This window comes from Allomuricauda sp. NFXS6 (assembly GCF_040148835.1).
Classification (GTDB): Bacteria; Bacteroidota; Bacteroidia; order Flavobacteriales; family Flavobacteriaceae; genus Flagellimonas.
Window position 1 is genome coordinate 57,672 of the sequence record NZ_JAGEMG010000012.1, and the last position, 45,492, is coordinate 103,163.

The following is a 45,492-nucleotide window of genomic DNA, read 5'->3' on the forward strand; positions in this document are numbered from 1 at the left end:
TGATTTGGCTGAGCCTTAAATCACTTTTGCTTCGTTGTGCAGTAGTTCTACCAATTCGCCTACGTTCCCGGCATCGACCAACTTAACTGGACCTTTGGCCGCAGGTTTTTCAAATTTTTGGTCATGCGTGGGTTGTTCGGCATCAACGGGTTCTACTACATTCAATGTTTTTTTACGTGCCATCATAATACCTCTCATATTGGGAATACGAAGGTCACTTTCCTCAACCAATCCTTTTTGTCCGCCGATAACCAATGGAAGCGAAGTGCTTATGGTTTCTTTACCGCCATCAATTTCGCGAACTGCGGTTGCCGTATCTCCATCAATTTCCAAACTGATGCAAGTGTTCACAAAGTTCATATCCAATAAAGTAGCCAGTATTCCTGGGACCATGCCACCGTTGTAGTCGATGGATTCCCTTCCGGCGATAACGAGGTCATAGTCCCCATTTTTGACCACTTCGGCCAGTTGCTGGGCCACAAAAAAACCATCTTTCGGCTCTGCATCCACTCGTATGGCCTCGTCGGCACCAATGGCCAGTGCTTTTCTGATGGTGGGCTCGGTCTGGGCCCCGCCAACATTGACCACATGTACTGTTGCGCCTTGTTTTTCCTTGAACCACATGGCTCGGGTAAGTCCAAACTCATCATTTGGATTAATAACAAATTGAACCCCGTTTGTGTCAAACTTGGTATCGCCTTCCGTAAAATTGATTTTGGAAGTAGTATCCGGTACGTTGCTTATGCAAACTAAAATCTTCATATATACTTAAGGTTTATCTGCTCAAATATAGGTATAAAATCCGAAATTTATTATGCATGCATAATAAATTTTGTTCTTTTTTTGGATTTTCCCCAAGCTATTTTCGGGTAGTTTTTGCTATTTTTGCTTGCGTTTTTAAGCAGACTATAAACATTTAGTACGATTTAATGAAAACATTACAGTTTAGGGAGGCAATAGCCGAGGCTATGTCCGAAGAAATGCGAAGGGATGATACCATTTATCTGATGGGCGAGGAGGTAGCCGAGTACAACGGTGCCTACAAAGCTTCCAAAGGTATGTTGGATGAATTCGGCCCTGAGCGGGTGATTGACACCCCCATTTCGGAGCTGGGTTTTGCCGGTATCGGTGTTGGCTCTGCAATGAACGGCAATAGGCCCATTATAGAATTTATGACATTCAATTTCTCTTTAGTGGGAATTGATCAAATAATAAACAACGCGGCCAAAATCCGACAGATGTCCGGTGGGCAGTTCAATTGCCCTATCGTATTTAGAGGCCCAACAGCTTCTGCGGGGCAATTGGGAGCAACACACTCCCAAGCTTTTGAAAGCTGGTATGCCAATACTCCCGGGCTCAAGGTTGTAGTTCCTTCGAATCCTGCCGATGCAAAAGGATTGTTGAAAGCTGCCATTCGCGATGATGACCCCGTTATTTTTATGGAGTCAGAGCAAATGTACGGTGATAAAGGTGAGGTGCCCGAAGGCGAGTACACGATTCCTTTAGGTGTTGCCGACATCAAAAGAGAAGGAACGGATGTGACCATTGTTTCTTTCGGAAAAATAATAAAAGAAGCCTACAAGGCTGCCGATGAATTGGAGAAGGATGGTATAAGCTGTGAAATTATTGATTTGAGGACAGTGCGTCCAATGGACCACAATACGATTCTTGAATCTGTAAAGAAAACCAACAGAATGGTGATTTTGGAAGAAGCATGGCCTTTTGGCAACGTGGCCACCGAAATTATTTACCATGTGCAAGACAAGGCATTCGACTTTTTGGATGCACCTATCGTAAAACTGAACACTGCAGATACTCCCGCACCATATTCTCCTGTACTTTTGGCTGAGTGGTTGCCCAACCACGAAGATGTGATAAAGGCTGTTAAGAAAGTGTTATATAAGTTATAGGATCATATTTTGAGGTATATTAGCCCTGTCAACTATGTTGGCGGGGCTTTTTTTTAGGGAATTTTTTTTGATTAGAAATTACTTTGAACCAAATTTGACACCTAAATTGAATGGGAACAAGCCCTAGTGCTTTCCCCAATTGTCCCTTATATCTGCCTATGAAAAGATTCTTTTCCGTCTTTTTTCTGATTTTTATTACCAGCGTTACTGCACAAACCAAGATTGAAGGTGTAGTTACCGATGATACGGGCATGCCTATTGCCTTTGCCAATATCATATTCGCCAATTCTTCCGAAGGAACCATTACCAACGATAACGGACACTTTTATATGGAATCCGACCAAACGTACGAAGCCATCAAAGTGTCGTTTATTGGTTATGAGACCAAAGAGATTCCCTTGGAGCAAAAAGTGAATTATGGAATGAAGATTACACTCACCGAATCTACCGAGCAGCTTCAGGAGGTAATCGTATATACGGGGAAACGGTCCAAAAAGAACAATCCCGCCATAGACATCCTTCGAAAAATATGGGCCAAAAAACGGGAGAATGGGTTACGCAAGTTCAAGCAGTACCAATATGATAAGTATGAAAAAATTGAGTTTGACCTCAATACTATCGACAGTGCATTGATCAAAAGTAAACTTTTTAAAGGGTTGGAGTTTATGTTCGAGGATTTGGATACTTCAAGAATCACTGGAAAAACCTATTTGCCCATGTTCCTCAACGAAACTTTTTCCAAAGTGTATGGCGACAATATAATGGATAGGGAGAAAGAAGATGTTTTGGGAAATAAAAGTTCAGGCTTTAGCGGTAATCAGGCCATAACCGCCTTTGTTGAGGATCTCTACTCCGATTACGATATTTATGATAATTACCTTAAGTTTTTTGATAAAAGCTTCACCAGTCCCTTGTCCAAAACCGGAATTGATGTCTACAACTACGTATTGTCCGACAGTACATTTATAGATAATAAGTGGTGCTACAATATTATTTATTACCCGAGGCGTAAAAACGAACTCACCTTTAAAGGGGATTTTTGGGTGAACGATACCACCTTTGCTATCAAAAAAATCAATATGCAGGTCACCAAGAGTGCCAATATCAATTGGGTAAAAGAAATTTATATAGAACAGGATTTTGAGGTGGTCAGCGATTCCGTCTTTTTATTGAAGCGGGATTATATGTTGAGTGATTTTAGTTTTTCAAAAAAAGAGGATTCTCGCGGGGTTTATGGAAAACGTACCACGGTTTTTGATAATTACAACTTTAACAACCGCAGACCCGAAGATTTTTACAAGGCAGTTGCCGACCCATACGATCCAAGGGTTTTCTCGCAGGACAGTATTTTTTGGAAAAATGCCCGTTTGGAAAGCTTGAGTGATGATGAATCTGGAATTTTTAAACTACTGGACACCTTAAAAACCGTTCCCAAATTCCGAACTTATTATGATATTGTAAGTGTTTTGGGCTCTGGTTATATCGAAATCGACAAATGGAATATTGACCTAGGTGATATTTATAGTTCGGTCGGTTTTAACGATGCCGAGGGGATTCGTTTGCGAGGTGGCGCACGTACGTATTTTGGCCAAAATGATATGTGGCGGTTGGAGGGTTATATGGCCTACGGTTTTAATGATAAAAAGTTTAAACACGGCTTTTTAGGAAAGTTTTTGCTCGACCGCAAGAACAGACTGATAATTTCTGGAGGAAACAGACGGGATATTGAACAGTTGGGTCTTAGCCTCACAAGCACCAATGATGTGATGGGGAGAAGTGTGGCTTCTTCGGCATTGATTACCGTTGGTTCCAACGACCGTTTGACCAATATTAACCTGTCCACCTTCAATTTGGATATGGAACCGCTGAAAAATTTTAGGGTTAGGGTGGGCGGCTCGTTTCGTACCTTGAGTTCGGCCTTGCCCGATGCATTTAGTTTGGACTACATAGATCCAGAATCGCCCACTGGGGTTTCATCAGAAATAAAACAGTTTGATATCAATTCCACTGTGATTTACACTCCAGGCAAACGCACTATAGGTTACGGAGTGGAACGGTCTGACATTAACGATGATTACAGCACTTTTGTCCTTAAGTACACCAAAGGTGTGGACGGTTTTTTGGAAAGTGATTTTGATTACGAAAAAATTCAATTTTCCTATAAACAACCTTGGCAAGTAGGAGGTTTTGGTCGATTGACCAGTAGTGTTGAGCTTGGTAAAACTTTTGGAGCAGTGCCATTGGGACTATTGAATGTGATTCCGGGCAACCAAACCCTTTTTACCCTCTTCAATGCTTTTCCAAACCTGGATTTTTACGAATTTGTGACCGACACCTATGCAACGGTGCACTTGGAACATAACTTTAATGGCCGTTTGTTCTCCAGAGTTCCTTTTCTACGCAAGCTGAACCTTAGGGAAATTGTGGGTATACGTGGAGCTTGGGGCCAATTGTCCGAAGAGAATATTGCTTTGAGTTCGCCTACGAATATACCATTGATGGCTCCGGAGAATCCGATATACTGGGAGTATTCCTTTGGGGTGGGGAATATTTTTAAAATATTTCGAATTGACTTCAATTTTAGGGGGAACTACTTGGAAAATCCAAACGCCAGAGCTTTTGGGGTAACCGGAACCTTCGGATTTAGCTTTTAATCCCATTAAATGGGTTTAATTTCCCGATGCTCTGCGTCGAAATGGTTTTAAGGTTTGTTCGTTTGAATACCTCCTGGGCTAGCCCCGATGTAGTTGATTCAACAGAATTCCTCGGGACCTTTGGTTATCCTTCTGTAACGGAACTCCTTTTTTATTGTCATTCCCGTGAAAACGGGAATCCAAATAACGGAATTTGGGTTTTTGAACTAAAGGGTGCAAATAAAACAAGTGAAATACATCTACGGCCCCTCCTCTTTGATTGTTCGTTTCAAGAAATTCTTTTATTTAAAACGAAACAGCCAATTTATACGCCCTATTCCAGTTATACTGGTTATTTTTGCAAAATAAATATATCGCTAATATGTCTAAAAAACCACGTACTACCTTTGATGTACTGGTAGAAATTCCCAAAGGTAGTAGAAACAAGTACGAATACGATTTTACCCTTAACAAAATTCGATTTGACAGAACCCTGTTTTCATCAATGATGTACCCAGGGGATTATGGATTTATTCCCGAAACCTTGGCCTTGGATGGGGACCCGTTGGATGTTTTGGTGCTTTGTACCGAACCTACCTATCCCATGGTGGTGGTCGAGGTGAAACCTGTTGGGGTTTTCCATATGACTGATGAAAAAGGTCCTGATGAAAAAATAATCTGTGTTCCGGTTTCAGATCCCATTTGGAGCAAAAGGGATGATATCAGTGAATTGAACCCACACCGATTAAAAGAAATTGAGCACTTCTTCCAGGTGTATAAAGATTTGGAAGAGAAGAAAGTAGATACCGGTGGCTGGGGAGACGTAAACGAGGCCGTACAAATCTATCACGAATGCGTTCAACGCTATGAAAATAGTGACCACAAAAAGAAACGCACATTCACTATATAGATTGCCAATAATAGCTTTGTAAAAATGCGCTTTTAATAATTAAAGGCGCATTTTTTTTATTACTTCGTATTTTACTACATTAGCTAGCGTTAAAAAATTCTAAACAAGCTAATCTATGGATTTAATCGTAAAATTTTTGCCCGTGTTTGGTGTCTTGGGCCTTCTCTATGTGTTCATCAAGAATGTATGGATTTCAAAACAAGAGGTCGGGAACGAAAAAATGGCAAGGATTGCCAAGAATATTGCCGATGGGGCAATGTCATTTTTAAAGGCTGAATATAAAATATTGAGCATCTTCGTGGTCTGTGTGGCCGTTTTGTTATTCTTTAAAGGAAGTAACGAGACCGGTTCCAACGGAATGGTCGCTGTTTCTTTTATTGTTGGGGCCATTTGTTCCGCCTTGGCCGGATTTATTGGAATGAGGGTCGCTACCAAAGCCAATGTAAGGACAACCAATGCGGCAAGAACTTCCTTGGGCAAGGCTCTAGAGGTTGCCTTTGCTGGTGGTGCCGTTATGGGTCTTGGTGTTGTTGGTCTTGGTGTTTTGGGGCTTAGCGGACTTTTCATGATTTACAGCGGACAAGGTTGGGAAATTGCCGAAGTTCTCAATGTACTTTCGGGTTTCTCTCTTGGCGCATCATCCATAGCGCTTTTTGCCCGTGTTGGTGGAGGTATTTATACCAAAGCTGCCGATGTGGGAGCCGATTTGGTAGGTAAAGTGGAAGCAGGGATTCCTGAAGACCACCCATTGAACCCAGCAACCATTGCAGATAATGTAGGCGATAATGTAGGAGATGTGGCAGGTATGGGTGCCGACCTTTTTGAATCTTATGTTGGTTCCATTATCGGTACCATGGTCTTGGGTGCTGTTTTCGCAGGTTTGCCGGAATTCCAGTCAGCGTTTGATGGGCTTGGAGCTGTATATTTACCTTTGGCTTTGGCCGCCGTGGGTATTATAATGTCGATCATTGGTACGTTCTTCGTGAGGGTGAAAGATGGTGGAAATCCCCAAACCGCATTAAATGTGGGAGAGTTTGGATCAGCAGGATTAATGTTGATTGCCTCCTACTTTATTATCAACGGAATGTTGCCCGAATCTTGGGTAGAAGATGGAAAGGAATATACCTCATTGGGTGTCTTTTTGGCAACCATAGCTGGACTTGTTGCAGGACTTTTGGTAGGTAAGATAACCGAATATTATACAGGGACAGGAAAAAAACCCGTTAACTCCATTGTGCGTCAATCCGAAACAGGTTCCGCAACGAATATTATTGCAGGTCTTGGAGTTGGAATGATGTCCACGGCAATACCAATTATTTTGATCGCCGCGGCAATTTTGGTTTCTCACTACTATGCTGGATTGTATGGAATTGCTATTGCAGCCGTGGGAATGTTGGCCAATACAGGTATTCAGCTTGCTGTTGATGCTTATGGTCCTATTTCCGATAATGCCGGAGGTATTGCCGAAATGGCCGAATTGCCCAGTGAAGTACGTGAACGTACGGATAAATTGGATGCGGTGGGGAACACTACCGCTGCTATTGGTAAAGGGTTTGCCATTGCTTCGGCAGCTTTGACTGCATTGGCACTTTTTGCGGCCTTTATGAAAACGGCCGGGGTTAAGTCCATCGATGTGTCAAAGCCTGATATTATGGCAGGACTTTTAATAGGGGGAATGCTTCCTTTTGTATTCTCGGCACTTTCTATGAATGCCGTAGGTAGGGCAGCCATGTCCATGATTGAAGAAGTACGTCGACAGTTTAAGGATATACCGGAATTAAAAGCCGCATTGGCCGTTATGCGCAAGTACGATTCGGACCTTTCCAAAGCCAGTAAAGAGGATATGGAAATTTTTGAAGCCGCTGATGGCAAGGCAGAATACCAAAAATGTGTGGAGATTTCTACACAGGCATCCATTAAAGAGATGGTTTTGCCAGGCTTGTTGGCCATTGCCGTACCCGTAGCCGTTGGTTTTATTGGCGGGGCCGAAATGTTAGGTGGACTTTTGGCCGGTGTAACCACTGCTGGTGTGCTCATGGCCATTTTCCAGTCCAATGCCGGTGGAGCTTGGGATAATGCCAAAAAAACAATCGAAAGTGAAGGTCGCAAGGGTAGTGATGCCCATAAAGCAGCCGTCGTGGGAGATACCGTTGGAGATCCTTTTAAGGATACATCAGGTCCTTCCTTGAATATTTTGCTTAAATTGATGTCTGTAGTGGCTTTGGTCATTGCGCCTAGTTTGGTGAGTCTTGCTCCTGCGGACGAGGTAGGTATGATGAAAGCGGATGGTACCATGATCACCATTACCGAAGAGGGCATGAAAGAAACCAAAGCGGTAGAAAAGGAAATTCGTATAGAGGTAAGCAATACTGCGGATGGTGCATTTAAAGCCGTTGTTACTTCTAGTTCCAATGTAAACGGTGAAGAGGTAGCGGATACCAAAGAGTTTATGGCCGATACTAAAGAAGAGCTTGAAGAAAAAATTGAAGAATATAAGAGTGCTGAGGCAAAGAATTAGCTCTCGCTTTTAAACAAAGCTAGAAAAACCACGCTTTTGGCGTGGTTTTTTTATGTTCTATGTCAGTTTTTAGAGGAGAGAAAACAAAAGGATTTTTCAATCGTCTCTTCTTTCCTCATTTCGAAATGAAAAAAATGTACGAGTCATTTCGAACCTACTCTAAGGCGTGTGATAAATCAACAAAGAGCTTTGAACTAGTATTTAATTTAACTTAAATGTTATTGGAATTGAGTAAGGAACTTTCACTGGTGTTCCCCTTTGTTTTCCCGGTTGCAGTTTGGGTAATTTCGAAATGATTCTTGCAGCTTCCTCTTCCAAACTTTCGTGTGGTCCTTTTAGCCTTACATCCCCAATACTACCATCTTTTTGTACCGTAAAAATAACGCTTACCCTGCCTTGAAGTCCCATTTCTTGGGCAATTTCTGGATAACGGAAGTTTTTGCGAATGTGTTTCAGCATCTGTGATTGAAAACACGCTCGCTTGTCTTTTTCGGTCTTTTCATTTTCACACCCAGGAAAGATGGGTGCGTTTTCAATCAGGATAAAAGGGATTTCTTCTGGAATGTCCTCCTCGGCAACAGCAACATCCTCAACCGCTGCCACTTTGGTATCTTGATCAACATCATTTGGTTCAATGAAGGTTTCTTTGATGTCCTCATCATCATCTGCAATTTCAATTTTTGGAGGCGTTTTTATTTTAGGTTTGGGCGGGTCCGGTAGTTTCAGTTTCAGAATGGTCGCATCTTCCATCAAATCTTCATCCACCTCTAAACCACTAACATCCCACGAATCATTGTTGTGGTAGGTTTTCCATTCCAAGGCCAAGTAGGCCATCAGAAGTACCAAGGTCATCCCTACAAAAAAGTAGAGCAGGCTGTTTCGTCTTACATCAAGTTGTGGATTTTTTTTCGGTTCCATAATTTTCAAAGTTTTGGCCTAAAAAGGCATAGTTAATAGCAGTGGGGTGATCCCAATCCTAAACTACTTTGAAAAAGAACCGAAGTAAACCGGCAATGAGTGAAGGGGTTGTTTGGTTGAGGGAAATGGAAATAAAAGTTTAATCTACCAACGCTTGGTAGATTAGAGACCTTAATTTTCCGTGGTCATCAACATCGCCTGCGGGAATCAATTGGGTGAAATAAACCACGACCAATTCTTCTTTTGGGTCTACCCAATAGGAAGAATGATAGGCACCGCCCCACCCATATTCTCCAACTGAACCTAGTGTGCCCCTATCTCCCAAATCCTCAACTACGGAAAAGCCTAAGCCGAAACCAGTCCCTCCCACCCAGGGAAAGCTTGCTTTGCCCAAATGATTTACCGTCATAAGTTCAACTGTTTTTGGAGAAATAATGCGTTTGCCGTTAAAGGTTCCTTTGTTGAGCATCATCTGCAAGAATTTTGCGTAGTCCATTGAGGTGCTCAACAGTCCGGCACCACCGGAAAAACTTTTTCGAGGTCCTTCCACATAAGCACCTTGCCCAATCATTCCTCCGGGATTTGGTGCAGGTTCCAAACCATTTTCCGAGGGAGAATACACTACCGCCAAGCGTTGTTTTTTTTCCTTTGGAAGGTAAAAGTGTGCGTCTGCCATCCCTAAAGGATCAAAAATGCTTTCTTTTAGAAATATATCCAAGGGTTTTTCCGAAACAACTTCAATCAAAGCACCAAGAATATCGGTGTTGTAACCGTAAACAAATTGTTCCCCAGGTTGCGACTCAAAAGGCAGGTCTGCCATTCGGGTTACTGTGGCCAAGATAGGTTCTTCACGGTCGGCAAAATACCATCCTTGGATTTCAGCTTTTTCCCAGAGGTCGGAAGCTATTCCTTGCCCATATGAAACCCCGGAAGTATGTGTCAACAAATCACGTACGGTAATAGGTCTGTTCGCTTTTACTATGTCATAAGAACCATCATCCTTGCTTACGGCAACCTTGGTATCCATAAAAGCGGGAATGTATTTTCCGACTGGGTCGGTGATCAATAATTTCCCTTGTTCCTGAAGCATCATGATACCGACACTTACAATTGCCTTGGTCTGTGACGCTATCCTGAACATGGAAGTATGGGTCATGGGAATGTTGTTCTCCAAATCATTTTTCCCGAAAGGTTCAAAATAAGCAACCTTGCCTTTTCGAGCTACGAGAATTGTGGCTCCGGGCAATTCCCCGTCATCAACATAAGCCTGAAAAGTGTTTGAAAGTGCTTCCAAACGGTCGGAGGACATCCCGACTGCTTCAGGAGAGGCTTTTGTAAGTTCTTGTGCATTGGAGGTAAAAAGAAGGCAAAGCGCAAAAAGTAAAGTTGCATATTTGGTTGGGTGCAAAGTTTTCATATAACTGAATATTAGTTTGTTTAGCGTGCACAAGCACCTAAAGATACCTAATATTTTGTCTGTACAGAAGAAACGGGAAAGGAGGTCGGGTAAAAGAGCCCTATTCAAATAGCCCGTGAATCTCACCATCAATGCGGTTGATCACTTCCCCTAAATCCTCGGGCTTGTCCACAAAATTGAGATTGTCCACATCAAAAATGAGTAAGTTACCTTTTTCGTAGGTGTTTACCCAAGCCTCGTAGCGTTCGTTCAAACGGCTGAGGTAATCAATGGATATCGAATTTTCGTACTCACGACCACGTTTGTGGATTTGGCTTACCAAGTTGGGGATGGAACTGCGCAAGTAAATTAAAAGGTCTGGGGGTTGCACCAAGCTTTCCATCAACTCAAAAAGGCCTTTGTAATTCTCAAAATCGCGATTGGTCATCAAGCCCATGGCGTGGAGGTTAGGGGCAAAAATATGGGCATCTTCGTAAATAGTCCTGTCTTGAATGACACTCTTACCACTTTCCCTAATCTTTAAAATTTGACGATACCTGCTGTTTAAGAAATAGATTTGAAGGTTAAAGCTCCAACGTTCCATCTGGGTATAAAAATCATCCAGATAGGGATTGTCCACCACATCCTCAAAATGGGCCTCCCATTTATAATGTTTTGCCAGTAAGTTTGTTAAAGTGGTTTTTCCAGCGCCAATATTTCCTGCTACAGCAATATGCATGGGGTGTTAGTGTTTTAAGTTGGTGTTTAATGATCAGGGAATTTCTAATCATCGCAATATACAAAGTATATCCACTTATAGAAAAAAAACTGGTTCAAATGACCCCTTGGTTAATTGTACCGAACAAAGTTTTAAAATATAGGGCAAATACGTACTTTTGCCCTTCAAAACGAGGAAAGATTTGACTGATTGCAACCTCGGTGACCTTTAAAAGGTATACGAAAAATGCTAAAGCAGTTCTTGCCAGCTTCTGCTGGCATCTCTTCAATAAGAGTTTTGAACTTCTTCGCACTTTTGTCAAATCTTCATATTAAAAAAGAGAAATGGCGTATTTGTTTACATCAGAATCCGTTAGTGAAGGACATCCAGATAAGATTGCGGATCAGATCAGTGATGCATTGTTGGATAATTTTTTGGCCTTTGACCCCGAGAGCAAAGTGGCCTGTGAAACTATGGTGACCACAGGTCAAGTGGTTTTGGCAGGGGAGGTAAAGAGCCATACCTATGTGGATTTGCAAAGTATAGCCCGTGAGGTGATCAATAAAATTGGCTACACCAAAGGTGAGTATAAATTTAGTGGAGATTCTTGTGGAGTGATTTCATTGATTCACGAACAATCGCAAGACATCAACCAAGGTGTAGATCGCGGTACCAAAGAAGAGCAAGGTGCGGGCGACCAAGGAATGATGTTTGGTTATGCTACCACGGAAACCAACAACTATATGCCTTTGGCATTGGATATTTCACACAAAATATTGGAGGTATTGGCCGATTTGAGAAGAGAAGGAGCCCGAATTCCATATCTGCGCCCCGATGCAAAAGCGCAGGTAACCATTGAGTATTCAGATGATAATGTCCCACAACGTATTGATACGATTGTAGTTTCTACCCAACACGATGAATTTGACGCTGATGATGCGATGTTGAACAAGATCAAGGACGATATAATCAATATTTTGATTCCAGAAGTAAAGAAGTTGTTGCCTGAGAGCATTCAAAAATTATTTACGGACAACATTAAATATCACATCAATCCCACTGGAAAGTTCGTTATCGGAGGTCCGCACGGCGACGCAGGTCTTACGGGAAGAAAGATAGTAGTGGACACCTACGGGGGCAAGGGTGCCCACGGAGGTGGTGCTTTTAGTGGGAAAGACCCGAGCAAGGTAGACCGAAGTGCAGCCTACGCAGCTCGGCATATGGCCAAGAATTTGGTGGCTGCGGGTGTTGCAGGTGAAATTTTGGTGCAGGTGAGCTATGCCATTGGAGTGGTGGAACCCACATCTATTTTTGTGGACACCTATAATTCTTCCAATGTGGATATGACGGATGGCGAAATCGCTCGCAAAGCATCAGAATTGTTCGATATGCGACCTTTTGCCATTGAAGAACGTTTAAAACTTCGGAATCCCATTTATTCGGAAACGGCTGCTTACGGTCATTTGGGCAAAGAACCCAGAACCGTGACCAAGGTTTTTGAATCTCCTTATAATGGGAGGATTGAAAAAGAAGTGGAACTTTTCACTTGGGAGAAATTGGATATGGTGGATAAGGTGAAAGAGACCTTTGGTTTATAGGTTTAAGCTATTTCATTGAATAAAAAGGGAGGCTGTCTTCAAGGTAGATTTTCGTCAACCTGAACTTGATTCAGGTTCCCATAGCGATTTGTTTATGATTATTATGAGATTCTGAAATGAATTCAGAATGACGTGCTACAAAGCTTTTAGACAGCTTTTTTTGGCATACTATTGCGGACTTTAGTAGCTTTAGCCTATCAAAAAGAATACATATGAGAAGTTCCGTTAGAATTCTGTTTCTGAGTATTTTAATGTTGACGGTGACCGTCAGTTGTAAAAAAACGACGAAGACCGAAGTACAGGAGGTTGACACTTTTGTTGCCGACAATTATACTAAAAAGGAAGTCGACATTGAAATGCGGGACGGGATAAAACTGCATACCACCATTTACTCCCCGAAGGATACTTCCAAAGCGTACCCCATCATTATGCAACGGACCCCTTATAGTTCAAGACCTTATGGAGAAGATAATTTTAGGACTAAAATAGGTCCCAATGAGCACTTGATGAAAGAAGGAAACATCATCGTTTACCAAGATGTTCGTGGAAGATGGCTCAGCGAGGGACATTACGAAAATATGCGAGCCTACATTCCGAATAAAACTTCCGATGACCAAGTTGATGAAAGCTCTGATACATACGATACTATTGAATGGTTGGTGAACAATGTGGAGAACAACAACGGAAATGTTGGCGTTTGGGGAATATCGTATCCCGGATTTTATGCCACCTACGCAACCGTGGATGCGCATCCAGCATTAAAGGCCGCTTCACCACAGGCCAGTATCGGGGATTTCTTTTTTGATGACTTTCACCACAATGGTGCTTATTTGTTGAGTTATTTCAGGGCTACATCACTTTTTGGAACACCGCGTCCCAATGGTGACCAACCCATTGATACAGCTTGGTATACCCTGCCAGAACTTCCAACAGAAGATCAGTACCAGTTCTTTTTGGATGCAGGGCCGCTCAAAAATTTGGATTACTTTTTTGAATATGAAACCGCCGATACCCCGACCATACGTCCCGAAGGTGTTACCGATGATTTCTTTTGGAACGAATTGAAGGAACACCCTAATTATGATGCTATGTGGCAAAGTAGAGGCCTAATCCAGCATTTGAAAGATGTGAAGAGCAGTGTGGCCACAATGGTTGTGGGAGGCTGGTTTGATGCCGAAGACCTTTACGGGCCTTTGGAAACCTACAAAAACATTGAAAAGTACAACGAGAACAATTACAATACGATGGTCTTTGGACCTTGGGACCACGGAGCTTGGGCTAGGGACAAACAGCGCAATACGGTGGGCAACTACTATTTTGGAGATTCCATTTCCTTGTTTTTTCAAAAAGAAATTGAGACGAAGTTCTTCAACCACTTCCTAAAAGGGGAAGGCGATATGGATTCAGGCTTGCCCGAAGCCTATGTGTTTGATACGGGTAGAAAAGAGTGGAAAAAGTATGATGACTGGCCACCGGAGAATGCCACCAAACAAACTATGTATTTGTCCGAAGATCAAGAACTCACTTCAGAACAGAAAGGAACCACGGGAATTCAGTTTATCAGTAATGTGAAGAAACCTGTTCCCTATTCCGAAGATGTGAAGACCGTCTTCACTCCAAGAAAATACATGACGGACGATCAGCGTTTCGCCGCTCGCCGTCCCGATGTTTTGGTGTTCGAAACCGATGTGATGGAGGAAGACCTCACCTTGGCAGGGGATATTTTGGCTAAACTAAAAGTGGCCACCACGGGCACGGCAGCCGATTGGATTGTTAAAGTAATCGATGTGCACCCAGCTGATGCCGAGACCAATGAGGAAATGCAGGATCACCTAAAAATGAGCAATTACCATTTAATGGTTAGGAGCGAGGTGCTCCGCGGTCGATTTAGGAACAGCTTTTCCGACCCAGAACCGTTCACGCCAAATAAAAAGACAGATGTGAACATCAAGCTTCAAGATGTGTTCCATACTATTAAAAAGGGGCACAAATTGCAGATTCAGGTGCAAAGCACATGGTTCCCGCTTATCGATTTGAATCCACAAACGTATGTGGAGAATATTTTTAAGGCGGATGAAGATGATTTCAAAACACAAACGCATACCGTTTTCACCGATTCCAATATTGAGTTTACAGTACTGAAATAAATGATTTGATTGAACGCGATTAATCCATAAACAAAAGAGTTGTCAGGTCGAGCGCAGTCGAGACCTCATTTTTAAGATGTTTGGTTGAATAACTTCTCGACTGCGCTCGAAGAGACAATGTATCCTCTTTGATTAGGGATATTCAACATATGGTTTTGTAAACCTGCGGGACAGGTCTATTGATGAAAAATTCCCAAAAGATTAGGAAATTCTATAATTCCATCAGTATATTTGTCCAACAAAGTTCAAACAAGTATTGATTAGTTATCAAGAAAGGTGGAGGGAATAGACCCTTTGAAGCCTTAGCAACCCTTGGCCCCCAGTGCCGAGAAGGTGCTACATTCTATCCCAGTTGGGTATAGATAACGACAATCGACCATTTTCGATTTCATTTTCTTATAACTTTTTGATTTTCTTACGCCCACGGGCTAAGAGTTTGACTTTTTAATTTTTCGGTTAAAAAAAAATTTAAAAAAGCAAAAGTCATGAGCGATCAAAAATTTTCTACCAATGCCCTGCACGCAGGACACGATGTAACAGCAAACGGTGGAACAAGAGCGGTGCCCATTTATCAGAGTTCAGCCTATGTTTTCAACGATTCCGATCATGCGGCCAATCTTTTTTCTTTGGCAGAGTTTGGAAATATTTACACAAGGATTAATAACCCGACAAACGATATTCTGGAGCAGCGACTTGCCGCTTTGGAAGGCGGAATTGCCTCAGTCGTCACAGCTTCGGGCACCGGAGCTATAAACACCGCATTGTTGGTGTTGCTCAAGGCTGGGGATCATATTGTGGCTTCCAACAGCTTGTATGGTGGCACATATAATCTATTTAGCGTTACCCTACCTCGTTTGGGCATTACCACAACATTTGTGGACCCATCGGATCCATCCAATTTTGGTAAAGCCGTAAAAGAGAATACCAGAGCTTTTTTTGTGGAATCCTTGGGCAATCCAAAGTTGGATGTGCTGGATTTAAAAGCAATTTCCAAAGAAGCTAAAGCAGCGCAGGTACCATTTATTGTGGATAATACCGTTGCTTCGCCAGCACTATTGAACCCAATCGAACATGGGGCCAATATTGTCATTCATTCCCTTACCAAATACATTAATGGCAACGGGACGGCTCTGGGCGGCGTTATAATCGACGCAGGTAATTTTGATTGGGCCAATGGTAAGTTCCCGGAATTCACTGAACCTTCTCCAGGATATCACGGATTGGTCTATCATGATGCACTTGGACCAGCAGCATATATTGCCAAGGTTCGGGTGGAAGGATTACGGGATCACGGGGCATGCTTGAGCCCTTTTAATGCCTTTCAGATTATTCAAGGATTGGAAACCTTGGAAATTCGCATGAAAAAACACAGCGAGAATGCTCTGGCATTGGCACAATGGCTGGAAACCAGGGAGGAAGTTGAGTGGGTAAACTATCCAGGGTTGGATTCCAGTACCTATAAAGCCTTGGCGGATGAGTACTTGCCCAATGGACAAAGTGGTATTGTTACCTTTGGTGTTAGGGGAGGATATGGGGCCGCCAAGAAAATTGCGGACGAGACCAAACTATTTTCGTTGTTGGCCAATATTGGCGATACAAAATCCTTGATTATCCACCCTGCAAGTACAACGCACCAACAGTTGAGTGCAGAAGATCAAGAGTCCGCAGGGGTAACCCAAGATTTGATTCGATTGTCCGTAGGCTTGGAAGATTTGTCCGATCTAAAGACAGATCTAAAAAATGCCTTTGCAAGTATTTAATCGGAGTTAATAATGTGATGGAATAGCTATGTTAAAATATCTGAAAATAGAAAATTTTAAAACGCTGAGTGGCAGTGAGCAGAAAATAGAGTTATCCTACCAGACATTTGGGAAACCCTTGCATACGGCGCCCATTATTTTGGTAAACCACGCGCTCACGGGTAATTCCAACGTAGCGGGAAAAGATGGATGGTGGTCCGATTTGATAGGGGATGGCAAATGTATCGATACCGAGAAGTACACCATTTTGTCCTTTAATATTCCAGGTAATGGTTTTGATGGGTTTATTATCGAAAACTACAAGGATTTTGTAGCTGGAGATATTGCCAGAATGTTTCTCTGGGGATTGGAGCAATTGAAGATTGATAAATTGTTCACCATTATCGGTGGTTCATTGGGAGGTGGTATAGCTTGGGAAATGACAGCCATCAATCCAAATATTACGGAACATTTGATTCCCGTGGCATCCGATTGGAAATCCACGGATTGGCTCATTGCCAATTGTCAGATTCAGGAACAATTTTTGGTCAACTCCAAACAGCCCGTACACGATGCCCGGATGCATGCGATGTTGTGCTACCGTACTCCCGAATCTTTCAAAGAGCGATTCAAAAGAAGTACCAACGAAGAGCTACAGGTTTTTAATGTGGAATCTTGGTTGATGCACCACGGTAAAAAGTTGCAGGAGCGTTTTCAATTGTCCGCCTACAAGTTGATGAACCAATTGTTGAAGTCCATCGACATTACCCGTAATGGAGAAGAGGCTTTCAGAGCATTGCAAGAAAGTGATACCAAAATCCATATTATCGGGGTCAATTCCGATTTGTTCTTTACGGCGGAGGAGAACAAGGAGACTTTTAAAAGATTGGCCCAAGCCAACACCAATGTCACCTATGGTGAGGTGCAATCCGTACACGGTCATGACGCTTTTTTGATGGAGTTCGAACAATTGGAAAAATTGTTGGAGACGGTCTTTCAAAAGAACACCGAGCGCATTAAAATTTTGAAGTTTGGTGGAAAATCCTTGGCCAACGGCGAAGGTGTTCAGCGCGTACTGAAAATTATCACTCAAAGATTTGAAGAGAAGGAACACTTTGCCGTCGTGGTTTCCGCTCGTGGCAAGGCAACGGACCAACTGGAAAGCTTGCTTGACAAAGCAGCCAAGGGAGTCGATTTTCAGTCTGATTTAAAAAGGTTTGCCGACTATCAAAAAAACAATTTTTATGATTTGGACATTGATGAAGAGCTGGCGACCATCGAAAAAATATTGAACGGGGTTTCCTTAACGGGAGATTACAGCCTAAAGACAAAAGATGAGGTTTTATCTTTTGGGGAATTGTTGTCAGCCAAATATGTAACGGCTTCCCTTAATGCTTTGGGATTAAAAGCAAAGCTTTTGGATTCAAGAAAGTTGATTGTAACGGATGACAATTACAGCAATGCCGAAGTAGATCAAAGTGCCTCCAAAGAAAGTGTGCTCCGGTATTTCCACGAACTTGAAAATGACGTTATCCCGATAGTTACTGGTTTTATCGGTTCCAATCGTGATGGTTCCACTACTACATTAGGCAGAAATGGAAGCAATTATTCCGCAGCTTTGTTGGCCAACTTTTTGGATGCTGGGGAGTTGATTAATTACACCCATGTGGACGGAATTTTTACAGCTAACCCGGATTTGGTACAAGATGCCAAGTTGATTGATGTGATATCTTACGGAGAAGCCAATGAGTTGGCCAATTTCGGGGCCAATATTCTCCACGCGAAAACCATAATTCCATTGATTGAGAAAAATATTCCATTACGTATATGCAACACCTTCAACGATGACAACGAAGGAACATTGATAGGGCCAAAAACCAATAATGGTGGAATTAAATCCCTTTCGGTGCTCGACAATATGGCACTCATCAATTTGGAGGGTAGGGGACTGCTCGGAAAAGTAGGTGTTGACATGCGGATTTTTAGAGCTTTGGGCCAAAATGGCATTAGTGTCGGGATTGTTTCCCAAGGATCTTCGGAAAGGGGCATTGGCCTTGTTGTGGATGAATCCAAAGCCGATAAGGCCAAAAAAGTGCTCGACCAAGAGTTTGAGACGGATTACTCGTCGCAGGACATCAACCAGATTTCGGTAGTTAAGGATGTCTCCGTTATCTCCATTGTTGGGATGGATTTGAGCAGCTTCCACAAACCGTTCAATGCATTGGCCAAAAACCAAATCACGCCCTTGCTGTTCAACAACACGGTTACAGGAAAGAACGTGAGTATGGTGGTGAAAAAATCCGATTTGAACAAGGCCATCAATGTGATTCACGGACAAATCTTCGGGATTGCTAAGAAAATAAATCTGGCATTGTTTGGACACGGAAACGTGGGAGGTACGCTGATCAATCAAATTTTGAATTCAAAAAATAGTATTGAGGATCGAAAAAGTATTGACTTAAAAGTGTTTGCGGTGGCAAATTCAAGAAAAGTGCTTTTGGATGCATCAGGAGTTGGTGCCGATTGGCAAGAACGTTTGGAAAAAGAGGGGCAACCCTATCAGATTGATGATATAATTGCCTTTGCCAAACAGCATCATTTAGAGAACCTGATAGCGGTTGACAATACGGCGAGCAAAACATTTGTGGAGCAGTACGAATCCGTGATAGCACACGGCTTCGATTTGGTTTCATCAAACAAAATAGCAAACACGCTGAGTTTTGAGAAATATAAATCGGTACGGAAGTGTTTGGGTAAAAATCAAAAGCAATACCTCTACGAGACCAATGTGGGAGCAGGGCTCCCGTTGATAGATACCATCAAATTGTTGCATTTGTCGGGTGAGAACATTACCCGAATAAAAGGAGTGTTCTCAGGATCGTTGAGTTATATTTTCAATACCTTTTCGGAGAAAGATGTGTCTTTTTCAGAAATTGTGAAGGAAGCTATGGAAAGTGGGTTTACCGAACCCGACCCAAGAGAAGATTTGTCCGGTAACGATGTGGGAAGGAAATTGTTGATTTTGGCAAGGGAGCTGGATCTACAAAACGAGTTTTCGGATATTCAGGTCCAAAATTTGATTCCCGAAGCGTTGCAAACTTTGGATTTTGAAAGATTTATGGAACGCATCGGTGAGATGGATAATATTTACAAGAAAATCAAAGAGAACCAAGAACAAGGACATGTGTTGCGCTATGTGGGTGATTTACATGGTGATTTGCAACAGGACAAAGGAATTTTGGACGTAAAATTGGTTTCCGTACCCAAAGAAAGTGCATTAGGGCAAGTAAAAGGCTCCGATTCCATTATTGAGATTTATACGGAATCCTACGGAGAGCACCCTTTGGTGATTCAAGGAGCTGGTGCGGGAGCAGCCGTAACGGCAAGGGGCGTATTTGGAGATATTTTAAGAATAGCAGAAAAGATATAGCTCCGGCTTCGCTAAGTTACCATGAGTTCTGGTGGCTGAGCGTAGTCGAAGCCACTATGGATTTTAAATGAAAGGTTATGTGTACATATTGGAATGCTCCGATGGCAGTTATTACACTGGAAGTACGATAGATCTGGATAAACGGTTAAAGGAACATCAAGATGGTCGGGGTGCCAATCATACCAAAAAGAGGTTGCCTGTAGAGCTGTTATATGTTGAAGAGTACTTGAGTATTGCAACAGCTTTTGAACGTGAAAAGCAAATCCAAGGTTGGTCAAGGGCGAAAAAAGAGGCATTGGTAGGAGGAAAATTGGATGATCTTCCAGAATTGGATGAGTGCAAGAACCAGACGAATTTTAAATATTATAAGAAGAAAAAATAAAGTGGCTTCGACTACGCTCAGCCACCAAAAATAGAATAAAATGAAAGGCAAACAATTCGAGACACAAGCAATAAGAACGCAAATGGAACGCAGTCAAAACTTGGAGCATTCCAGCCCTATTTATATGACATCGAGCTTTGTTTTTGAAGATGCTGAGGACATGCGCGCCTCCTTTGCAGAAGAAAAGCAGCGCAATATTTATTCGAGGTATTCCAACCCGAATTCGAACGAACTTATTGATAGGGTGTGCCAAATGGAAGGGGCTGAGAGCGGTTTTGCTTACGCCTCCGGTATGTCAGCTGTTTTTTCAACTTTGGCTGCTTTATTGGATACAGGCGATCACGTGATTTCGTCCAAAAGTATTTTTGGGTCCACGCACACCTTGTTCACGCAGTTTTTTCCTAAGTGGAACATCGAAAGTAGTTATTTTGATGCCAATGATTTGTCACAAATAGAAGGTTTGATCAAACCAAACACCAAGATACTTTATGCCGAAACTCCTACCAACCCAGGGGTAGATGTGTTGGATTTGGAAGTGTTGTCCAAAATTGCCAAAAAACACGGCCTCATTTTTATCATCGACAATTGCTTTGCAACGCCGTATTTGCAACAACCGATAAAATTTGGAGCTGATTTGGTCATTCACTCCGGAACCAAGTTAATGGACGGTCAAGGAAGGGTGCTGGCCGGAATCACGGTAGGTAGCGGTGAGTTGATGGATAAAGTATATCGTTTTTCCCGTATCACTGGCCCTGCATTGTCACCGTTCAACGCGTGGGTATTGTCCCGAAGTTTGGAAACCTTAGCTGTTCGGGTTGATAGGCATTGCGAAAACGCTTTGAAATTGGCCACCTATTTGGAAAGTCATGATAAAATTGAATGGGTTAAATACCCATTTTTGAAATCTCACCCAAAATATGAAGTTGCCAAAAAACAGATGAAAGCAGGTGGATGTGTCGTGGCTTTTGAAGTAAAAGGAGGTCTGGAAGAGGGTAGAGAATTCTTCGATAGTATTCAGTTACTGTCCTTATCCGCCAATTTGGGAGATGCCCGAAGCATTATCACGCACCCTGCATCCACTACGCACAGCAAGCTTACGACCGAAGAACGTAATGCTGTTGGCATTTCGGATGGAATGGTTCGGGTTTCTGTTGGTTTGGAGCATATCGATGATATTATTGCCGATATTGAGCAGGCCTTGGGGTAATCTTTCTACTAGCTAGTTTTAGAAGTAGATTGTTAATTTTCCCTATATTCGTATGATGCTCTCCAAGAAGACAAAATACGGACTCAAAGCAATTACCTATCTTGCAAAAGTCGAGGGACGGGAACCTGTCCAAATCGCTGAAATTGCCAGGCACGAGAATATTTCCCAAAAATTTTTGGAAAGTATTTTGCTTACCCTGCGCCGTAACGGTCTGTTGGGATCCAAAAAGGGAAAAGGAGGGGGGTACTATCTTATAAAGGAACCCCAAGATATTCTTATGACTACTGTGATGCGTGTTTTGGAAGGACCCATTGCCATGGTACCCTGCGTAAGTCTCAACTTCTACGAAAAATGTGACGATTGCCCCAATGAAGAGGAATGCTCCGTGCACAAATTGATGCTTCAGGTACGTGACAGTGCCTTGGATGTATACCGGAACAATACATTAGCTGACTTACTATAATTTTTCTGGAAATAGAAGCTTCTCCAATAAAAATTTGTGAAAATCAATACCCATTTCTAGATAATCTACTAAAACTATAGGATAAAAGTAATTTTATTGTTCATTTTGCCTTTTGGATTAAAAAATAATTTTACTTTTGAAATTCCTATTAAAACTATAGACTTTATATTTTATGTCCCTCGATATAGATTTGGAATATTATAATACGCAATTTAGAGGAATACCGCCCGAAGAAATCATTAGTTGGGCTTTGCGATTGTCGAACAGAAGAATAGTCACTACAAGCTTTGGAAAGTATTCGGCTGTACTCTTGAATACATTTAGCATGGAGGATCCCAACATCGATGTGGTTTGGTGTGATACCGGTTATAATTTACCGGAAACCTATGAGCATGCTTCGCACTTGACAAAGCTGCTCAACCTGAATCTTCATACGTATGTGCCAAGGGAAACAAAGGCTTTTACGGAGCATAGATTAGGTTTTCCTTCTGTTGACCAGCCCGAACACGCTGAATTTTCTGATATTGTTAAACTTGAGCCTTTCAGAAGGGCCTTGGCAGATTTCCAGCCGGATATTTGGTTTTCCAACATCAGAATACGTCAAACGGAATTACGAAGCTCAAAGGATATTCTGAGTTATAGCAAAGACGGTATACTTAAAATAAGTCCTTTTTACTATTGGACAGATGATGATTTGGATGACTATTTGGAAGAACACAACCTACCTAAGAATAGCACCTATTTTGACCCCGTAAAAGCTTTGGAGAGCAGAGAATGTGGCATCCATTTACAATAAAGTAGTGAGTTTGTTTAAGGTTGATCCGCACGATCATTTTTAAACCAAATCTCAAATAGATTTTAGAGAAAAGATTATGCAAAGTTTCAGAACAGAGATAGAAAACCCAGTCGTAGAAAAGGACATCATTGAATTGGAGAAAAAAATCCGAGAGTTCAAAGGTGGAAATGTAGATGAAGAAAAATTTCGAAGTCTTCGTTTGGCCCGTGGTGTTTACGGACAGCGTCAGCAAGGTGTGCAAATGATTCGAATCAAGTTGCCTTACGGAAAGGTAAGCTCAAATCAATTGCTCCGGATTTCCGACGTTTCCGACGAATATTCCAGAGGACGATTGCATATCACTACCCGTCAGGACATTCAAATTCACTATGTGGATTTAGAACGCACCCCTGAGCTTTGGGCACAATTGGAAAGGGATGAAGTAACCATCCGGGAAGCTTGTGGAAATACGGTTCGTAATGTAACGGCTAGCGAAACGGCAGGAATCGATGTGGATGAGCCTTTCGACGTTTCTCCTTACGCGCAAGCGGTTTTCGAATATTTTTTAAGAAACCCCATCGGTCAGGAAATGGGACGAAAGTTCAAGGTTTCATTTTCTGCGAGTGATGCCGATACAGGACTTTCCTATATGCACGATCTCGGTTTTATCGCCAAAGTAAAAGATGGGAAAAGAGGGTTTAAAGTGATGTTGGCAGGTGGATTGGGTTCACAACCACGTCACGCCGATAAACTGTACAGCTTTTTGCCTACCGATAAAATTGTTCCATTGATGGAAGGCGTCATCCGTGTGTTTGATAGATACGGAGAGCGAAAAAGTAGAGCAAAAGCCCGTATGAAGTTTTTGTTGAAGGACATTGGGCTGGATGGTTTCAAAAAATTGCTCGAAGAAGAACAATTGGCCGTGCCGCATCAAACCTATTCCATCAATATTGCCGATTATCCTGAAGTAAAAGTAGCTGAGGTTGAAACACCGGAAGTTTCCATAGAGGACCAAGAAGCTTTCGAACAATGGAAGTCTACCAACTTGGTGCCTCAAAAGCAAGCAGGCTACGTGGCCATCGGCATCAAAGTACTTTTGGGTGATTTCTATACGGACAAAGCTCGTAAGTTGGCCAAACTGGTACAGGACTATGCCGCCGGTGAGATTCGTTTGTCCCTCAGGCAAAACATATTGATTCCTTATGTGAAAGAAGAATTGGTTCCTTTCTTTTACCAAGAACTAAAGAAATTAGGCTTTGCCGAAGCTGGTTACAACAAGGCTTTGGATATTACCGCTTGTCCAGGTACGGATACCTGTAATTTAGGTATTGCCAGCAGTACAGGAATCGCCGATGAGCTGGAACGGGTTATTAAAGCCGAATACCCACATTACATCAAAAATCCAGATGTTGTCATAAAAATCAGTGGCTGTATGAACGCATGCGGACAGCACAATATGGCCCACATCGGGTTCCAAGGAATGTCCGTAAGAACCAAGGATAAATTGGTGGCGCCTGCCCTTCAGGTTTTGTTGGGAGGAGGAAATTTTGGTGATGGTAAAGCAAGATTTGCCGATAAAGTTGCCAAAATCCCAAGTAAAAGAGGTCCACAAGCCTTGCGTCTCATTTTGGATGATTTTGAAGCCAACGGAAACGGATCATCCTTTACCGATTATTACGAGGAAAAAGGACAGATTTATTTCTATGATTTCCTTAAACCTTTAACGGATGTAGACAACCTGACCCAAGACGATTTTATCGATTGGGGCAATGAGGAAAAATATAAAAAAGAGATAGGAATCGGGGAATGTGCAGGTGTCATTGTTGACCTAGTGGCCACCTTGTTCTTGGAAAGCCAAGAGAAGATAGAAAATGCAGAAGAGGCCATCAATGAAGGAAAATGGGCGGCAAGTATTTACTACTCCTATCAATCCATTGTGAATTCTGCCAAGGCATTATTAACGGCGGAAAAAGTAAAGGTCAATACCCATGCAAGCATCATCAGGGATTTTGATAGGCTGTATGTGGAAGAAGGAAAAATAGCCTTCGAGGGCGGGTTTGGAGAAGTAGCCCTTCAGTTGAACAAGAACGAACCATCCGAAGCCTTTGCAAAAAGCTACTTGGAAGATGCAAAAACCGTATTAAAGAAGTTGGAGGCGTTCAGAAAAATGGAGTTGGAACATGTATAGCGGAAAGTTAACAGTAGTGGGTGCAGGCCCGGGCGATGTGGATTTGATAACGCTAAAAGGAGTTAAAGCCTTGCAGACGGCGGATGTGGTTTTGTACGATGCATTGGTGTCCACAGAGTTATTGGAGTATGCCCCGAATGCCGAAAAAATCTTTGTGGGAAAGCGCAAAGGATGCTATTCCTATCAACAAGAACAAATCAACGATTTGATTGTGGAACGTGCAACCCATGGATTACAAGTAGTCCGATTAAAAGGAGGTGACCCCTTTGTGTTTGGAAGAGGAGCGGAAGAAATGGAACACGCATCACGTTATGGCATTGAAGTGGCCGTGGTCCCTGGAATCTCATCCTCCGTATCGGTGCCGGCTTCCCAAAATATCCCCGTGACCAAAAGAGGTGCGGCCGAAAGTTTTTGGGTCATTACCGGAACTACCAAGGAACACAAATTGTCAAAAGATGTGGCCTTGGCGGCAAAATCCAACGCCACCGTGATTATCCTCATGGGAATGTCCAAACTTGGGGAAATCATGGAACTCTTCAAAGAAGAAGGAAAAAGAGAGATTCCAGTCGCCATTATTCAGAATGGAACTACGGAAAACGAAAAAATCGGTATTGGCACTGTTGCTTCAATTGAGCACAAGGCAAAGGAGCAGCAGTTGTCCAATCCTGCCATCATAGTTATTGGCGAAGTGGTGAACCACCGTCAAACAGTATTGGATATTCAAAACGAATATCAACATCAGGGAAAAAAATTGCTAGAGAATATATAAATCAAGATTCAGGTCAAATTATGTCACCCTGAGCGCAGTCGAAGGGGACTTCAAGACTATTTAAAAGGAGAATTATGATCAAAACAGATATCATTATAATCGGAGCAGGACCAACAGGATTGTTTACTGTATTTGAAGCAGGGTTGCTCAAGTTAAAATGTCATTTAATCGATGCTCTGGCTCAGCCTGGAGGGCAGTGCTCAGAAATCTATCCGAAGAAACCTATATATGATATTCCAGCCTACCCAGAAATTTTAGCAGGTACATTGGTGGATAACCTAATGGAACAGATCAAACCGTTCGAGCCTGGTTTTACCTTGGGAGAGCGTGCGGAAACCTTGGACAAGCAAGAGGACGGTTCCTATATCGTTACCACAAACAAAGGAACCCAACACCACGCACCGGTTGTTGTAATTGCCGGCGGACTTGGTTCTTTTGAGCCTAGGAAACCAATGATTCCAAACATTGGACTCTTTGAAAGCAAGGGGGTTGAGTATATGGTCAAAGACCCAGAAAAGTTCAGAGATAAAAAAGTGGTTATTTCAGGCGGTGGTGATTCTGCATTGGATTGGGCCATTTTCTTGGCCGATGTAGCTTCCGAAGTTTCCTTGGTACACCGTAGAAATGAATTCCGCGGAGCACTGGACTCTGTGGAAAAAGCGCGGGAACTGGCCAAATTGGGCAAGATTCAATTGTTCACCAAGGCCGAGGTAAAGGAAATCCATGGTAAAGACGATTTGCACGCCGTTGTCATCAAGTACAACGATGAAGACAAGGAAGCATCGTATGTGGAAACCGATTTCTTTATCCCATTGTTCGGATTGTCACCAAAATTGGGCCCATTGGGCAATTGGGGACTGGAAATAGAAAAAAATGCCATCAAGGTGAACAATGCCAAGGATTACCAGACCAATCTCCCAGGGGTGTTCGCCATTGGGGATGTCAATACGTATCCAGGCAAGTTGAAGTTGATTCTGTCCGGATTCCACGAAGCAGCCGTAATGTGTCAATTTGCCTATCAAATCATAAATCCGGATAAGCGATATGTGATGAAATATACCACTGTTGGAGGTGTACAAGGATTTGATGGCTCTAAAAAAGAAGCAAAAAAAGAAGTGGTGCAAAGCATCAATTAGATATTATTTGTTTTAGAAGCGAAAATGCCTTCCGAAAGCGATTTTGGAAGGTTTTTTTGCTTTTCACTAAGGAGTGCCGTTTCTTTGTAGTTCAGTTCATTTATAAATTGATGGTGTTATCAAGAAAGGTGGAGGGATTGGACCCTGTGAAGCCTTAGCAACCCTCGACTTCGAGAAGGTGCTACATTCTACCCTTGTCTTGAACTGGTTTTCAAGGCGTTTTAGGAAGTTTAACCTGTAAGGGGAAGGATAACGTAAAGTATTCAGCACAGTACCTACGCACTTTTCTTGATTGCACTACATCCTTTTTTTTGAAGGGAAATCGTACTATGGAAAAAATTGAAGACATATTGAAGAAGCGAATTTTAGTACTGGATGGGGCCATGGGCACCATGTTGCAGCGCTATAAATTCCAAGAAGCTGATTTTAGGGGAGAGCGATTCAAAGATTGGCTCAGTGATTTGCAGGGAAATAACGATTTATTGTCCTTGACGCAGCCAGAGGCCGTTAAAGAAGTCCATCGGAAATTTTTGGAAGCAGGTGCCGATATTATCGAGACCAATACCTTTTCCGGTACCACCATAGCCATGGCTGACTATGGCATGGAAGAATTGGTGTGCGAACTGAATTATGAATCGGCGAAGCTCGCCAAGGAAGTTGCCCAAGAATTCACGGAAAAAGACCCAAGCAAGCCTAGATTTGTGGCAGGAAGTATAGGGCCAACAAACAAAACGGCCAGTATGTCCCCAGATGTGAACGACCCAGGTTTCCGAGCCATATCTTTTGATGAACTCCGAATAGCCTACAAACAACAAGTAGAGGCATTACTGGATGGTGGGGTCGACCTGCTACTGGTCGAGACCATTTTTGATACCCTCAATGCAAAAGCGGCACTTTTTGCCATCGAAGAAGTGAAAGACGAACGAAATATGGAAGTCCCTGTGATGGTCAGTGGTACCATTACCGACGCTTCGGGAAGAACATTGTCCGGACAAACGGCAGAGGCCTTTTTGATTTCCATTTCCCATATTCCCATTTTATCCGTTGGATTCAATTGTGCTTTGGGAGCCAAACAATTGGTGCCCCATTTGGAGGTGGTTTCAGCAAAATCAGCATATGCCATTTCGGCGCACCCGAATGCAGGATTGCCCAACGCCTTTGGCGAATACGACGAAACGCCTGAGCAGATGGCCGTCCAGATCAAAGAATATGTGGAAAAAGGATTGGTGAACATTGTCGGCGGATGCTGCGGTACCACTCCAGAACATATTAAGGCCATTGCCGATGTGGTAAAGGATTATGAACCTAGAAAACTTTTTGACTCCAGCATAGTTTAAGTTTATGGCAACGAACAACGAAAAACGATACTTAAAACTCTCAGGCCTCGAGCCCTTGGTCATTACCCCGGAAAGTAATTTCATCAATGTGGGGGAGCGTACCAATGTGGCAGGTTCCAAGCGGTTTTTGAGGCTCATTAAAGAAGAAAAGTTCGACGAAGCCTTGGATGTTGCCCGAGATCAGGTGGAGGGTGGTGCCCAGATCATCGATGTGAATATGGATGATGGCTTGATCGATGGCAAGGAGGCGATGGTCAAGTTCTTGAACCTTATCGTTTCTGAGCCCGATATTGCCCGAGTACCCATAATGATCGATAGTTCCAAATGGGAGATCATCGAGGCTGGACTGCAGGTGGTACAAGGTAAATGCGTGGTGAACTCCATCAGTTTAAAGGAAGGAGAAGACGAATTTATCCGCCACGCCAAGTTGATCAAGCGATATGGAGCAGCCGTAATAGTGATGGCCTTTGATGAGGTCGGTCAAGCGGATAACTTGGAGCGTCGGATTGAAATTGCCAAGCGGTCTTACGATGTGTTGGTCAATAAAGTAAACTTCCCACCAGAAGATATCATTTTCGATTTAAACATTTTTCCTGTGGCCACGGGAATGGAAGAGCACAGGCGCAATGCCGTGGATTTTATTGAGGCCACGCGTTGGGTAAAGGAAAATCTTCCGTATTGCAGTGTGAGTGGGGGAGTGAGCAATGTTTCTTTTTCGTTTAGGGGGAATAACCCTGTGCGCGAAGCGATTAACTCAGCTTTTTTGTTCCACGCCATTAAAGCAGGGATGAACATCGGGATTGTAAACCCGACGATGTTGGAGGTGTATGATGACATTCCAAAGGATTTGCTGGAATACGTGGAAGATGTATTGTTGGACAGGCGGGATGATGCCACAGAAAGGCTGTTGGAGTTCGCAGAGACTGTTGTGGGCACCAAAAGAGAATCCAAAGTCGACCTGTCTTGGAGGGAAGAGCCCCTTCAGGATCGTATTACCCGTGCCTTGGTCAAGGGAATAGACCAATACATCATTGAAGATGTGGAAGAAGCCCGTCAACAGGCCGCCAAACCCTTGCACGTAATCGAGGGCAACTTAATGACAGGTATGAATGTGGTCGGGGATTTGTTCGGAAGCGGAAAAATGTTCTTGCCCCAAGTAGTGAAATCTGCTCGGGTGATGAAAAAGGCCGTGGCCTACCTTACCCCGTTTATTGAAGCGGCGAAGGATGAAAAGTCAAAACCGGCGGGAAAGATATTAATGGCAACGGTGAAAGGAGATGTGCACGATATTGGAAAGAACATTGTAAGTGTTGTATTGGCCTGTAACAACTATGCCATTGTGGATATGGGAGTTATGGTGCCGCCCGAAAAAATCATCAATAAGGCAAAGGAAGAACAAGTGGATATAATCGGTTTGAGCGGATTGATCACCCCTTCTTTGGACGAAATGGTGTTTTTGGCCAAGGAGATGGAACGCCAGAACTTTGATGTGCCTCTTTTAATCGGGGGAGCCACAACCAGCAAGGCCCATACTGCGGTAAAAATCGACCCGAAATACAGTCAAGCTGTGGTGCACGTGAACGATGCGTCCAGAGCGGTAACGGTGGTGGGGGATTTACTTCAGGATAAAACTTCTGCGGGTTATAAAAAATCCATCAAACTGGATTACGAGAGTTTCAGGGATAAGTTTTTGAAACGCGGCAAGCAAAAGGAATATTTGACCTTGGAACAGGCCAGAAAGAACAAGCTTCAAATCGAGTGGAATCCATCGGACATTAAAAAACCAAACCAATTGGGCATTGAAGTTTGGAAAGATTTTGATTTGAACAAATTGGAAGAATATATCGATTGGTCCCCGTTCTTCCGAAGCTGGGATTTGCACGGAAAATATCCCGATATTTTGACCGATGAGGTCGTTGGAGAGCAAGCCAAAGAACTTTTTGCCGATGCCCAAGAGCTTTTGAAAAAAGTGTTGGATGAAAAACTTTTGAAGGCCAAAGCTATTTTTGGACTGTTTCCTGCCAATCAAATTGATGAGGATGATATAGAAGTGCGTATGTCACCTCGAGCGCAGTCGAGAGGTAGAGAGAAAAATAAAGCTTCTTCAGATTTCTCGACTGCGCTCGAAATGACGGATGAAGCAGAAACCTTCATTTTTAGAACCCTTCGTCAACAGTTGAAAAAGCGTGAGGGAGTTCCCAATATCGCATTGGCAGATTTTATCGCCCCAAAAGATTCGGGGATTCAGGATTACATAGGCTGCTTTTGCGTAAGTACAGGATTTGGAACACAGGAATTGGCCGCTGATTTCGAAAAAAATCACGATGATTACAATTCCATCATGATCAAAGCTTTGGCCGATAGATTTGCGGAAGCTTTTGCAGAGTATCTGCATAAAGAAGTGCGAACCAAATATTGGGGCTACGCGGTCGATGAAAACTTGGACAACACGGAGCTGATCAAGGAAAAATACCAAGGAATACGTCCAGCGCCAGGGTACCCGGCCTGTCCGGACCACTTGGAGAAACTCACCATTTGGGATATGATGGAGGTAGAAGAGAAAATAGGGGTAAAGCTGACCGATAGTTTGGCCATGTGGCCTGCTGCCAGTGTTAGCGGCTATTATTTTGGACACCCACAGGCCAAATATTTTGGATTGGGAAAAATAAAGCAAGATCAGGTTCAGGATTTTGCTGAACGAAAAAATATGAAACTGGAGGAGGCCCAAAAATGGCTGGCTCCCAATATTGTTGATGAATAACCAATGAAAATTACCGACCACATAAAAAAAGCAAACGGAGAGACCCTTTTCAGTTTTGAAATAGTGCCGCCCGTAAAAGGAAAGAGCATCCAAGAGTTGTACAAAAATATCGATCCTTTGATGGAGTTCAAGCCTCCGTTTATTGATGTGACCACTTCCAGGGAAGAGTATGTCTACAAAGAGAAAGATGGACTGTTGGACAAAAAATTGACTCGTACCCGTCCAGGGACTTTGGGCATTTGTGCCTCATTGAAACATAAATATAATGTGGACACGGTACCTCATGTGCTTTGTGGTGGTTTTACCAAAGAGGAGACCGAATATTTATTGGTGGACTGTCAATATCTGGAAATTGAAAATGTGATGGCGCTTCGTGGTGATGCCCGAAAAGAGGAAAAATATTTTACGCCCACCAAAGGTGGACACCAGTACGCTACGGACTTGGTGGAGCAGATACAAAACATCAACGAGGGTAATTATTTGCACGATACCATTGAATCCAGCGATTTGAGTAGTTTTTGCATTGGTGTGGCAGGTTATCCTGAAAAGCATATGGAAGCACCCTCTTTGCAATCCGATTTGAAGCGTTTGAAGCAAAAAGTGGATTTAGGAGCGGATTATGTGGTAACACAGATGTTTTTTGATAATCAGAAATTCTTCGCCTTTGTAAAAGAGGCACGCGAAATGGGCATCGATGTGCCGATTATCCCGGGGATAAAACCCATTGCCGTTAAAAGACACCTCCAATTACTGCCACAAGTATTTCGAGTAGATCTTCCACAAGATCTTATTGATGCGGTCGAGGGCTGCAATAACAACAAGGAAGTGCGGCAAGTTGGAATAGCGTGGGCCATTCAGCAGTCCAAGGAATTGAGGGAAGCAGGTGTTCCTGTGCTGCATTATTATTCCATGGGAAAATCGGATAATGTCGAGGCTATAGCCAAGGAACTTTTTTAAAGATGTCGTTCTGAGGAAGCGTTGCGACCGCAGAATCTCAAAGAAATTTCATATAAAAAGTAAGCCTGTTTTATGGAATGGATTCTTCACTGCGTTCAGAATGACAAGCTTATTCTTTAGGATAATTTTCCATTTGATGATTAAAGGAGTTTTTTAATTTGCCTACTTTAGCGCCCCATGAGGCACCTACTTTATTTGGTATTGCTGCTATGTTTTTGCTGTGGATTCTCACAAGAGGGGGATGTTCCAAAAAAATATACCTTGGATATCAGCCAGTTCTATGGTTCCATCCTGTTGCACAATCCCGATATTTCCCACCTGATCACCAATCATCCGGGAGGTGTTATTTTGGGATTTAACCGTAAACGCTACGGTCACCAAGATTGGGAAGCCGATTTGGGTTACCCAGATACAGGTTTTTCTTTTGTTTATCAGGATATGAACAATGCAACCCTTGGCAAACATTTCGGGTTGTACGCACATTATAATTTTTATTTTTTCAAGCGAAACCTTCAAATCAGAATAGCACAAGGTGTTTCATACAACACCAACCCGTACGATAAAAATGAAAACTTTAGGAACAACGCCTATGGGAGCCATCTGTTGAGTTCTACCATGGTAATGCTAAACTATCATAAGGAGAATATAGTGGCTGGATTGGGTTTTAAAGCGGGAATATCCTTGCTGCATTATTCCAATGCCAATTTTAAAGCCCCAAATACATCAACCAATACGCTGGCCTTTAATTTTGGACTCACTTACGATTTAAACAAGGGTGAGGCCTATGAATACCTCGCCCCTAAAGCAAAAGAAAAGATTACCGAACCGATTCGCTATAATTTGGTGCTCCGAGGAGGGGCCAACGAGAGCGACGTAATCAACATGGGTCGTTATGGTTTTGCCATTGTTTCGGCCTATGCCGATAAACGTTTGGGGAAACGAAGTGCGATTCAGTTGGGAACAGATGTATTCTTTTCCAATTTCCTAAAGGAATTGATTCGATATCAGTCAATCTCCTTTCCAGAATTGGATGTGGATGCCGATACGGATTATAAACGCGTAGGTTTGTTCTTGGGCCATGAACTTTTTGTGAACAAACTAAGTGTGGTGACACAATTGGGGTACTACGTGTACTATCCATTTGATTTTGAAGGCAGAATGTACAACCGCATCGGGTTGAAGCGATATTTTGGCGATAAGGTTTTTGGAGCGGTCACTTTAAAATCACATGGGGCAAAAGCAGAGGCCATCGAATTTGGAATAGGAATCAGGTTATAGTATTGAGATGTTAGAATTTAGAAGTTTATTTCCGTTAAAGAATGTCACCTCGAGCGCAGTCGAGAGGTGCTTTTTGTTGGCAATATCTCTAATGCTGATTTCCTGCAATGGCGACAACGTTCCAGATTGTTTTCAAAATGCAGGCGATATGGTGCGGCGGCCAGTTGATGTATCCGAATTTGAAACCATTACGGTCTTTGAAAACCTGAATGTAGTTTTAAAACAAGGTGATGAGCAACTGGTTGAAGTGGAAACAGGTGAATATCTCTTAAACGATTTTTCTGCTGTGGTGGAGGATAATCGCCTAGTGCTTAGAAATAAAAACAGTTGCAACTTTGTGAGGGATTACGGATTGACAACGGTGTACGTTACTTCTCCAAACATTACAGAAATCCGAAGCAGTACAGGTTTGCTGATTTCCAGTGATGGTATCTTGAATTTTCCAAGTATTAATTTGATAGCCGAAAGTTTTAATAATCCAGAGGCCGCTACAACCGATGGTTCGTTTGATTTGAATTTGAATTCAAACACGGTCAGAGTCGTGGTGAATGGCATAGCCTATTTCAAGTTGCGAGGAAATACGGAAAATTTCAATGTTACGGTAGCTGCCGGGGATTCAAGAATTGAAGCGGAGCGTCTAATTTCAGAAAATGTGAATGTCAACCACAGGGGCTCCAATGATGTTTTTGTGAATCCGCAACAACAATTGAGAGGGACACTACGTGGTACAGGCGATTTAATCAGTGTCAATACACCACCCGAAGTGGATGTGGAGGAGTTGTTTACTGGAAGATTGATTTTCCAAGACTAATGCAGCTTTTAACAAATGCAATAATCTTCAGCAAGATTAATATTTCTCGTTAATTTCGAAACTCAAACCTAAGATTTGGGAAATCTTATCGCACATATCAAAAACCTGTTTTCAACACCTCCAAAAGTCAAACCATTGGGCGGATTAAACGGCTTGGAAAAAGCGGATGTCCTTTTTCACAATCTGGTAGCAGAAAAAAAAGTGCCCGGTTTGGCCGTGACCATTTTGGATAGGGGTGAAAAGGTGCTTCAAAAAGGATATGGTTTTGCCGATTTGGAAAAGAGGATCCAAGTTGACCCAAAACATACGGTTTTCCGCATTGCCAGTATTTCTAAATGTATCACGGGATTGGCTTTGGGAAAAATGGTGGAGGATGGAATCGTGTATTTAGACGAATCCTTTTACACCTATGTGCCCGATTATCCTAAAAAGAAACATGATTTCACGCTGCGTCAATTGGCAAGTCATACCGCTGGGATTCGCGGGTATCGGGGCAAGGAATTTGCCTTGAATCAAGATTATTCCATCCAATCGGGAATAGAAATTTTTAAAAACGACCCCTTATTTTTTGAGCCCGGAACCAGTTATCTCTACAATAGTTTTGATTTTGTCTTGTTGTCCTTGGCTATGCAAGAAGCAAGCGGAATATCATTTCAACACTATGTAAAGGATAGTATTTTGATGCCTTTGGGATTGAAAAATACATTCCCACCACAAAAAAATGTCAGTTTGAGTCTTTCGACTACGCCCAAGATAAACTCACAAGTCGAGAACAAAGCAGAATTTTACACCAAAACATCTTTAAGTTTTAAGAAGGCCGTTCAGGTAAACAATGCTTACAAATTAGCAGGTGGCGGATATTTGTCCACCTGTGAAGATGTGGCGCAACTAGGACAGGCCATTTTAGAGCGCAAATTGCTAAAGGCAGTAACCTATGATGAATTATTGACATCTCAAATCATAGATGGTAAACCAACGTACTACGGCCTCGGGTTTCAAGTTAGCCAAGATGATCATGGCAGAGCATTTGTAGGACATGTTGGAAGTAGCGTTGGCGCATACACCAATCTTTTTATATATCCTGAACATCACAAGGTGGTTGCAATACTGATTAATTGCACCGATCCAAAAGTCCAATCTGTTTTGGAAGAGGCAATTGATTGTATTTTGAATTTGTGAACCTCAAGATTTTTGTGGAAATTTAATCCCAACACGGACAATTTTGAGACAGACGGGATCTTTATTCTTTTTACTTTTTTTGATGCTTACAGCAAGTACCTATGCTGGGAGTAATTTTTCTTTGGAAAAAGTTCTCTTGCAAGGCGACAGCATTGACCAAGGATTGACATCGAAAGAATGGAAGAAGTTTAAAAAGTTTGAAGCGCTCATCCATGCTTCGGCACTGACCGAAAATGAAAAGGAAAAAAAGTTAACTGGTTATGCGCGGGATTCCCTGAGAATATTGGAAGTGAAATTGACCGCTATTAAGGTTTTGGACGAAAAAAGTCTCTTGAACCGTGATATTGCCGAGAACCCATCCTATTATACTGATCTCTTGAAAGCGTTACGAAAAAGCAACATTTCCCCTTCGGAATATCTTTTTTTGGAAGAAAAGTTGGCCTATATCAACCAAGAAGCGGTAGCAGAGCAATTGAAATGGAGCAGACTTGTGAATGTTGGTTTAATTGGGCTTATCTTATTATTGACCTATATCGTTGTAAGGCAAAGAAAAGGACGGGACAAACCAATTTTGTCTGAGCTGAGCAAACAGGAAACTATGGTTCGCAACCTTATTCTTCAAGGTAAAAGCAATAAGGAAATTGCTACAGAACTATTCATTAGCCTTAGTACCGTAAAGAGCCACATTACCAATATCTACAGTAAATTAAATGTTGTCAATCGGCGGGAACTGTTCGAAAATAGTACTGGTACTAGCACCTAAATCAGACCTGCCGGGTTTCCTCCGAACCAATTTACCATGTTAATTTGTTTCAAAATTGAACTGTTTTGAAGCATTTAATCAAGATATTTTTTGTTTTCACTTTCCAATCAATGTTGATTGGGTGTTTGGAAAACAATAAACAATCAGTAAAGAACGACTGGGTAAGAGAAACAAAGGTTTCAAAATTGATTGAAAATGTAAATTTTGTTTTTCCTGAAAGCGGATATGCATTTGATCATAAGGAGGCGCTAATCAAACGAACTTTTGATGCCATCGAACACAACAAAAAGATTTTAAAAAAAGATGCTTTCAATGATACCATCTATGTTCGCGTTATGTCCTCAAGGGAGGAAATGTTCAAATATACAGGGACAAGGGCTACAGGAAATGCCTATCCATATTGGAGTACGGTCAATATAATATTAAAAGAAGATGAAACAAAACCTCCAATAGAGCACGAACTGATGCATTTGATGGCTAGTATGGATTGGGATTATCCTAAAAATAGTAGCTCTTGGATCAACGAAGGTATAGCAACTTATGCTGCCAATAATTGTAACGGGTATACGGTGGCAGAAATTTATAGGTATCTCCTTGCAGAGAAGAAATTAATTTCAATAGAGGATTTTACTTCTGATTTTTATGGTCAGTCAGAAATGATTGCTTACCATCAATCGGGATATATTGTCCAGTATCTTTTGGAAAATTACAGTATAGAACAATTCAAGGAACTTTGGACAGAAGGATTTGAAAAATTTGAGGAAATCTATGGGCTTTCTTACTCAGAAATGCAAAGTGATTTGCAAAAAGAAGTGTTAGAAAAATATTCTGAAAGCCCTAAAATAGATTGGAAAAAATTTAGCAAAGGCTGTTATTAAAATTTATATAGCATGAAACATATACTTATTTTTAAGTCTCTATTATTAGTAGGTACAATTAGTTCATCTCTTTTTGCCCAATCAAATGATTTTATTAAAGAATATTTGGAACGTTTGGAAAACTCCAAAGAATATTTAATCCTTGTCGCACAAAATATGCCTGAGGAAAAATATAGCTTTAAGGCAACACCGGAATCGATGAGCTTTGCCGAGCATTTAATGCATATTGCATGGGCAATGGATTGGCATACTCAGTCCCTGTTGGGCAGTCGTGAAGCAAGAGATTGGAATACTGATACCCAATTAAAAGTCGAGAACAAATCCAAAGAGGTAATGATTGCCACAGTTGAAAAAACTTTTGATGAGACCATAAAATTTATTTCAAACTTTGATTTGGACAAACTAGAGGACAGATTGGATTATTTTGATCTGGATAGAACAAAAAGACAAATCTTGTTATTGCTTTCCGATCACATAACGCACCACAGAGGACAGATGCTTGTAAATATGCGACTGAACGGACTAAAGCCACCTAGGTATGTTTTGTATCAATGATTGAATCAATATACATAAAAGGTGCATGAACTTATTTTGAAGTTGCCAATTCCTCCTCAATCTCCAATGCATATTTCTTGCACAAATCAAAAGTGTCGGTCACATCCTTCATAGTGGTTCTTGGATTGATCAGGCACATCCGTAGCACAATCTGCCCATTTAAAATGGTGGTGACGAGCAAAGCTTTGCGCGAGTCCACCACCTTTCCAGAAATGTATTGGTTGATTTTGTCCAATTCTTTCTCCGAATAATTTTTGCTTATGGGGTTGTACCTAAAATTGATGACCGCCAAGGTTGCAGGGAAAACGACTTCCCAACTTTTACTGCCCCGTAACATCGTTTCAACTTCTTCGGCTAAATCAATATTATAGGTGATAGCGTCTCGGAATTCTTTTAAACCGAAAGTTTTTAAGGACATATAAAACTTGAGGGCCCTGAACCTACGGGTCAATTGGATGCCATGGTCATAAAAATTGATTTCCGAAGTATTGCCCTCGATATCTCTTAAATATTCAGGCTTTTCGGTGAAGGTATGGCTAAGGTTTTTGTGGTTCCGCACCAAAAGGCAACCCATTTCATAGGGCTGGAAGAACCATTTATGAGGATCCACGGTCAAGGAATCCGCTTTTTCAATCCCTTTCATAGCTTGCTTACCTTTTTGGGATAGGATGGCCGCTCCCCCGTAGGCACCATCAATATGGAACCAGATATCCTCTTTCTTGCAAATTTTGCCCAATTCCATCAATGGGTCAACCGTCCCAGTGTTGGTAGTTCCCGCAGTAGCAATCAAACAGAAGGGATAAAGACCTTCCAATCTGTCTTTGGCGATGCAGTTTTTCAACTTGTTTACAGAAAACTTGAGTTCGCTGTCCGTAGGAATGATTCTAATCTGTTCTTTTTTGAAGCCCAGTACCCGAATGGCTTTAATGTTGGATGAGTGCGCTTGATCGGATAGATAAATGACCGCTTTGGAAAAATCATCACCACATTTTATTCGTCGGGCGGTAACAACTGCGGTAAGATTGGCCATGGAACCTCCACTGGTAAAGATGCCACCTCCTTTTTTCTTGGGAAAACCAAAAATCTTCAACAGCCATTGGATGGTTACAATTTCCAGTTCGGCAGCTGCAGGACTGGCAGCCCATCCTCCAGAAAAGATGTTGTAGCCAGTTGCAAGCGCATCGGCCATAACACTCACATAGTTGCTAGGTCCAGGGACAAAAGAAAATGACTTTGGGTGAGCCATATTGGCGCTGTTGGTCATCACTTTTTCCAGTACGAAGTCGAGTACTTGGGTTGAATCGGCACCTTGTTCGGGAGCTTCCTCCAGAAACAAAGAGTCCATTTCTTCTCGTGAGCCTAAAGCCACGGGCAATTTTTGGTCTTGCGTAGCGTGATGTTCCACGATGGCATCAATAATCCGATACCCATAGCTTTTCATTTCTTCTTTGGAGAGTTCCAATCTGGCGGTATTCTTCTTCATAGGTCCTTTTTCTACTGAACCGCAAAAGTACCATATTTTCAACGGTTTTTTGTCAATTTCAGACCTTAGTCAAATCAAACAGAACAGGGAAAGGTTAAGAAGTAAGTTCGGTAAACAAGCTCTCCAGATTTTTGTTTTTTCTGCTGAGTTGGAGTGTTTTTAATTTATTGTCGTGAGCAAAATCGAACACTATGGGTCGCATATCTTTTGTAGTAGTGAAGGTAATTTCATAAACAAAACCACCGGTATTCTTCACCTTGGAAACATTGGGCATTTGCTGCAGCAATTGTTCTTCCACACGATAATCAAACTCCACTTCAATGATCTGTTCCTCTGCTTCGCGAAGTTCCTCCAGTTTTTTGTCGGCCACCAGTTTTCCTTTGTTGATGATGATTACCCGATCGCAAACGGCCTCAACCTCTTTCATGATATGCGTGGAGAGTAAAATGGTTTTCTCTTTGCCGATTTCCCGGATCAGTTTTCGGATCTCGATCAATTGGTTCGGGTCGAGTCCCGTGGTGGGTTCATCCAAGATCAAAACTTCGGGATCGTGAAGCAACGCAGCGGCAAGTCCTACACGCTGGCGGTATCCTTTGGATAGCTGCCCAATTTTTTTGTGGGCTTCGGGTGACAATCCTGTCTGTTCAATAATAGCATTGATTTTGGATTTGTCCACCTTGTACACATCTGCATTAAAGGCCAAATACTCTTTTACATACATTTCCAAGTATAGTGGATTGTGCTCTGGCAGATACCCGATACTTTTTTGAACGTCTTTTTCCGCCTCCAACACATCAAAACCATTTACAGCTGCTTTACCCTTATCCGCTTTATAAAAAGTGGTCAAAATTCGCATCATGGTGGATTTTCCGGCACCGTTTGGGCCTAAAAAACCTACGACTTCTCCCTTGTTTATGGTAAACGAAACATTGTTCAATGCTTTTTGCGAACCAAAGGTTTTTGTGATGTTCTGTACAGTGATGGACATTCAATATGATTTATGAACTCGTTGGACATTTTCAACATTGCTTAATTTAAAACCGTCAATTCGAGTGAAATTCCGAGGAATTTTATATCGAGAATCGTTTTTTTTATTTGAAATTCTGGTTCTCGATACAATTTTTATTTGGTTTCGACTTTAGTTCATCCTGAGCATAGACGAAGGGCTCAACCATCAAAAATCACTCGAACTGACAAATTTCAATCAAAATGTACAACTGTTCTGTTGATTCCAAAAATACACTTTTAGATGGTTTAATCCTTGGGTTTCAAAATCTAGGAAATGTGGTTTAGAAATGCTCAGGAGTAGTCGCGGAAATAGGAATTCTTAAAAAAGCATGGTTTCTGTAAAATAATATGCAGTGAAAATGTCTTTTTTGAAAAAAATCAAAAAAAATTTGGTAATGTCTGTGTGTTTCCGATTGAATACCTAAATTAGCCGACAATTAACAACGAAATGACAAACACGTATTTCTGGAACCGTTTTTATTTTTACTTCTTTTTTCAAAGAGGCACGGGACTATTGTAGATACGTTTAAAGTATAACCAATTTATAAAGTCCCGATACAATCGGGGCTTTTTTTTTGCAATGGAATTAAAAGTCGCCATACAAGGAATAAAAGGATCGAACCACCATCAAGTGGCCACGGATTTTTTCGGACAAAACATTGATTTGCTCGAATGCAACTCTTTTGATGCCGTTATCGACAGTTTACTGGATGGTGCTGCAGACAAAGGTATTATGGCCATCGAAAACTCAATCGCAGGTTCTATAATTCCCAATTATAATCTGGTTTATCATAATAATATCCACGTAATCGGGGAGCATTATCTCAACATTCACCATAACCTAATGGTGATGAAAGGGAGATCTTTTGATGATATCCAAGAAGTACATTCGCATCCTATGGCACTATTGCAGTGCAAAGAATTTTTTAAGGCACATCCACAGATCAAATTGGTGGAAAGTGTGGATACCGCGGAGACTGCGAAGCGCATCAATGAAGAAAACCTGGAACACATTGCTGCCATCGCTCCGAAAATGGCTGCCGAATTATACGATTTGGAAATTATTGCAGACAATATCCAGACCATTGTAAATAATTCCACGAGGTTCATTGTCCTTAAAAAACAAAACAAAGTGCTGCCAGAAGAGGAAATCAATAAGGCATCGTTACGATTTATAACCGACCATAAAAGAGGAAGTTTGGCCACGGTGTTGAACGTAATGAGCGATTGTAATATGAATATGACTAAAATTCAGTCCTTACCTGTAATCGAGACCCCTTGGAAATATGCCTTTTTCGTGGATGTAACTTTTGATAAATATGAGCATTTTGCCAAAACAAAATCTTTGTTGCAGATCATGGCCGAAGATTTCAGGGTTTTGGGAGAATATAAAAATGCATTGTTGTAATGGTAACAGCAGATAGATTAAATACCGTTCAGGAATACTACTTCTCCAAAAAATTACGAGAGGTAAGAGGATTGATTGCCGAAGGCAAGCCCATTATCAATATGGGGATTGGCAGTCCGGATTTGGCACCATCGCCACAGGTGTTGGAAACGCTTCGGGATTCTATAATCGAGGCGGGGGCACACCAATATCAAAGCTACCAAGGATTACCTCAGTTACGGGAGGCAATTGCCGACTTCTATCAGCAAAAGTTTGAAGTATCGGTAGATCCGAATGCGGAGATATTGCCTTTGATGGGTTCCAAGGAAGGAATCATGCATATTAGTATGGCCTTTTTGAACGAAGGAGATGAGGTGTTGTTGCCCAACCCGGGTTACCCAACCTATGCATCTGTTACCAATTTGGTGGGCGGTGTGCCGGTTACCTATGATTTGAAAGCGGAAAATGGTTGGTTTCCAGACTTGGAGGAGCTTTCCAAGAAAGACCTGTCCAAAGTGAAATTAATGTGGATCAGTTATCCACATATGCCCACCGGAGCTACTGCAACGATGGAGCAACTAAAGTCTCTTGTGGATTTTGCAAATGCCAACAATATTCTTCTGGTGAACGATAACCCATACAGCTTTGTACTCTCTAGTAACCCGACCAGTATTTTGTCTATCGAAGGAGCCAAAGACTGCACCTTGGAGCTTAACAGCTTGAGCAAGACCTTTAATATGGCAGGTTGGCGTGTGGGAATGGTGCTGGGCAATGCGGAACACATCAATGCGGTTTTAAAAGTGAAGAGCAATATGGATTCCGGAATGTTTTACGGCATTCAAAAAGGGGCTATCGCAGCCTTGCAAAGTGGACCGGAATGGTTCGAAGCTTTGGATAAGGTGTATACCAAAAGACGGGAATTGATGTTCCAATTGGCAGACAAATTGGGATGTACTTACGATAAAAATGCGGTGGGAATGTTTGTTTGGTGCAAATTGCCCAAAGGAGCTGAACCATCTGAAGAATTTATTGACAAGGTGTTGTACGATAAAGATATTTTCATTGCTCCGGGAACTATTTTTGGAAGCAATGGCGAAGGCTATATTCGTTTTTCCCTTTGTGTGAAAGAAGATAAAATCAAAGAAGCCATAGAAAGATTTTAGATTATGAAAGTAGTCGTCATAGGAGTTGGATTGATTGGTGGTTCTTTTGCAAAGGATGTAAAAAAACTGCATCCCGAAGCGGAAATCATTGGTGTGGATAAAAGTGAGGCCCATCTGGATGAAGCTTTACAACTTCAGATTATTGACAAGAAGAGCGATTATTCAGCTTTGGCAACAGCGGATTTGGTTTATGTAGGCATCCCGGTAAATGTTTTGGTCACAGAATTGCCAAAAATATTGGATGCTGCCGGAGATGAAACCGTAGTGATGGATGCAGGTTCTACCAAAAGATTGATTTGCGAACAAGTGGCAGAGCACCCCAAACGAAGAAATTTCATGGCTTGTCACCCCATCGCAGGTACCGAGTTTTCGGGACCAACAGCGGCATTTGAAGGATTGTACACGGGAAAGACGATGATAATCTGCGAAGTGGAGAAAACAGCCTTCAAGCTTCAGGAAAAAGCGTTGGCCATTTTTCAGGACATCGGCATGCGAATCCGGTACATGAACCCGGAGGCACATGATAAACATATCGCCTACGTATCCCATTTATCACACATTAGCTCTTTTATGTTGGGAAAGACGGTTATTGAGAAAGAAAAAAATGAGCGTGATATTTTTGACATGGCAGGGAGTGGTTTTGAGAGCACCGTTCGCTTGGCAAAAAGTTCGCCCGATATGTGGACTCCCATTTTTGAACAGAATAAAGACAATGTTGTGGAAACGTTGGAAGAATATATTCAGAACCTTACCAGGTTTAAGCAACTGATTTTGGACAACGATTTTGAAAATGTCCATCAAGAAATGAGCAATACCAATAGAATAAAACAAATACTAAAAGGAATACCACTTACAAAAAAATAGAGCGTATTATGGAAAACAAAAAGGAAATGAGGAAATGGTTGGATGACATGAATTTGGGTCATCCCTTGGTAGTAGCTGGTCCGTGCAGCGCGGAAACCGAAGAGCAAGTTCTGAAAATAGCACACGAGCTCAAGGATACCGATGTGAGCTATTACCGTGCTGGAATCTGGAAACCAAGAACTCGTCCAGGAAATTTTGAAGGAGTTGGAGCCATTGGATTAAAGTGGTTGCAAAAAGTAAAAGAAGAAACAGGTCTAAAAACAGCTACGGAAGTAGCCAACAGGGCACACGTTGACCTTGCCTTGGAGCACGATGTGGATTTGTTGTGGATAGGAGCACGCTCTACCGTTAGTCCATTTATTGTTCAAGAAATTGCCGATGCCCTGGAAGGGACCGATAAAATTGTTTTGGTAAAGAACCCAGTGAATCCAGACCTTTCACTTTGGTTGGGTGCCGTGGAGCGTTTGCACTCCGCCAATATTGAAAAATTAGGCGTGATTCACAGAGGTTTCTCCACGTACGAAAAAACCAAATACCGTAATATTCCGGAGTGGCAATTGGCCATTGAGTTGCAAACCAAATTTCCTGATTTGCCCATCATAAACGATCCAAGTCACATTACAGGAAAACGCGACATGGTTTTTGATGTATCGCAAACGGCTTTGGATCTGAACTTTGATGGTTTGATGATCGAAACGCATTACGATCCCGACAATGCATGGAGTGATGCTGCCCAGCAGGTAACCCCGAAAACTTTGGTTCAGATGATGAAAGATTTACGCATAAGAAAAGAAACCAATGAGGAAGCCGAATACCAGAACAATTTGAGCAATCTAAGAGCTCAGATTGATATTTTGGACAATCAATTGATCGATCTAATGGGCAAACGAATGAAGGTTTCCGATGGAATTGGCGAGTTGAAGAAACAGAAGAACGTAGCGGTGCTCCAAAGCAACCGTTGGAACGCCATTTTGGGCAATATGATCTTGGAAGGTGAACAACGTGGATTGAGCGAGGAGTTTGTCTTGAAAATGTTCAAGGCCATTCACCAGGAATCCATCAACCACCAAGAAAAAATCATCAACGCATAGACGTTTTTTTTAGTTGAATTTCCGTAATCAACCATATAAACAAAAAGTTGTCAGGTCGAGCGCAGTCGAGACCTCATTTTTAAGACGTTGGGCCCAATAACTTTTTGACTGCTGGAAGGGTCAGTGCATTATGGTTGATTGCGGACAATCAGTTTTTTAATCAGGATTATTGAAGAACTATTTGTGACTTTGGTTAAATTCCAGGGCTGCAAATAGTTTTTTGTTTCAAAACTGTAACAATCAGGGAAAGGGGTCATCTTTGTGGAACAAAAACACGCTATCATGAAAAAAATATACGCGCTAGGCTTTCTTTTGCTTCCCTTGGTTATGTTTTCACAACGAATCCTTGATAAGGAAGTCGGGGAATTCAACAAAATCAAGGTTTTTGATTTAATCGAAGTCAATTTGATCCAATCCGATGAGAACAAAATCATGATCAAAGGCTGGAATGTCCATGATATTAAATGGACCAATAAAAATGGAACCTTGAAACTTAGAATGCAGTTGGACAAAAAGTTCCAGGGCGAGGACACCATGATCGAAGTCTACTATACCAATTTGGACGTTATCGATGGCAACGAAGGTGCCCAGATTACCTGTAACGAGATGGTAAAGAAAAGTAAAATTGAACTTCGGGCCCAAGAAGGGGCAGCCATCCGAATTGGAATGGATGTGGATTATGCCGATATACGTGCGGTAACGGGTGGTATTGTTCAAGCCTCAGGTTTGGCAAAAAACCAAACGATAGTTATCAATACCGGTGGTGTTTTTGAAGGAAGAGAACTAAGGACCTCCACAACCGATGTTAAAATTTCAGCGGGAGGAGAAGCAGATGTGTTTGCTTCAGAGCTGGTCGATATTAATGTAAAGGCGGGCGGTGACGTATATGTCTACGGAAATCCAGAAACAGTCCATAAAAAAACTTTTGTGGGCGGAAGAGTCTACTTTAAAGATTAATGAAATTTGTTGTCATAAAAAGCCCTCCAATACCGGAGGGCTTTTTTTGTTTTTTTTGACCCGTCCTGAAATAAGTTGACAACAATTCGACTTATTTATGGAATCATCAACAAACAAAACAGTTAAGCGGACCCAAAAGGATTACAACTTAGGCTTTAAATTGGCAGTAGTATCCCAGGTGGA

35 protein-coding genes and 2 riboswitches are annotated in these 45,492 nt (G+C 42.1%); of the genes, 29 read left to right on the forward strand and 6 right to left on the reverse strand.

The window, feature by feature from the left end; genetic code table 11:
* Nucleotides 1–15: 15 nt before the first annotated feature.
* Entirely contained in the window at nucleotides 16–762 is a 747-nt protein-coding gene (locus tag J4E06_RS15950; RefSeq protein WP_349524990.1) for an electron transfer flavoprotein subunit beta/FixA family protein, read from the reverse strand.
* Between the two features lie 167 nt (nucleotides 763–929).
* On the opposite strand from J4E06_RS15950, the gene J4E06_RS15955 reads away from it, so the two are divergent.
* From J4E06_RS15955 to J4E06_RS15970, 4 genes are all read left to right on the forward strand, one after another.
* Nucleotides 930–1,910, forward strand: a complete 981-nt coding sequence (locus tag J4E06_RS15955) for a pyruvate dehydrogenase complex E1 component subunit beta (RefSeq protein ID WP_349524991.1) — start codon at nucleotides 930–932, stop codon at nucleotides 1,908–1,910.
* A gap of 158 nt (nucleotides 1,911–2,068) precedes the next feature.
* On the forward strand, nucleotides 2,069–4,564 hold the full coding sequence (locus J4E06_RS15960; protein WP_349524992.1) for a DUF5686 family protein: 2,496 nt from the start codon (nucleotides 2,069–2,071) through the stop codon (nucleotides 4,562–4,564).
* A gap of 361 nt (nucleotides 4,565–4,925) precedes the next feature.
* Complete coding sequence (locus J4E06_RS15965; protein ID WP_349524993.1) at nucleotides 4,926–5,453, forward strand: inorganic diphosphatase; 528 nt, start codon at nucleotides 4,926–4,928, stop codon at nucleotides 5,451–5,453.
* A gap of 115 nt (nucleotides 5,454–5,568) precedes the next feature.
* Entirely contained in the window at nucleotides 5,569–7,971 is a 2,403-nt protein-coding gene (locus J4E06_RS15970; protein ID WP_349524994.1) for a sodium-translocating pyrophosphatase, read from the forward strand.
* Between the two features lie 201 nt (nucleotides 7,972–8,172).
* On the opposite strand, the gene J4E06_RS15975 is transcribed toward J4E06_RS15970, so the two are convergent.
* From J4E06_RS15975 to J4E06_RS15985, 3 genes are all read right to left on the reverse strand, one after another.
* On the reverse strand, nucleotides 8,173–8,889 hold the full coding sequence (locus tag J4E06_RS15975) for an energy transducer TonB (protein WP_349524995.1): 717 nt from the start codon (nucleotides 8,887–8,889) through the stop codon (nucleotides 8,173–8,175).
* A 139-nt stretch (nucleotides 8,890–9,028) separates the two neighbouring features.
* The gene (locus tag J4E06_RS15980) at nucleotides 9,029–10,306 is read right to left on the reverse strand and encodes a serine hydrolase domain-containing protein (RefSeq protein ID WP_349524996.1); all 1,278 of its coding nucleotides are present in this window, start codon (nucleotides 10,304–10,306) and stop codon (nucleotides 9,029–9,031) included.
* Nucleotides 10,307–10,406: 100 nt separating this feature from the next.
* The gene (locus tag J4E06_RS15985) at nucleotides 10,407–11,024 is read right to left on the reverse strand and encodes a deoxynucleoside kinase (protein WP_349524997.1); all 618 of its coding nucleotides are present in this window, start codon (nucleotides 11,022–11,024) and stop codon (nucleotides 10,407–10,409) included.
* 323 nt (nucleotides 11,025–11,347) lie between these two features.
* Here J4E06_RS15985 and metK point away from each other — a divergent pair, with 323 nt between their 5' ends.
* The 20 genes from metK to J4E06_RS16085 all read left to right on the forward strand — a co-directional run bounded on the left by metK (nucleotide 11,348) and on the right by J4E06_RS16085 (nucleotide 37,356).
* Entirely contained in the window at nucleotides 11,348–12,601 is a 1,254-nt protein-coding gene (gene metK / locus J4E06_RS15990; RefSeq protein WP_349524998.1) for a methionine adenosyltransferase, read from the forward strand.
* Nucleotides 12,602–12,813: 212 nt separating this feature from the next.
* Nucleotides 12,814–14,748: a CocE/NonD family hydrolase gene (locus J4E06_RS15995; protein ID WP_349524999.1), complete on the forward strand. Its 1,935-nt coding sequence runs from the start codon at nucleotides 12,814–12,816 to the stop codon at nucleotides 14,746–14,748.
* A gap of 261 nt (nucleotides 14,749–15,009) precedes the next feature.
* A riboswitch (SAM riboswitch) is annotated at nucleotides 15,010–15,117 on the forward strand.
* Between the two features lie 116 nt (nucleotides 15,118–15,233).
* The gene (locus tag J4E06_RS16000; protein ID WP_349525000.1) at nucleotides 15,234–16,508 is read left to right on the forward strand and encodes an O-acetylhomoserine aminocarboxypropyltransferase/cysteine synthase family protein; all 1,275 of its coding nucleotides are present in this window, start codon (nucleotides 15,234–15,236) and stop codon (nucleotides 16,506–16,508) included.
* Nucleotides 16,509–16,536: 28 nt separating this feature from the next.
* Nucleotides 16,537–19,917, forward strand: coding sequence for a bifunctional aspartate kinase/homoserine dehydrogenase I (gene thrA, locus J4E06_RS16005; protein WP_349525001.1), 3,381 nt, complete (start codon nucleotides 16,537–16,539; stop codon nucleotides 19,915–19,917).
* 79 nt (nucleotides 19,918–19,996) lie between these two features.
* Entirely contained in the window at nucleotides 19,997–20,299 is a 303-nt protein-coding gene (locus J4E06_RS16010; protein WP_349525002.1) for a GIY-YIG nuclease family protein, read from the forward strand.
* Between the two features lie 40 nt (nucleotides 20,300–20,339).
* Nucleotides 20,340–21,506, forward strand: a complete 1,167-nt coding sequence (locus J4E06_RS16015; RefSeq protein WP_349525003.1) for a trans-sulfuration enzyme family protein — start codon at nucleotides 20,340–20,342, stop codon at nucleotides 21,504–21,506.
* Nucleotides 21,507–21,561: 55 nt separating this feature from the next.
* Complete coding sequence (locus J4E06_RS16020) at nucleotides 21,562–21,969, forward strand: RrF2 family transcriptional regulator (protein ID WP_349525025.1); 408 nt, start codon at nucleotides 21,562–21,564, stop codon at nucleotides 21,967–21,969.
* 172 nt (nucleotides 21,970–22,141) lie between these two features.
* Nucleotides 22,142–22,765: a phosphoadenosine phosphosulfate reductase domain-containing protein gene (locus J4E06_RS16025; RefSeq protein ID WP_349525004.1), complete on the forward strand. Its 624-nt coding sequence runs from the start codon at nucleotides 22,142–22,144 to the stop codon at nucleotides 22,763–22,765.
* A 76-nt stretch (nucleotides 22,766–22,841) separates the two neighbouring features.
* A complete protein-coding gene (locus J4E06_RS16030) occupies nucleotides 22,842–24,932 on the forward strand; it encodes a ferredoxin-like domain-containing protein (RefSeq protein ID WP_349525005.1) in 2,091 nt (696 codons plus the stop codon).
* Nucleotides 24,925–25,701 (forward strand): uroporphyrinogen-III C-methyltransferase, encoded by a 777-nt coding sequence (cobA, locus tag J4E06_RS16035; protein WP_349525006.1) that lies wholly within the window; start codon nucleotides 24,925–24,927, stop codon nucleotides 25,699–25,701. Before J4E06_RS16030 ends, cobA begins: the two co-directional genes overlap by 8 nt.
* A gap of 74 nt (nucleotides 25,702–25,775) precedes the next feature.
* Nucleotides 25,776–26,837 carry an NAD(P)/FAD-dependent oxidoreductase gene (locus J4E06_RS16040; RefSeq protein WP_349525007.1) on the forward strand — a complete coding sequence of 354 codons (1,062 nt, stop codon included), beginning with the start codon at nucleotides 25,776–25,778 and terminating at the stop codon, nucleotides 26,835–26,837.
* 113 nt (nucleotides 26,838–26,950) lie between these two features.
* Nucleotides 26,951–27,093: riboswitch (SAM riboswitch) on the forward strand.
* A 73-nt stretch (nucleotides 27,094–27,166) separates the two neighbouring features.
* Nucleotides 27,167–28,174: a homocysteine S-methyltransferase family protein gene (locus J4E06_RS16045; protein ID WP_349525008.1), complete on the forward strand. Its 1,008-nt coding sequence runs from the start codon at nucleotides 27,167–27,169 to the stop codon at nucleotides 28,172–28,174.
* Between the two features lie 4 nt (nucleotides 28,175–28,178).
* Complete coding sequence (gene metH / locus J4E06_RS16050; RefSeq protein ID WP_349525009.1) at nucleotides 28,179–30,935, forward strand: methionine synthase; 2,757 nt, start codon at nucleotides 28,179–28,181, stop codon at nucleotides 30,933–30,935.
* 3 nt (nucleotides 30,936–30,938) lie between these two features.
* On the forward strand, nucleotides 30,939–31,892 hold the full coding sequence (gene metF, locus J4E06_RS16055) for a methylenetetrahydrofolate reductase [NAD(P)H] (RefSeq protein ID WP_349525010.1): 954 nt from the start codon (nucleotides 30,939–30,941) through the stop codon (nucleotides 31,890–31,892).
* A gap of 177 nt (nucleotides 31,893–32,069) precedes the next feature.
* On the forward strand, nucleotides 32,070–33,170 hold the full coding sequence (locus tag J4E06_RS16060; protein ID WP_349525011.1) for an acyloxyacyl hydrolase: 1,101 nt from the start codon (nucleotides 32,070–32,072) through the stop codon (nucleotides 33,168–33,170).
* A gap of 91 nt (nucleotides 33,171–33,261) precedes the next feature.
* Nucleotides 33,262–33,981 carry a head GIN domain-containing protein gene (locus J4E06_RS16065; protein ID WP_349525012.1) on the forward strand — a complete coding sequence of 240 codons (720 nt, stop codon included), beginning with the start codon at nucleotides 33,262–33,264 and terminating at the stop codon, nucleotides 33,979–33,981.
* Between the two features lie 75 nt (nucleotides 33,982–34,056).
* A complete protein-coding gene (locus tag J4E06_RS16070) occupies nucleotides 34,057–35,160 on the forward strand; it encodes a serine hydrolase domain-containing protein (RefSeq protein WP_349525013.1) in 1,104 nt (367 codons plus the stop codon).
* Nucleotides 35,161–35,203: 43 nt separating this feature from the next.
* On the forward strand, nucleotides 35,204–35,923 hold the full coding sequence (locus tag J4E06_RS16075; protein WP_349525014.1) for a response regulator transcription factor: 720 nt from the start codon (nucleotides 35,204–35,206) through the stop codon (nucleotides 35,921–35,923).
* Between the two features lie 65 nt (nucleotides 35,924–35,988).
* On the forward strand, nucleotides 35,989–36,801 hold the full coding sequence (locus J4E06_RS16080; protein WP_349525015.1) for a peptidase MA family metallohydrolase: 813 nt from the start codon (nucleotides 35,989–35,991) through the stop codon (nucleotides 36,799–36,801).
* Nucleotides 36,802–36,813: 12 nt separating this feature from the next.
* Nucleotides 36,814–37,356, forward strand: coding sequence for a DinB family protein (locus J4E06_RS16085; protein ID WP_349525016.1), 543 nt, complete (start codon nucleotides 36,814–36,816; stop codon nucleotides 37,354–37,356).
* Nucleotides 37,357–37,387: 31 nt separating this feature from the next.
* Here J4E06_RS16085 and J4E06_RS16090 read toward each other — a convergent pair whose 3' ends face one another.
* Complete coding sequence (locus J4E06_RS16090) at nucleotides 37,388–38,839, reverse strand: pyridoxal phosphate-dependent decarboxylase family protein (protein ID WP_349525017.1); 1,452 nt, start codon at nucleotides 38,837–38,839, stop codon at nucleotides 37,388–37,390.
* 94 nt (nucleotides 38,840–38,933) lie between these two features.
* Complete coding sequence (gldA, locus tag J4E06_RS16095; RefSeq protein ID WP_349525018.1) at nucleotides 38,934–39,827, reverse strand: gliding motility-associated ABC transporter ATP-binding subunit GldA; 894 nt, start codon at nucleotides 39,825–39,827, stop codon at nucleotides 38,934–38,936.
* A gap of 600 nt (nucleotides 39,828–40,427) precedes the next feature.
* Between gldA and J4E06_RS16100 the strand changes: the two genes are divergently transcribed.
* The 5 genes from J4E06_RS16100 (at nucleotide 40,428) to J4E06_RS16120 (ending at nucleotide 45,309) form a co-directional block, all read left to right on the forward strand.
* Nucleotides 40,428–41,255: a prephenate dehydratase gene (locus J4E06_RS16100; protein ID WP_349525019.1), complete on the forward strand. Its 828-nt coding sequence runs from the start codon at nucleotides 40,428–40,430 to the stop codon at nucleotides 41,253–41,255.
* A complete protein-coding gene (locus J4E06_RS16105; protein ID WP_349525020.1) occupies nucleotides 41,255–42,397 on the forward strand; it encodes a pyridoxal phosphate-dependent aminotransferase in 1,143 nt (380 codons plus the stop codon). The genes J4E06_RS16100 and J4E06_RS16105 overlap by 1 nt, the downstream gene beginning before the upstream one ends.
* 3 nt (nucleotides 42,398–42,400) lie before the next feature.
* Nucleotides 42,401–43,261 carry a prephenate dehydrogenase gene (locus J4E06_RS16110; RefSeq protein WP_349525021.1) on the forward strand — a complete coding sequence of 287 codons (861 nt, stop codon included), beginning with the start codon at nucleotides 42,401–42,403 and terminating at the stop codon, nucleotides 43,259–43,261.
* Nucleotides 43,262–43,269: 8 nt separating this feature from the next.
* On the forward strand, nucleotides 43,270–44,352 hold the full coding sequence (locus J4E06_RS16115) for a chorismate mutase (RefSeq protein ID WP_349525022.1): 1,083 nt from the start codon (nucleotides 43,270–43,272) through the stop codon (nucleotides 44,350–44,352).
* A 282-nt stretch (nucleotides 44,353–44,634) separates the two neighbouring features.
* The gene (locus J4E06_RS16120) at nucleotides 44,635–45,309 is read left to right on the forward strand and encodes a head GIN domain-containing protein (RefSeq protein ID WP_349525023.1); all 675 of its coding nucleotides are present in this window, start codon (nucleotides 44,635–44,637) and stop codon (nucleotides 45,307–45,309) included.
* The last annotated feature ends 183 nt before the right edge of the window (nucleotides 45,310–45,492 follow it).

What these genes read in the sequence shown, in the direction of transcription:
- J4E06_RS15950 (WP_349524990.1), bottom strand. Translation starts at nt 762, where the DNA reads ATGAAGATTTTAGTTTGCATAAGCAACGTACCGGATACTACTTCCAAA.
- J4E06_RS15955 (WP_349524991.1), top strand. Translation starts at nt 930, where the DNA reads ATGAAAACATTACAGTTTAGGGAGGCAATAGCCGAGGCTATGTCCGAA.
- J4E06_RS15960 (WP_349524992.1), top strand. Translation starts at nt 2,069, where the DNA reads ATGAAAAGATTCTTTTCCGTCTTTTTTCTGATTTTTATTACCAGCGTT.
- J4E06_RS15965 (WP_349524993.1), top strand. Translation starts at nt 4,926, where the DNA reads ATGTCTAAAAAACCACGTACTACCTTTGATGTACTGGTAGAAATTCCC.
- J4E06_RS15970 (WP_349524994.1), top strand. Translation starts at nt 5,569, where the DNA reads ATGGATTTAATCGTAAAATTTTTGCCCGTGTTTGGTGTCTTGGGCCTT.
- J4E06_RS15975 (WP_349524995.1), bottom strand. Translation starts at nt 8,889, where the DNA reads ATGGAACCGAAAAAAAATCCACAACTTGATGTAAGACGAAACAGCCTG.
- J4E06_RS15980 (WP_349524996.1), bottom strand. Translation starts at nt 10,306, where the DNA reads ATGAAAACTTTGCACCCAACCAAATATGCAACTTTACTTTTTGCGCTT.
- J4E06_RS15985 (WP_349524997.1), bottom strand. Translation starts at nt 11,024, where the DNA reads ATGCATATTGCTGTAGCAGGAAATATTGGCGCTGGAAAAACCACTTTA.
- metK (WP_349524998.1), top strand. Translation starts at nt 11,348, where the DNA reads ATGGCGTATTTGTTTACATCAGAATCCGTTAGTGAAGGACATCCAGAT.
- J4E06_RS15995 (WP_349524999.1), top strand. Translation starts at nt 12,814, where the DNA reads ATGAGAAGTTCCGTTAGAATTCTGTTTCTGAGTATTTTAATGTTGACG.
- J4E06_RS16000 (WP_349525000.1), top strand. Translation starts at nt 15,234, where the DNA reads ATGAGCGATCAAAAATTTTCTACCAATGCCCTGCACGCAGGACACGAT.
- thrA (WP_349525001.1), top strand. Translation starts at nt 16,537, where the DNA reads ATGTTAAAATATCTGAAAATAGAAAATTTTAAAACGCTGAGTGGCAGT.
- J4E06_RS16015 (WP_349525003.1), top strand. Translation starts at nt 20,340, where the DNA reads ATGAAAGGCAAACAATTCGAGACACAAGCAATAAGAACGCAAATGGAA.
- J4E06_RS16020 (WP_349525025.1), top strand. Translation starts at nt 21,562, where the DNA reads ATGCTCTCCAAGAAGACAAAATACGGACTCAAAGCAATTACCTATCTT.
- J4E06_RS16025 (WP_349525004.1), top strand. Translation starts at nt 22,142, where the DNA reads ATGTCCCTCGATATAGATTTGGAATATTATAATACGCAATTTAGAGGA.
- J4E06_RS16030 (WP_349525005.1), top strand. Translation starts at nt 22,842, where the DNA reads ATGCAAAGTTTCAGAACAGAGATAGAAAACCCAGTCGTAGAAAAGGAC.
- cobA (WP_349525006.1), top strand. Translation starts at nt 24,925, where the DNA reads ATGTATAGCGGAAAGTTAACAGTAGTGGGTGCAGGCCCGGGCGATGTG.
- J4E06_RS16040 (WP_349525007.1), top strand. Translation starts at nt 25,776, where the DNA reads ATGATCAAAACAGATATCATTATAATCGGAGCAGGACCAACAGGATTG.
- J4E06_RS16045 (WP_349525008.1), top strand. Translation starts at nt 27,167, where the DNA reads ATGGAAAAAATTGAAGACATATTGAAGAAGCGAATTTTAGTACTGGAT.
- metH (WP_349525009.1), top strand. Translation starts at nt 28,179, where the DNA reads ATGGCAACGAACAACGAAAAACGATACTTAAAACTCTCAGGCCTCGAG.
- metF (WP_349525010.1), top strand. Translation starts at nt 30,939, where the DNA reads ATGAAAATTACCGACCACATAAAAAAAGCAAACGGAGAGACCCTTTTC.
- J4E06_RS16060 (WP_349525011.1), top strand. Translation starts at nt 32,070, where the DNA reads ATGAGGCACCTACTTTATTTGGTATTGCTGCTATGTTTTTGCTGTGGA.
- J4E06_RS16065 (WP_349525012.1), top strand. Translation starts at nt 33,262, where the DNA reads ATGCTGATTTCCTGCAATGGCGACAACGTTCCAGATTGTTTTCAAAAT.
- J4E06_RS16085 (WP_349525016.1), top strand. Translation starts at nt 36,814, where the DNA reads ATGAAACATATACTTATTTTTAAGTCTCTATTATTAGTAGGTACAATT.
- J4E06_RS16090 (WP_349525017.1), bottom strand. Translation starts at nt 38,839, where the DNA reads ATGAAGAAGAATACCGCCAGATTGGAACTCTCCAAAGAAGAAATGAAA.
- gldA (WP_349525018.1), bottom strand. Translation starts at nt 39,827, where the DNA reads ATGTCCATCACTGTACAGAACATCACAAAAACCTTTGGTTCGCAAAAA.
- J4E06_RS16100 (WP_349525019.1), top strand. Translation starts at nt 40,428, where the DNA reads ATGGAATTAAAAGTCGCCATACAAGGAATAAAAGGATCGAACCACCAT.
- J4E06_RS16105 (WP_349525020.1), top strand. Translation starts at nt 41,255, where the DNA reads ATGGTAACAGCAGATAGATTAAATACCGTTCAGGAATACTACTTCTCC.
- J4E06_RS16110 (WP_349525021.1), top strand. Translation starts at nt 42,401, where the DNA reads ATGAAAGTAGTCGTCATAGGAGTTGGATTGATTGGTGGTTCTTTTGCA.
- J4E06_RS16115 (WP_349525022.1), top strand. Translation starts at nt 43,270, where the DNA reads ATGGAAAACAAAAAGGAAATGAGGAAATGGTTGGATGACATGAATTTG.
- J4E06_RS16120 (WP_349525023.1), top strand. Translation starts at nt 44,635, where the DNA reads ATGAAAAAAATATACGCGCTAGGCTTTCTTTTGCTTCCCTTGGTTATG.